This window comes from Collinsella aerofaciens, assembly GCF_020709435.1.
In the GTDB taxonomy this organism is placed as follows: Bacteria; Actinomycetota; Coriobacteriia; order Coriobacteriales; family Coriobacteriaceae; genus Collinsella; species Collinsella aerofaciens_AU.
Window position 1 is genome coordinate 111,196 of sequence record NZ_JAJFDP010000002.1, and the last position, 57,671, is coordinate 168,866.

The window sequence follows — 57,671 nt, forward strand, 5'->3', positions numbered from 1 at the left end:
CGGACTACTACGCCAAGGACGCCGCCGAGAGCGCGCGCATCGCCGAAGAGGTCTTTGGGCAGTAACACAACGGAAACAACCGAGCACCAAAACGTGCCGCACGCGCCACTTGGCACGTGCGGCACGTTAGAATAGATAAGACTATGCTCGTTTTGGCAGATAGGAGCGCAAGGATGGCGATCACGCCCGCAGAAATCGCGGAAACCCGCGGCATGGTTGAGGAGCAGAACCTCGACATCAGAACCATTACCATGGGTGTTTCGCTCATGGGTTGCGGTGACGAGAACCTCGACCGCATGTGCACGAAGATCTACGACCACGTGACGCACACGGCTGAGCACTTGGTCGAGACCGCCGAGAACCTCGAGCGCGAGTACGGTATCCCCATCGTCAACAAGCGCGTTTCCGTCACCCCGGTGGCGCAGATTGCCGCGTGCTGCAAGGATGAGGACCTCACCCCCATCGCGCATGCCCTCGACCGTGCAGCCGAGACCCTCGGCATCGACTACCTGGGCGGCTTCTCCGCGCTCGTCCAGAAGGGAATCGGCGACGCCGACCGCCGCGTTATCCAGTCCATTCCGCAGGCGCTCGCCACCACGAGCCGCGTCTGCTCCAGCGTCAACGTCGCCAGCCTGCGCGCCGGCATCAACATGGACGCCGTGCTCATGGCCGCGCAGACCATCATCGATGCCGCCAAGCTCACGGCCGATCAGGATTCCGTCGGCGCTTCCAAGTTTGTCTGCTTTGCCAACATGGTCGAGGACTCCCCGTTTATGGCGGGCGCCGTCCACGGCGGTGGCGAGGCCGACGCCGTCATCAACGTAGGCGTTTCGGGGCCCGGCGTTATGGCCGCAGCCCTGGAGACGCTGCCCGATTCCGCATCGATGATGGAAGTCGCCGAGAAGATTAAGCAGACCGCCTTTAAGATCACCCGTGCCGGCGAGCTCATGAGCCGCGAGGCCGCCCATCGCCTGGGGGTCGAGAAGGGCATTGTCGACCTGTCGCTGGCTCCCACGCCCGCCATCGGCGACTCCGTCGCGCGCATCCTCGAGATCATCGGCGTGGGCACCTGCGGTGGCCCGGGCACGACCTGCGCGCTCGCCATGCTCAACGATGCCGTCAAGAAGGGCGGCGTCATGGCCAGTTCCAGCGTGGGCGGTCTCTCCGGCGCCTTTATCCCCGTGTCCGAGGACGCCGGCATGATCGCCGCCGTCGAGGCCGGCGCGCTTTCGCTCGAGAAGCTCGAGGCCATGACCTGCGTGTGCTCCGTCGGCCTGGACATGATCGCCATCCCCGGCGACACCCCGGTCGAGACCATCGCCGGCATCATCGCCGACGAGATGGCTATCGGCGTCATCAACAACAAAACCACGGCCGTCCGCGTGATTCCCGCCATCGGCAAGGGCGTGGGCGACTGCGTCGAGTACGGCGGCCTGTTTGGCCGTGCACCCATCATGCCGGTGAACCCCAACGCCGGCACCGTGCTTGCCCACCGTGGTGGACGCTTCCCGGCACCGCTGAACTCGCTGAAGAACTAGCTGAGGGGTTCGGGCGAGGAGCCCCGCCGCCGGGCGGCAGACATATAAGGTCGCCTGCTCGGACAGTCCTGCGCAAGACGGAGGCCACATTAAGTGGCCTCCTTTGCGTGCGAAACTCGCGATCGACCTTATATGTCTGCCGCCCGGCGGCGGGGCTCCCGCACAACGGGACCTCAGTTGGGTTCTATCCCGGTTGCAGTCGCTTCGCTCCTGCACCACTTGGCTGGTGCGGCGGTTTGGCGTTGGAACGGTTCTTTTTCTGATATATGCTTGTTGCGGCTCTTCTTTTGGGAGGGGCCGCTTTTTTGTTGCTAGGAGGTTGGCCCGTGGTTGATGGGGAGAATCGTTCTGAGCTGCTTTCCACAGATTGGAACCAGGAGTGGATGCAGATGCAGGCCGCTCGGCATCGGGCTGATGATTCTTTTGAATGGGATAAGCGGGCTCGGCATTTTCGGCCGTTGGAGACTGCCCCTTATGCTCGGGATTTTATAAAGCTGTTGGCGCTTGAGCCCGGCGAGTCGGTGCTTGATATGGGGTGTGGGGCTGGGTCGATTGCTATTCCGCTTGCTCAGGCTGGGCATTCCGTGATTGCTGCCGACTTCTCTCCTGCCATGTTGGGCACGCTTGATGCCGGCATTGAGTATTACGGGCTCGAAGATCTTATTACGCCGCTTGAGCTTGCTTGGGATGATGACTGGTATTTGGTTGGACCGATCGCAAAAGCGGTAGATGTTGCCTTTGCCAGTCGGTCGGTTACGACGACCAACCTAAAAGGCGCGCTTGCCAAGCTTGATCGTACGGCTCGTCGGCGTTGCGCTGTCACGATGGTCGCCAACTCCAGCCCGCGCTATGATCTGCACCTGATGAACGCCATCGGCGCCTCGGTTACCTGCAGTAATGGCTTTGTGTATGCTTTTAATATCCTCATTCAGATGGGTGCCCTGCCGCAGGTTACGTACTTTGAATCGCCCCGTCGCGACACCTTCGATAGCCTTGAGGCGGGCGTAGCAGATTTTTCCCGTATGCTCGAGCATGGCAACGAGGATAAGATCGACCGCCTGCGCGACTACATCGCTCAACACATGATTGAGAATCCCCGTGCCGGCGAGCCGGGCTCCAAGGGCGTGCCGCAGGGACGCTACATGCTCGACCACGTCCGCAAGGTCCGTTGGGCGTTTATTGCATGGGAGCCGGTCTCTGCGCCCAGCTCATAGCCTGTTCGCAGCCCGCACTGCCCACTCACTCGGCATCCGCATTCTTTTTGAACTGGGCAAACGCGCTCCACACCGCACCGTTCCTGCGCTATCGTGGGACAGCTCACGTAAATTAAGGCCCCGTCGCGGGGCGCCCCATACATAGAAAGCGAGAACCCATGGCACTGACAGGAGCACAGGTCAAGCAGCTTCGCAGCATGGCCCATCACCTCAACCCCGCCATCATCATCGGTAAGTCCGATGTCAACGAGGGCACCGTCGAGCAGACGGTCGCCTATCTGGAGAAGCACGAGCTCGTTAAGTGCTCCGTGCTCGATGGCTCCAGCCTTTCCGCCCGCGAGGCCGCCGAGGAGCTCGCCGAGCGTTGCCACGCCGAGGTCGTCCAGGTCATCGGCCGCAAGTTCTCACTGTATCGCGAGTCCTCGCGCAAGGACATCGAGAAGATCAAGCTCGTCTAAGAGCCAATGATCCGGCGATCCAACACATAGCAAGCTTACGGGTGCCCAAGTACTTCGGGCGCCCGTTTTTTTATCGCTCGACCAACACGCGATTGAGCCGCCCCTCCACCAAGCGCTCGTATAGACGCCGCGTCTCGGGCTCGGGCACGCCATTGACCTGCTCCCTCAGATGGTGCATATGTCCACTGTATAGCTCGACGATATCGCGCCGCCGCCCCGCCGCACTGTAGACACGCATGGCGCAGCGCACCATATCCTCACGCGCCGTTTCCTGTCGAAGCCCCGACTCCGCCAGCCAAATCGCCGACTGCAAATCGTTTTCTTCTAGAGCGGCATTTGCTCCCTTAATCATGCAATCGATGAACTTTGACTGCATAATGCGTCGCATACGCAAAAAGTAGGTGGGATTACAGCCATTGGGAACATACAGCGGTCCGGCATAAAGCTGCTCAATCTTAAGGCACAGCTCAACTAAATGGGGCCCGCGCGCACCCGTGCGATTTCCCAAAACCTCGCGGCTTATCTGGTCAAACAGCCGTACATCGGTCTTGACGTAGTCACTGTTGAGCCCAATGCATTCATTTTGGATGAGCACGCACGATTTGCCGTCCGGCGTCGGCCCCAAGGCCGAGCGCAGGCGTGATATCGTCGAGTACAAGTTGTTGCGGGCGCTATTGAACTCAGCATGGGGCCACAGTTCCATGGCCAGTGTCTCGCGGTCGACCAGCGCATCCATGCCCAGCGCAAGCCGTTCGGCGAGCGTTGCCGCTTTCTTGCGGCGCCACATCTTGTCCGTGATGGGAAACCCGTCGCGCTCGGCGCGAAACGCCCCAAACATGCGAATCTCGATATGTTCGATAGCATCGACGGCTTCAACCTCGCCAGCCTGAAACAGGCGCTCACCCTCCCCTTCCAGATCGTCACGCAGCGAGTACCGCGATAGCTCGCGCACGGGGAGTTTCTTACGAATTCTGGCCGCCGGCTCGCCCAGACAATGCATGGCAAGGCGTGCAAAGAGCCGATACGATGGCTCTAGAATCCCCGCGCGATTCATGGACATCCAGGCCGCAAGATCGCTATCTCGCCCCGCGCAAGCCAAATGCAGCGCCACCATCCATGCTTCTGCACCACCAACCTGCGTCTGGCTTATATCGAGCAGCTCCGCCTCCTCGCGCACCGAAACCATCGAGGTGTTACGCAGATACGCCGTACGCTCCAGCAGCAACGCATTGTCGCGCATGTATGCAATTGGCTCCTCAGCTAGTTTGAGCACCTGGACCGCGCGGAACTTCGCATTGACCGGCCGACCTTCTGCCAGCGATTGCCAGCCTTCTAGCAGCAGGCCAAACAGCTGAATCTGGTTGTCGCGCATGCGTACGGCAAAGCGATCGAGCTCGTTGAACGCCGCGTCGTCGGTTACCGGCAAGCCGGAAAGGAGCCGCCGTGCCGCCAGCACCATGCGCACCCAGATAGCCGGCGCCTTAAGTCCACGTACATCGAGCGCGTCCCGTATCAGCGCCATCTCGTCGTCGCGCTCGTCGATCCCCGCAAACGACCCATCGAAGAGCTCCACTAGCATGCTATCGGCCCGTATAAAAGTCCCCGCGATATCGAGCTCGCAGTCATATGCTTTGCGCGTTTTGAGCTGCTGCAGAGCACCACCGTCGTCTCCCCGCTCAGCCAACCAGTGCTTGGCCCCGATATGTGCAAAGAGCATGTCGAGTGCCGTGTGTTCCGTCTCGATTTCCGGCACAGCAAGGTTCATGGGAAGCCCAAGCCCGTTGTCCCCATAGCAAACTGCCGTAAGGACCTGGGCGACCTTCCACGAAACGGGATCTATTTCACAGGCTGCCCGATCGCCCGCATGCTCAATGAGCGATGCCATGCAGCGGGCGAGCTTTGTGTTGGACACGCTGACCGCCGCCAAATATACGCCGAGTGCCTCGGCAGGCGTTGGCTCTGGAGCGTGATCTTCGGCATCGATCGTACTCAACGCCGCCCGGCAGACATCGGCACCGTGCCCCGTCAGAGCAAGATCGACCCCATACTGCCCGGCAAGTTCAAGGACCACGCTACGGTCCAGAAAGGCGTCGGCCAGGTCCATCGCCGCATCACATCGGCCTGCCTTGAGCAAAATTCGAGCCGCCCGCGGAACTAGCTCGGGACGGATCTCGGCCACCAACTTTCGCAGGCGAAGCCGTCCGTTATCCTCGGCGCCCAGGCACGTAAAGCTCCGGTCGGCCGGATCTAAACCAAAGATCGGGTAATCGCGTACAAGGTAGGACTGGTCGATCATCGACAGCCTCACTCCACAAGCCTCGAGTTCTGCAATATTGCCCTCGCCCATCAAAACCATGAGACATGCCACGCAAAACAGCGCATTATTGTCGAGCGAAGCAAGATCGACAAGTGCCGCACCATACACGTTGACAATCTCGCTTTCGAGCAGACCGGCAACATCGCCCTGGCCGTACAGACCCGTCTGCAAAGCCGAAACAAGCTCGGGCACACCCTGTGTGAGCTGGTAAAAGTCAAGCGATGTGCTAATCGAAAACGCCGATGCCCACGCCGAATACTCATAGGCATGCACCTTGAGCATTTGCGCATTGATCTTAACCGAGTCACCCAGCCCATGAATCAGCTGACGATTTGAAGGACGGCAGGAAATAAAGACCCCTACCCCCATAGCGCGCAGGCCGCGAATCCTGTCAATGAGGTCTTCGGTATCGTGCTGATCGAGATTTGGCACATTATCAATCGCGACAAGGGAATGCGGCTTGTCTTTGAGCTCTTCGGTTACCACCTCGAGCTGCATAAACACCTCGCGCCCAATGGCTCGATCCGCCTCGATAATCCGCACGGGGCCTCGCGTCGGGTCACTTTTTACCTCTTGGGTGTACTGCAGCAGCACCGAGGTTTTCCCAAAGCCATCAGGCGCGTAGAGAACCACGATGCCGGCCTTTCGGCCCTTGGCGATAAGCTCATTTAGCAGACGCTCACGTCGCACCATATAGCCTCCGCCCAGCGGCATCAGTTCGAGGTCGTCTATACTATCCAAATCGTTTACCATACCTGCTCCTCTACTCGACCGTATGGACACCGTAACCGCAAGACTATACAAGCCGCACCATGAATAGAGCGGTTTTGTGTTTTAGGTTGTCTTTCGGTACGCAAGCGGCAAGTTTTTGTACAGCGAGGGCCGATTGTTATTAATCCCCCGACTAATCGGTCTTTAAGCAGGTAAATGAGCTTGTCAGCTTGTCCCATCTAAGCGGCAGTGTAACGCAGATGAACAAGGTTCAGCTATGTCATTCAACTCGCCTAGCACCCGCTACCGTCTACGACCTTTTAGTGGCATTTTTGCATAGAATCTGGTATGAAATGAATCAAACTGTTGGACATCCGGCATTCGTCAAGCTTGCGGCAAGATTTTGGTCAAGCGGGCGGAAAGGGATAGCAAAAAGGCCCCCGCAAAGCGGAGGCCTTAGGCAAGGCTATGTCGAGGTGCAGGATTCGCGCTACTCGCAGAGCGAAAGGGCGGCCTCGTCGGCAACGACAACGCAGTTGGTGTGCAGCTGCAGGATCGAAGCCGGGCACGCGGGCGTAACCGGACCGTAGCACATGTCATGCACGGCCTGAGCCTTGGCCTCGCCGTTGGCGACGACCAGGATCATGCGGGCATACATGATGGTCTGGGTACCCATGGTGTAGGCCTGACGGGGAACGTCGTCGATGCTGTCGAACAGGCGGCTGTTGGCCTGAATGGTGCTCTCGGTGAGGTCGACGCAGTGCGTGCCCTTGGAAAAGTGGTCATCGGGCTCGTTGAAGCCGATGTGGCCGTTGTTGCCAATGCCGAGCAGCTGCAGATCCGGGTAACCGGCGGCGGCGACGATCTTGTCGTACTCAGAGCAGACAGCGGCGGCGTCGGGGTTGGAACCGTCGGGCACATGCGTGTTGTTCAGGTCGATGTTGATGTGATCGAAGAAGTTCTCACGCATAAAGTAGTGATAGCTCTGGGGATCGTCGTGCGAAAGGCCGCGATACTCGTCCAGGTTGTAGGTGCTGACCTCGGCAAAGTCGACGTCGCCCTTCTCGTACCAAGCAGCGAGCTGCTTGTAGGCACCGATCGGGGTGGAGCCGGTGGCAAGGCCCAGCACGCAATCGGGCTTGAGGATAACCTGCGCCGAGATGATATTGGCGGCCTTGCGGCTCATATCCTCGTAGTCTTTAGCTTTAATGATCTTCATTACGCGTCCTTTCTCGTACAAGAGAGGCAAGGCTCCCCTTACAAGCACTTGCCCGCGGCCCGCGTCGGCCGCAACCAACGTGTGCGGCCACCAGGGCGAGGTCGCGTAATGTATGTGTCTCGTGTCTAGCCGCGTCGAGGCCCCTGCCCGTCCACGGTGACCCGAAGCCTTTTAGCTTCGGACAAATCCCATCTTGCCACGGAGGGCGTCCTCTTTCAAGGGCGCCCTCCGTAAACGTGTTTGAATTGTAGGCTAATGGCCACGTGCACTTGCTATCGCTCGCGAGCAACGATGAGCTGGTCCATCTCTTCGACATGCACGCCAACGGAGCCCTTGATACTCGAGAACTCAACGGAGTTGCACACCAAGATGGGAACCGTCACATCGTAGCCCTCGGCAGCAATTGCCTCGCGATCGAACTCAATGAGTACATCGCCCTTATGGACGATGTCACCCACTTGCGCATGTACGGTAAAGTGCTTGCCCTCGAGCTGAACAGTGTCCAAGCCAACGTGGATGAGCACGTCCAAGCCATCGACCGTGTTGAGCGCAGCGGCGTGTCCCGTGGGAAAAATGGCCTCGACCTTGGCGTCTGCCGGCGCAATCACGCGCGTACCCGTAGGCTGAATCGCCACGCCCTGGCCCAAAAGGCCGGTGGCAAATGTCTGGTCATTGACCTCGGACAACGGAATGACGTCGCCCGAGATGGGAGCATCCAGCGTAAGGACTCGACCACGCATACCAAAAGACCTTAGGACTTTAGTGAACATGATCCCCCTCGGACATACCAATCAACCAAAATAGCTTTAACAGTTTACCACTTGGCACCCGTTTTTGACCATTAGGGAAGTTCGCGCTTGACAACCTCGACGATGTCGTCGACAACACGCTGGGTCAGCTCGTGCGTCTCCGCCTCGGCCATAACGCGAACCAGCGGCTCAGTACCGCTCGGGCGCACCAGAATGCGGCCGCGGCCGTCAAGCTCCTTCTCGGCGGCAGCGACGGCGTCCCAAATGGGCTGGCAATCGTCCAGGCCGGCCTTGTTGTCCGAATGCACGTTGACGAGCACCTGCGGGTACTTCTTCATGATGCCGGCAAGGTCGGTAAGGGTGCGGCCGGTGCGCTTGAGCACGGCCAGCAGCTGCAGAGCCGTCACCAGACCGTCGCCGGTGGTGTTGTGCTCCAGGAAGATGATGTGGCCGGACTGCTCGCCACCGATAACAGCACCGTCCTCGAGCATGCGCTCAAGAACATAGCGGTCGCCCACGGCGGTCTGGACCATCTCAAAGCCCTGCTCCTTCATTGCGATGGAGAAGCCCAGGTTGCACATGACGGTCGAGACGATCTCGGAGTTGGCGAGCTTGCCGCGAGCAGCAAGGTCGGAGCCGCAGATAGCCAGGATGTAGTCGCCATCAATCTCGTTGCCCTCGCTGTCCACGAACAGCACGCGATCGGCGTCGCCGTCGTGGGCAAGGCCGATATCGGCGTGGGTGCGCAGCACGAGCTCGCGCAGGGGCTCAAGGTGCGTGGAGCCACACTCAACGTTAATGTCAGTGCCGCAGTAATCGGTGTTGATGGCATGGACCGTGGCGCCCAGGCGCTGCAGCGCGGCGGGCGTGGTCTGGCAGGAAGCACCGTGACCGCAGTCGACGGCAACAACCAGGCCGTCGAGCTTAAGGCCGTCGAGCGTGCTGATGGCATGATCGACATATGCCTTGCGGGCGTACTTCATCTTGATGATGTGACCCACACCGGCGCCGGTCGGCAGCGTGTCGGCAGCCATGGCCTCCTCGGACATGACCCAGGCGCTGATCTCTTCCTCAACCGCGTCGGGAAGCTTCATGCCCTTGCGGCTAAAGAACTTGATGCCGTTGAACTCCGGCGGATTATGCGAAGCAGAAATGACGATGCCGCCATCGAGCTCGTTTTGGACGGTGAGCAGCGCCACGGCCGGCGTAGGGATAACGCCGCAGCAGTGCGGACGGCCGCCCTCGGCCATGATGCCGGCGGTCAGCGCGCTCTCGAGCATGGTGCCCGAAAGACGCGTGTCGCGGCCGATGCAGATATCCGGGCCGAGGAACTTGGTCGCCGCGCGGCCCAGGCGAAACGCGAGGTCGCACGAGAGGTCGGCGTTGGCGACGCCACGGACGCCATCGGTACCGAAGATGTTCTGGGGCATAGGATCGCTCCTTCCCAAGTGGGCAAAACGCAGTCGCCCACCCTAGTCGAAAAAGAAAAGCGGGACCCGCCGAGCAATCGGCAGGCCCCGCTTGTACATTGTATCTCGAAAGGAGATAAAACCTTAGCGCTTGGAGAACTGTGGAGCGCGGCGGGCCTTCTTGAGGCCGTACTTCTTGCGCTCGACCACGCGAGCATCGCGCGTAAGGAAACCGGCCTTCTTGAGGTCAGCACGGTAGTCGCCAGCGTTCAGAAGAGCGCGAGCGATGCCCAGGCGCAGAGCGCCAGACTGACCGGAGATGCCGCCGCCATCGCACAGAGCGATAACATCGAACTGACCGGCGGTGTCGGTCACCTTGAAGGGAGCAAGGGCGTTCTCAACGAGCTGATGACGGCCGAAATACTGCTCGGCGTCACGCTTGTTGATGGTCACCTTGCCGGTGCCGGGGACGAGACGGACGCGGGCGACGGCGTTCTTACGACGGCCGGTACCCTGGTAGACAACGGTGTTCTCAGCCATCTTTAAGCCTCCAGCTCAATCTTCGTGGGGTTCTGGGCAGCATGCGGATGCTCGGCACCAGCGTAGACCTTAAGCTTGGTCATCTGGGCACGGCCGAGGGTGGTCTTGGGCAGCATACCGCGAACGGCGCGCTCGATGACCTTCTCCGGGTGCTTCTCCATAGCCTGGCGGAAGCTCTCAGCCTTGAGGCCGCCGTTGTAGCCGCTGTGGCGATAATAGGTCTTCGTGTCGGCCTTGTTACCGGTAAGCTGGACCTTATCGGCGTTGATGACGACAACGAAGTCGCCGCAGTCGCTGTTGGGCGTGAACTGGGGCTTGTTCTTACCGCGCAGGATCATTGCGATCTGGGTGGCAAGACGGCCCAGGACAGCACCATCGGCGTCGACGAGAACCCAGTTGCGCTGGACCTCGCCCTGCTTGGCGTAGTGAGTCGATTTCGAAATCACTTAGACTCCTCCATGTACAGTACGTGTTGTTACAGAGATTCACGGGGCTCTGCAAGTAACCCGTCCATATTACCCCGCTCGCCGTACGAGTCAACAGGTATTTTGGCTCCGACCAGAGTTTCTGCACATGTCATCCACGAGCTGTGATTTTCCAGCTCTTGAGCTGTTGTCATTTTTTTGAGGGTTCGCCGTCGTTAGCGTTCAACGAACTCTTGGATTTCCGCGAGCAGGCGCTTTGCCTCCTGGCGGCCCTGAATATACAGGTCGAGGAGCTTTGCCGGATCGTGTTCGACATGGCCGACCTCGACCGGCTTTTGCGGAGCAACGACCAGCGCGCGGCCCTCGCGCTCATACTTCCACAGGTGCATGCGCTGGAGGTTATAGCGGTCGTGGCGCGTCTCGATAGCCTCGAGCAGATAGGGGTAGTCGGCGTAGCGGGCGCGCGCGGCCGGCAAAAACTCGTAGGGCTTTTTCTCATACGAGCGGTCCTGCGTGACAATGACAACCGCGCGATCGAAGCCCGCCTCCTCCAGCACGTGCTCGATGGGGACCGAATCGGCCACGCCGCCGTCGACGTATTTGTGCCCGTCGATCTCAACCGGCGGCGTCACCAGCGGCAGCGACGTCGAGGCGCGCACGGCGTCGAGGTCAAGTACGGCGCTTTTGACCGGCAGGTACGCGGCGGTTCCAAAGAGCATGTCCGTCGCGACGGCGTACATCTCGATGGGGCTCGCGTCGAACGTCTCGCTGTCAAAGGGATCCAGGCGGTCCTGGACATCGTTGAAGATAAAGTCGTAACCCACAATGGAGCCCGTGGACGCAAACGATGCGGCGCCCATGAAGCGGCTGTCGCTGCAGAAAGCCAGGTTGATGCGGTTGGCACGGCCGATCTGGTGTGACTTGTAGTTCACGCCGTTGAGGGCGCCGGCCGATACGCCATATACCGCCGGAATCTCGACGCCGGCCTCCATAAGAACGTCGAGCACGCCTGCGGTAAATTGCCCGCGGAAGCTGCCGCCCTCCAAGACGAGCGCGACCTTGCCGGCGTTCTTTGCCTTATCTTCTGCAGTCATATTGACCTCCTGCGATTGCGTTTTGGCTTTCTTCTACCCAGTTTTGGGATGGCGAGCGCGCAGGTTTTGGAGCAGAGTTCGATTCTCCGCGGTACGGGGGGATCCGTTGACGCTGGGCGAGGCCAGCTGAGATTCGATCAACATCGCATCCGTTTTGAGTCGGAAGTTTGCGCGGAGAATCCGCGTATTTGCTTCGCAAATCCGCACCGGCTTCGGTCGGCTGCCGCCGCCCTCGCCCGCGGGCTAAAAACGCTTACGCGTTTTCTTTACGCCCGCGCCCTGCGCAGAGTTCGATTCTCCGCGGTGCGGACTAGAAATAAAAAGGCAGGTAGATACGAATATCTACCTGCCTGTTGCTTATGGTGGAGGCGCGGAGAATCGAACTCCGGTCCACGAAAGCCCCCTGATTGGCATCTCCAAGCTCAGTCGCTGGTTTAGTCTCGGACGCTTTGCGCGCAGCGACACGCTCGCGGCATCCCAACCGGTTCGGTCTTAGCCCGCGCCATACCGATTACGTGCGCGGGAGCATTCCCCTAAAATGACGTCGCGCCGGTGTCGGGGAAATCACCGGGTTGACGCGCCGCTATAAACTAAGCAGCGAGAGCCATAGGCTCAAAAGAAGAGTTGTTGTCAATTCAATTTGACGGTACCCCTGTTTAACGAGGCGAGGAGACCTCGGCTTGCTTCCTCTCTCAGGGCTATCGTGTCGAAACCAGTCGCCCCCGAATGTTGGGAAAGTCTGGATGGTATCGGGTCTGCAAACACCCGATAACCGTCGACTTTTCAAGGAACACGCGGGGTGAACCCCGCTCGTGGATAGCTATCTTACCACGTTCTAAAGGTAGACAGCTGTTCTATGCACGAGCTGTGAAGACCCCAATGTGCGCTGCACTTCACACTTTTGCTACCGATCGCATCACGTATATTTTCGCCAAGCAAAATTGACCCGTCGAAAGGACCGTTATGGATACCAAGCAGCAACTCGTCAATGCCCTCGCAGGCCTGGGCTCAACCATTACCGAAGCTATGGATGTCATCGAAGGCTTTGTTCCCTGCGGACATCCCGCCCTCACGGTATCGAACGCACTCGTCGCGCTGGACGCTGACGATGATGCAGCTCTCGCCCAGCAGCTTGAGACCGTCGAGGGCTTTATCGACCACGTGAGCGAAAACCGCGGCGTGACCGCCTACCACGGCGTCGAGGTCGAGCTCGCGGGTCCCAAAGCCGATCTGCTCGCAGCAATCCGCGAGGTAGGCGCCCTTATGCAGACCGCAGGCGTCAAGAACACCCAAGTCAACGAGTGGGTCTACCGCAGTCTGGCAGCACTCGACAGTTCCGACGAAAAGGCAGCCGAGCAGCTCGCAGAAAGTCCCGCCATTAAGGCAGCGCTTTTGTAATTAAAGGATGCGTGGCCTTCTGAGCGCCGACGTTCCGAAGGCCACGCAGACAGCCAGGCGCTATCGGGACACCCGCCCACCACGCTCGGCCAAAGCAAGAATCGGCATCATTTGACGAGGTGTCTTTGCTGCAAGATCGGCATGTTCGAGCAGCTTACGATCGTTGGTCACCAAGTAATCAACCTGGGCGCGTTTGCATGCGGCGAGTACCAAGTTGTCCTCGTAATCGCGATGGAGCGTCAGATATTTGTCTGCTAGCCACAGATCGGATGCATCAGCGCCCACGGCCATAGCGTTTTCGGTCATATTCCGAACAAACGCCAACGTCGCATCGCCAATTGCACGGGCAGACGCCTCGTCGAGCACTCCCCCGCTGGCAAGAACGCTACGCTTCAGCTCGTGTTGGACAACGTACAGCACGTCCTTGACGATATTCACCGGAAAGAACAGCAACGCCCCCGTCTCCGTCGCCTGCCCAATAAACGCACGCGCGGCAAGCGACTCGGCATGGTCGACGCAAAACGAATCGACCCATACGTTGGCGTCCACCATTATTTTGAGGGGAGCCCCACTCACTGGATCATCCCCTTTTGGCGATAATGCTCATCCATGGCTTCGGAATAGATTGTGTCCCAACCGCGATCGTCGGATACGGGCGACACAGCGATGCCCAAGTCCGCGTAAAGCTGATCAGCCGCCGCCCAGGATGCGGCAAACGGAGAATCCAGCGCGGCACCCCGCTGCCGGTCGTTAACGGCCTCAAGGATTTCCTCACACGAACCGCCGCCCTGCGCAACCTTGGCCACAACCTTTTTGATGAGCTCGGGCAGCGACCCACCCGAGAGCCGCAGTGCTTCCTCGGCACGAGCCTTGACCTGGCGATCAACGCGAACATTCACTTGCGCCATGCCGCTAATAGCACCCACGCCATTCACGCTCCTTCAATTTGCTAGCCATGCTAGCACCACTATATAGAGAAGCTAGCAGATGGTCAAACGCAAAAGGCCCGCACACGGATGGCGGCAATGCCATCCGGGCGCGGGCCAGATAACGTGGGCGAACACGCCTGCTAACGCAGGTAAGCCTTTGCGTTGTTGAGGCTGTAGGCGATCGTTGAGCCGTTGTGCAGCAGCGACGACGCCTGCGGGGTAATCGCGCCGGTAATGCCGAGCGCCAAAAGCGCCGAGTTGGTGAGCATCACCTTAGAATAGGAACTCGTCAGACGATCAATGAGGCCCTGGCTCATGCGGCGCAGGCGCACGATCGCGGCAAGATCCGTATCGGTCAGGATGATATCGGCGACCTCCTTGGCAATATCACTTCCGCCACCCATGGCCAGGCCCACGTCGGCCAAACCAAGCGCCGGCGAATCGTTGACGCCGTCGCCCACCATGGCAACATGGCGCCCCTCGCTCTTAATGCGCTCCACATAGGCGTACTTGTCCTCGGGCAGCAGCTCGGCCTTAAACTCGTCAACGCCCGCTTCGCGCGCAATGCGCTCGGCAGTGCGCTCCGAATCGCCCGTGAGCATAACGACATGCTTGACGCCCAGCGCATGCAGGTCGGCGATGGCCTCACGGACCCCGGGCTTAAGCGGATCCTCGATGCCGAGCACGCCGACGACCGTGCCGTCGACCGTCAGATACAGCGGCGACAGGCCCTGCATCTGAGACTCGATGCGCTCCTTGATGTCGGATTCGAGCTGTGCGCCCTCGTCCTCAAATACAAAGTGCGCGGAACCGATGATGGCACGACGTCCTTCGATGGACGAAGCGATGCCGTGCGCCACGATGTACTCGACGGCAGCATGGCGTTCACGATGCTCGAGCCCGCGCTCACGTGCCGCATTGACCACGGCGCGCGCCACCGGATGCGGGAAATGCTCCTCCAAGCAAGCGGAAAGGCGCAGGACCTCGTCATCGCTCCAGCCATCGGTGGTGAGCACGCAGGCAAGACGCGGCTGCGCCTCGGTGAGCGTGCCGGTCTTATCAAACACAATGGTGTCGGCCTTGGCAAACGACTCAAAGTACTTCGCGCCCTTGACCATGACGCCCATCTTGGCAGCATCGCTCATGGCAGTCATGACGGCGACGGAACCCGTGAGCTTGAGTGCGCACGAGTAGTCGACCATCAGCGCCGCCGAGGTCTTGATAAGGCTGCGGGTGGTAAGCGCAACCAGGCCCGCGAGCAGGAAGTTCCACGGGACGATCTTGTTGGCGAGGTCTTCCATGTGCGACTGGCCCTCGGACTTGAGCGAGTCGGCCGTCTGCACGAGTGAGACAATCGAGCGCAGCTTGGTCTGTGCCGTGTTGGCGCGCACGCGCACCAGGATACTGCCGTCCTCCACGACGGTGCCGGCGAACACGTCGTCGCCCACGCTGCGCTCGACGGCAAGCGGCTCGCCGGTCAGGGTCGCCTGGTTGACCATGGCGCTCCCCTGCTCGACAACACCGTCGATGCAAATGGACATGCCAGTGCGCACGGCTACCAGATCGCCGGGCTCAAGCTCGGTCGCGGCAACACTTACCTCGGTGTCGCCGACGACCTTTTGCGCCTTGTCGGGCACATCGAGCAGCGAGTTGATGAGCTCGTTTTCGCTCATGGCGCGGGTGTAGTCCTCGAGCAGCTCGCCCACGTTGAGCAGGAACATCGTCTGGCCCGCGGTATCGACATCGCGTTTGACAAACGAGATGCCGATGGCCGAAGCGTCGAGCACGGGAACGGTCAGGCGCGGCTGCGCGAGCTCATGGAGGGCGGCGCGCAAAAAGGTCATGTAACCGGCCACGACAAACACCGCACGCAGCGGCGTAGGCAGAAACCAGCGGCGCGCGTAATGGGCACCGACGAGTGTCGCCAGGTCCATAATGAGTTTGTGCTTGCGCGGCTCGAGTTGCATCACGTAGCCCGACTTGGCATCGGCGATAGCTTGAGCATCGAGTGCGCCCAAGGTGTCGAGCACGCTCTCGCGGCGCGGCTCGTCGTACTCCAGCGCCATCTGGCCAATGCGGCCATAAACGCGCACCTTGCGCACGCCGTCGATGTCGCCGCTGAGCTTTAAAAGCGCATCGAGATCGCTCTCTGGCACAGGACCCGCCAACTGGAGGCGGGTCCTGCCGGGGATCTCGCTGATAATCGAGAATCTCATAGTTTGTGCCTGGGAGCGCTACTCGGCTGCGTTGTCCGCGGCGGCCTCGCTCTGGGTGATGTAAGCAGCCTCGGCAACCATGTCATCGACATTGGCCTTGGCCTGCTCGACCATGTCCTGGTAGCCGTTCTTGATGCGCATGCCGCACGCGATACCCTGCACGCAGGCGTTCTTTACCGGAGCGCTGGTGAGCAGCTTGATGCCAGCCGTACCGAGCAGAAAACCGCCACCAACAAGCAGGGTGTTGAACGTGGACTTCTTCATGATGTCTCTCCCTTTTGCCGCATTGGACGCGGCACGGTGCCTCAGCACCCGAGTAAACAAGTTTGCTCGAGCACACTTTTGGAAAATAGTTTAGTTTATCTAACTATTAAGTTCAACAAAGGTTAACTTTTTGGAAACTATGGGGGCGAACTCAATATGACCAGGGGACCGTCCCTTTGTCATATTCCTACAGCTGCCAGGCAGCCGCTTCCTTTTGCAGTGCGACCATACGGGCAAATTCTCCACCTGCCGCCTTGAGCTGAGCCGAAGCACCCTGCTCGGCAACCACACCATCCTTGAGCACAACGATTTTGTCGGCATTTTCCACCGTACGCATACGGTGGGCAATAACGATAACCGTCTTACCTGCAAGCAGACGGGAGAGTGCCTGCTGTACCACGGTCTCATTCTCCACATCCAAGCTTGCCGTCGCCTCGTCCAACAGCACGATGGGCGCGTCTTTGAGCAGCGCACGGGCGATAGAGATGCGCTGGCGCTCACCGCCGGACAGCTTGGAGCCGTTCTCGCCGATCATGGTGTCGTAGCCCTGCGGCATGCGGCTCACAAACTCGTCGCAGTTGGCGGCACGCGCGGCCGCAAGCACTTCCTCATCGGTGGCATCACGACGCCCGAGGCGGATGTTTCCCATCACCGTGTCGTCAAAGAGCAGCACGTCTTGGAACACAATGGCGTAGTCGCGCAGCAGCACCTCGGGATCAACGCCCGCAACATCCACGCCACCCACGGTGACCGTGCCTTCGGTGGCATCCCAAAAGCGCGCGGCCAGGCGGCTCACCGTAGACTTACCGGAACCCGAAGGACCGACCAGCGCCGTAACTTCGCCTTCCTTGGCGGTAAAGCTCACATCGGTAAGAACTTTCTCGCCGGCACGGCCGTCCTCGCCCGCACCATAGCCAAATGCCACGTGATCGAACACCACATCGTGGCCCACGGGCTCAAATTTCTCGCTGCCCCGCGCCACAGGCTCTTCCATGATGGAACGCATGCGCTTGGCAGACGACTCGGCGGCAAACAGCTCGGACACTAACATTAACGCCTGGTCAAAGGGTGCATAGATACGGCTCACCATGAGCAGGAAGGCAAACATCACCAAAAAATCGACCTGCCCGGAGGCGACCATCGCGGCGCCCGTGACCAGCGTGGTGGCAATGCCCAGACGCAGGATGGCAAAGGCGGAGTTGACCAAAAGCCCGTTAGCGAGCTCGCCCTTGGTGGTCTCGAGCTCCTCGGCATCGATCACGGCGTTGAGTCCCTCAAGATAATGGGCCTCCTGATTGGTGGCACGGATCTCGCGAACGCAGTCGAGCGTCTCTTGAATTGCCTCGGTAACCTTGACCTTCTCGGCGCGCACGCGATCGAACACCGGAGCCATAGGGCCGCGTGTTAGATACAGCACGGCGAAGGCCACGGGAACGCTCCAAAACGCCGCAATCGCCAGTTGCCAGCAAAAGAACAGCGACGCCACGAACACAATGGCACTTGCGATGATGGCACCCCAAAGCTCTCCCAGCACGTGGCTGTAGGCGTGCTCCATGGCCTGGACGTCACCCATGATGGTCTCGGTTAAATCGGCCAGATCACGACGACCAAAAAACGACAGCGGCAGTTTGCGCAAGCGCTCGGCAATTTCCATGCGCTGCTTGCCGCACTCCTCGTAAAAGATGCAGTAGGTGTAGTAATACTGCTGCCAGTTAGAGGCAAAGAGCAGCACGAAAAAGACCAGGAGGCCGCCCACGATCGGCAGGGCATCCGGCAGGTCAGCCCCGCTGGCGAGATGCTCGACAAAGCCGGCCATGACCAGGAATAAAAAGCCCATGCCGGCCATGGTAATGAGATTAGTGAGCGTGGTCCAGAAAATGCCACGTTTTACGCCGGCGACACCTTTATCGGATAGGAAATACTTCTTTTGGAATGAGGCGAACATTTAGGCCTCGCCTCCCTTCGTGACGGCGGCATCCGCGGTCGCTGCAGTGATTTTCCAGCTCGCAGCCTGTTCGTATTCGGCCCACATCTTGGCATACAGACCCTCTTGGGACAGCAACTCGGCATGGGTACCCGACTCCTGCACGCTGCCCTGGTTGAGCACCACGATTTGGTCTGCGCCCACTACAGTCGAGAGTCGGTGCGCGATCATAATGACCGTGCGGCCCGCCGCCAGCTTGCTAAAGGCGCGCTGGATGAGCGCCTCGTTCTCGGGGTCGGCAAACGCCGTGGCCTCATCGAGCACCACGATAGGCGCGTCTTTAAGGATCGCGCGGGCTAATGCCACGCGCTGGACCTCGCCACCCGAAAGATATGCCCCGCCGGCGCCGAGCATGGTATTGATGCCCTGTGGGAGCTTGGCCACAATGTCGTCGCACTGAGCTGCGGAGAGGGCCGCACGCACTTCGTCGTCAGTGGCCGAAGGCTTGGAGGCACGCACGTTATCGGCAAGTGTTTGCCGGAACAGCTGGTTGGTCTGGAACACGAAGGCGACCTGGTCCATAAGCTCGTGCGGATCCATATCGCGAACGTCCACACCGCCTACGAGCACTCGACCCGAGGAGACATCCCAAAAACGCGGGATCAGGCTTGCGCAGGTTGACTTACCGCCACCCGAGGGACCCACCAGGGCGAGGGTGCTACCAGCGGGAACGCTGAAACTCACATGGTTGACGGCAGGTGCTTCGGCGCCCTCGTACGTAAAGCTCACGTCCTCAAATCGCACGTCGCCGCCGGCAGGGTGCTTGGGTTGCGCGGGCACGGAGAGCTGCTTGGAATCCATGACGCTTCGAATACGAGCCAGCGAATCGGCACTCATCTGAGAGGCCTCGCCCACAAACATGAGCTTGGTCATGGCCGTCGGTACCACGGCCGAAAATATCGCGTAAAACGTGAAGTTGGCCAAAAAGTGTGCAAAATCCGTCTCGCCCGGAGCCAGCAACAACGCCACCGGCAAAAAGAATGCCACGAGGCCGTTGAGCGCGGTAAGATTGAGTACCTGCGGACCTCGGCAGAACGTGCCCGCATAGTTTTGTGCCATGTCGGCGTATTCGGCGATCGCATCGTGGAAGGCCTTAAAGGAGTAGACCGTCTGCTGAAACACCTTGACCACGGGAATACCGCGTACGTATTCGGTGCCGGTCTTGTTCATCTTGACCAGCGCTCCCATGTAGGCCTTCATGAACTCGGCGCCTTTGCCGCCCATCATGGTGGCCATGGCACCAAGCGAAATGGCCACCGAGATGAGGCATGCCGTGCCCAAGCGCCAATCGAGGGCGAATAGCAACACGAGCAAGCCCACGACCATGGCGGTGGCGCCGGCGATATCGGGCAACATGTGTGCGAGCAAAGTCTCGGTAGAGGCGGCGCATCCGTCTACAATACGGCGCAGCTCACCGGTGGCGTGCGTGTCAAAGAAGCCAAGCGGCAGCTTAAGCAGGTGCTCGCTCGTAGTCTTGCGGATATTGGACGCGCAGCGAAACGCAGACAGGTGCGTGCACATGAGCCCCACGAAATAAACTACGATGCTTGCCAGCGCAAAACCCACGGCCCACCAGCCATACATCGCGATGTCGCAGGCTTCGCTCCAGTTAGGTGCCACGGCGATCAGATCGCGCGCGACAAGCCAAATGCACACGTACGGGCCAAAGCTCAGCAGCTGCGAGAGCGCCGAGAGCGCCATGCCCAAATACGTTAGGAATTTGCGGTCACCGGCATATGCAAGCAGCTCGCCGATACCGCCGCCTTCCCTTTTTGATCCCTTTGCCATGAGATTCCTTTCTAACGGCTTGAGAGTTAACCGTAATGAACTTATCATTGATGTGTTAGCCATGGCTCACAATCAAGCCAGGCGTGGACGTTTCTGCAAAGGAAAGGGACGCTTTTGCAAATACGGCAGGCAGCGACCGACATAACCGAGCTCTACGCACCGCAATTTGAGCAGTTTGGCCTGGAGCTTACCGGCAAGGGCGCCGTCTTTACCGGCGAGGTGGCAAACGATCGGGCGCACGGACGCGCATGGATCATGCCCCTCTCCCCCACCTGCATCGTCATGGAGCATTTCATCACCCCGACGCACGATATGTACCTGGCCGAATACACACCCGAGCCATACGCCTGCGTGAGCGAAGTCAGCGCGCCCACACTTACATGCATGCCCGAGGCTGGCATAACGCCCGCGAACCTCAAACCATTGCATGGACCATGGCCAAACAATGCCGTTTGCAGCTTTATCCAAGATAGCTGTGGCGAGGAATTAAGCCCGCTGTTTGCGGGGGAGCTTTATCACTCGCGCTCGGTGCTCTTTTTGCCTGGATATTTTGACGAACTGGAACACCGCTATCCCACCGAGTTCGCGGGAATCTTTGAGGCGTTTGCCGAGCCATGGCACGAGGAAGCGACGTCTGCCATCTGCCACACGCTTCGCCGGATTAACGAGGACCGCGCCCGCACCGCAGGCGGACACGTCTATATGCAGGGCATCGTGGAGACCATGGTCGCGGAGCTCGCCTGTTCGTGCGCGGCCCACAAGCAGGCGCGGCAGGCGGCAGACACGCGCGTCAGCGTAACCATTGCCGAAGAAGCAACGGCAATGATTGAGTGCGCGCTCGATAAAGGCAGACGTGTGGGTGTCAACGAGGTGGCCGAGAGGCTCTACACAAGCCGCTCCAAACTATGCGCCACCTTTAAGGCCCAAACTGGCGAGTCCCTGGGCGCCTACATTCGCAGACGCCGTATGGAACGCGCGCAGGACCTTTTGGCCGACAGCCCCCTTTCGATAGCCCAAGTAGCCGAGCGACTCGGCTATCCCCAACAGGCGGCCTTCGCCCAAGCGTTCAAACAATACACCGGCATGACACCCACGGCTTGGCGAAGCAAGCACCGCTAAGGTCCAAGCTCCCTGGCCGTTACGGAGCGATTTAATTAGCCGCCGCCCATCAGCTCGCCCAGGATCTAAACGTCAAGATGCGCACAATCAAGCGCCTTTTTGATAAGAGGGACAGATCGATCAGCCAAATACAACGGAATGTTGAGCACCCCGTCGTCGAGCTTTAGGTTCTTAAGTGAGTAGCGGACCCTCAGTGGAGTCGTCTCCGCATGCTTGTCGGCATAGTACTTAAGGCTCTTGGAATGAACGACCTCTCCCGATTTGACCTCGACGGGAACGATTTCGTTTCCGACTTGAATCAAAAAATCGACTTCGTGTTTCGGTTTCTCGTTTGTCCAATAGCGCGGAGCGACATCCAGCTGCAGAAGCAATGCCTGAAGCACATAATTCTCGGCGAACGAACCTTTGAACTCCGAAAATAGCGCATCCGAGATGGCAAAAGCGGACGCATCCAGTCTTGCCATGCGGCGCAGCAAACCGACATCAAGACAGTAGACTTTAAATGCCTTGAGGTCATCGTATGCAGAGAGCGGCACGCCACCGGCAGCATTAAGGCGAACCGCCATGATGAGCCCAGCATCGGCAAGCCATTCCAGAGCATCCTCGTATTCTCGAGCACGAGCCCCCTCGCGCACCGCACCCCAAACGAACTTTTTATTCTCGCGCGCCAACTGAGTTGGAATCGAGTTCCATATTTGCGAAAGCTTGGCGAACTGCGCACGGCCACCATGCTTGGCAAAATCGCGCTCGTAGGAATCCAAGAGATCGGACAACACCTTATCGACCTGAACGATATCGCCCGTCTCCACCCACCGACCAAGAGCCTCTGGCATGCCGCCACATGCAAAATAACGACGAAGATGCTCGACGAGACGGATATGGAAGAAATCGGGCACTGTCTCGATCTGATCCAGGCCGCCAAGGTATTCGTCGTAGTTTGCAGCGCCCTCGGCTTTCAGAAACTCGGAAAAGCTCATAGGGTGCATCTCCATGAACTCGACCTTTCCCACCGGAAAAGCGCTGGTCTCACGGGACAAGCGAACGCCCAACAAAGACCCTGCGCATGCGACGTGATACTCGGGGGCCTCGTCACAGAAGTATTTAAGGGCGCCGACTGCAGAAGGACAATCCTGGATCTCATCAATAATAAGCAGCGTCTCGCCGGGATCGATAGGCTGTCCAAGTGCCAGGGAAAGGTTTGAGATGATCCGCCGAGGATCGCGCGTGCCTTCGAAAAACTGAGCGTACTCGCTCTGTACCCCAGGTGACGGTTCCTCGAGCGTCAGATACACAAAATTGCGGTACGAGGTTCGACCGAACTCCTTAAGCGCCCACGTCTTTCCAACCTGGCGCGCCCCCTTAAGGATAAGCGGCTTACGATATTCCGACGCTTTCCAAGCGTTAAGCTTGGCAATGATATCTCGCTGCATGACCGAACCTCCCGCAAAGAAACTTCCGTAAACGTGATATTTCCCACATTTTACCCTAGGTAAAACGTGACATTTATCACATTTACGGAAGTTTTAAGCTCATTTCGCCACACTTTCATCACATTCATTGCAATGTGACAAAGGGGCAGTCCCTTTGTCACCCGCACAAAAATGGACGCGCCAACGGCGCGCCCATTCACTCTATTTATATCAGCCCGCCTGACCCGAACGGCTGAGTCGTCACGGAACCGAGGGGCCGGGCGCAGGGCCTTGCCTCTCAATGAGTTCCCTTCAAAACAATGGGCGCGCCAACGGCGCGCCCATTCACTCAATTCCATTCAGCCCACCTGACCCGAACGGCCGAGTCGTCTGGCCGGGGAAGCCCCGAGTCGCCGGGGTGTTTGCTCCAAATGAGTTCCGCATGCAAAGAAGGCCACTAAATGTGGCCTTCGTCTTGCATAGGACTGTTTGAAATTTGGAGGAAACACCCCGGCGACTCGGGGCTTCCCCGGCCTCGCAGCTACGAGAGCGACGTTCTCAGCAACTCGTTGAAGAGCTTCGGGTTGCCCTTGCCGCGGCTCGCCTTCATGCACTGGCCCACCAAAAAGCCGATGACCTTCTGGTTGCCATCGCGGTACTGCTGCGCCTGCTCGGCACAGTTTGCCAGCACCTCGTCCACGATCGGTTGCAGCGCGCCGGCATCGCTCACCTGACGCATGCCGCGCTCGTCGACAATCTTGTTGGGGTCATCACCGGTCTGGGCCATGGCCTCAAAGACCTCGTGCGCCTGGTTGGAGCTGATGGCATCGGTCGCCAGCAGCTTGGCAAGGGCTGCCACCTGAGCCGGCGCGATGCCGGACTCGGCGAGCGACACGCCCGCGCCCTTAAGGTAGGCGATCATCTCGTTCACCAGCAGGTTTGCGACCGTCTGTGCCTCCTTGCCAGCCATACCGGCAGCGGCAGCCTCAAAGAACTCGGCAAACTCGGGGTCGCCGGCAATCTGCTCGGCATCGGCCGTCTTAATGCCAAAGTCGGCCTCAAAACGGACGCGCTTGGCATCGGGCAGCTCGGGAATCTCGCCTCGGCAGCGGTCGATGAACTCGTCGTCCAGATCGAACGGCGCCAGATCGGGATCGGGGAACAGACGATAGTCGTCGGCCGTCTCCTTGACGCGCATGACCACGGTGCGCTTGCGGCTGGGCTCCCAGTGGCGGGTCTCCTGATAGATGATGCCGCCCTCCTCGAGCACCTCGGCCTGGCGGCAGATCTCGTAGGCAAGGCCGTCATGCAGGCTCTTAAACGAGTTGAGATTCTTGAGCTCGGTCTTGGTGCCCAGCTTGGTCTCGCCGCGGCGACGCAGCGAGACGTTGCCGTCGCAGCGCATGGAGCCCTTCTCCATGGAGCAGTCCGAAATGCCCAGCGTCACAAAGATGCGGCGGAGCTTCTCCATAAACAGGCGCGCTTCCTCGGGCGTACGCAGATCGGGCTCAGTCACGAGCTCAATCAAAGGCGTGCCGCAGCGGTTGTAGTCGACGAGCGACTCGGCCGCGGCGGTAATGCGGCCCTCGGCACCGCCCACGTGGATCATCTTGGCGGCGTCCTCCTCCATGTGGATGCGCAGGATGCGAATGGGCACCGTGTAGGAACCGTCCTCGCGACGCTCGGGCATCTGCAGACTGGACGCGTCGTAGCTGGCCAGGTGACCGGCGCGCTGGTTACCCTCGCGCATGGTCGACGTCATGGACGTGGACAGGCCCTCGGCGTTGGCCGAGGCACTCGCCAGGCTCTGGGCCTCGGCCTCGCCAAACGCGCAGTCGGGGCGCTCGGCGGCACCGCGACCGGTCACGTCCAGGTCCAGGTGACCGTACATGGCAAAGGCGACCGGACCCTGCGTGGTCTGGAAGTTCTTGGCCATATCGGGATAGAAATAGTGCTTGCGGTAGAACATCGAGTGGCGCTGGATCTCGCAGTTGGTGGCCAGACCCGCCTTGACGATGCTCTCGATGGCGCGCTTGTTGGGCACCGGCAGGGCACCGGGCAGGCCCAGGCACACCGGGCACACGTTGGCGTTGGGCTCGTCATCGTGGCTGAGCTTGCAGTTGCAGAACATCTTGGTATCGAGTGCGGTGAGCTCGGTGTGGATCTCCAGGCCGATCACGGCCTCCCAATCCTGCAGGACCTCGGAAAGCTCCTTCATTACAGCTCGCCTCCCTTCCCGGCAAAATCGGGCGCGACGGAAAGCGCGGGCGCACCCGTGGCGGCATCGGCAAAGCCGCGCTCCAGGGCGCGGGCAAACGTGAGCAGCTGACGGTCCTTAAAGGCCGGACCCACCAGCTGGGCAGAAACGGGCAGCTTGCTGTCCTCGCCCAGACCCAGCGGCACCGAGATACCACCGTTGCCGCAAATGTTGAGCGAGATGGTGTACAGGTCGGAGAGGTACATCTGCGTGGGGTCGCTGATCTCGCCAAACTTAAAGGCCGTGCGCGGCGAGGCGGGCATAAGGATGGTGTCCACCTTGGCATACGCGGCATCGTAGTCCTGCGTGATGAGCGTGCGGGCCTTTTGCGCAGCGTAGTAGTACTTGTCGTACACGCCCGAGCTCAGCAGGTAGGCGCCGAGCATCTGACGGCGCTTGGCCTCGGCGCCAAAGCCGTGGGCGCGCGAAAGCGAGCTCTGGTCGGACAGGTTGGCGCAGCCCTCCTCCTGATAGCCATAGCGAATGCCGTCGAAACGTGCCAGGTTGGAGAACGCCTCGGCCGGGCCGATGACGTAGTAGGCGGCGATGGCGGCGTCCAGGTGCGGTAGGTCGACCTCGACCAGCTCGGCACCCTGGTTCTGCAGCTCCTGGGCGGCGCGCTGAACAGCGGTCTTGACCTCGGGCGTCAGGCCCTCGGCCTCCATAAACGCAGGGATGATGCCCACGCGCTTGCCCTCGACGCTGTCGTTGAGATGCTCGGTAAAGTCGACGGCGCAATCCTGGCTGGTGCAGTCGTACGGATCGTGGCCCGCGCCGGTAAGCGCGTTCATGGCCAGCGCGACATCCTCGACCGTGCGGCCAAAGGGGCCCACCTGGTCGAGCGACGAGCCAAAGGCAACCACGCCGTAACGGCTCACGGCGCCATACGTGGGCTTAAAGCCCACCACGCCGCACAGCGACGCCGGCTGGCGAATGGAGCCGCCGGTGTCCGAGCCCAGCGAGAGCGCGACCTCGCCCGCGGCGACGGCTGCAGCGGAGCCGCCCGAGGAGCCGCCGGGCACGCGCTCGGTATCCCAGGGGTTGTTGGTGCGGTGGAACGCCGAGCTCTCGGTGGAGCTGCCAAAGGCAAACTCATCCATGTTGGCCTTGCCCATGGGCAGGCAGCCGGCATCGAGCATGCGCTGGACGCAGGTAGCGGTGTAGACGCTCTGATAGTTCTCGAGCATGCGGGAAGCGCAGGTGGTGCGCGTGCCCACGAGGTTCATGTTGTCCTTAATGGCCAGCGGCACGCCCGCGAGCGGGGGCAGCGGCTTGCCTGCGGCACGGTCGGCATCCACGCGCGCGGCGGCCTCGTGCGCGAGCTCGGGCGACACCTGCAGGAATGCCTGAACCCCGCCCTCGCGCGCCTCGATGGCGGCAAGGGAGGCCTGGGCCACCTCGGTAGCGGTAAAGTCGCCGGCGGCAACGCCCGCGGCAATCTGGGCAGCGGTAAGGGAATCGAAGCTCTGCGCCATTACTCGCTCTCCCCCTCTCCCAAAATGGACGGCACGCGGAAGTAGCGGTCGCGCGCGCTGCCAGCGTTTTCGAGCGCGACGTCGAGCGGCAGATCGCGCTCGGGCTCGCGCAGGTCATCGCCCATCACGTTGGACAGGCTTCCGATGGGATGGAACGTGGGCTCCACGTCGGGCAAGTCATATTGCAGGACGGGCTCGAGCATCTGGACGGCATCGTTCATGTAGGACGTCATCTGGGTGAGCTCGTCATCGGTCAGTGCGATCTTTGCGTACTCGGCGATGCCGCGCACGTCTTTCTCGCTGAGTGCCATAGGCGCTCCCTTCCGCATAACAGTTAAACCGCTTTAGTATACAGGGCAACGCCGACTTGGAGCAGGCGCTTTACCCAAATGCAGCGAAAACGTAACGAGGACGGCGGGCTGGCAGGCGGCGGGCTGGCGGTTCTGCAGAATGTCTTATGCCGAGGCCTTGGCCTTGCGGCGCTTGCGGACCGCGTGGATCACGATGTCCAGCAGCAACAGCACAATGGCTACGACCACGATGAGCACGGCAAACTCGCGCTTGCCCCAGTGGCGGCCAGCCAGCGACTTTTGCTTGTCGACGTCCTTCTTGCTGTACTTGGTGCGTACGCAATGCACCAGCAGGCGGTGGTCGTTCACGCCATAGGGCGTGCAGGTGACGAGCGTCACCTTGTCGGCGCCCGGCTCGATAGTCAGCGACTCCATCTCCTCGGGCAGCACCACCTCGGAGTCCACCATCTTGTAGGCGAGCGTCTTGCTCATGGTGTGCAGCAGCACCAGGTCGCCGGGCTCCAGCGAGCGGATGTCGTCGAACATGCTCAGGTTGCGCATGCCCGAGTGCGCGGTGAGCACGCAATGCGTCGAGGCGCCGCCCACCGGCAGGCTCGTGCCCTCCAGGTGGCCGACGCCCGCCATGAGGACCTCCTCGCTCGTGCCGTGGTAGATGGGCATGCTCACGTCGATGGAGGGGATCTCGACCCAGCTCATCATGGGGTCGCGGTCAAAGATGAGCTGCTGGGCGTAGGGCTCGATCTGGTCGGCGGGAAGCTCGGTGGCCTCGCCGGCAAGTTGCTCGTTATAGGAGCGCGCCTGAAGCAGAATGCGCTCACGCTCCTCTTCCGACAGCGCGTCCACGGTGCTGGACACGGTGCTGATCTGGTTGAACACGCCCGAGGCCTCGAGCCGGTCCAAGATCCACGGCCAGGTCATAAGGCCCACGCCAATAAGGATGATGACGATGGTGATGAGCCGATCGGCCCAGCGCGGCAGTCGCTTGCGGCGGCGCTTGGGCTTTGGTTGAGGTTTGGGCTGAGGGCTTGAGCCGCCGTTGTCCGCGGCGTTATTGCTCTTCATATGTTTGGCGCCCTGCACCATCGCCGGTCACTCCTCTACAACTCAAGTTGTCTAAACAAATAATAGCCGATTATCGAGCCACGTGCCGGTTAACGCAGCTAGGACCGAAGCACCGCCTACGATTCGAATTCTTGGAGACCTTCTACAGCGCTTCTTGCCATGGATATTCCTTTCCAAACATGCGATCGACTTCGAGCTGAATTCGCTCATCGTCGATTGCCGCCAAAGATAGCGCAAGCGAAATGTTGTCGACACGAGAGGAGTCGGCAAACACGGGTGCATAGCGCCACACTTGGATCATCGCCGTCTCGTTATCCGGCAACTCCCCGTCTGCGACTTCGAGGTCGCTCAGTTGACGCCATGTACTTCTTAAGACGGCCTTTTGTTCCATGCCCGGCGCAGCGAGCATGGAACGCGCAGCGAGAGCCGTCTCCCCGGCGTCAACAAGATAGTCGATCTGCGCCGTCTTCCTTACAAAAAAGACCTTCGAGACAGGCGAGGAGAGCTCTGCCATGTGCTCGCTGAGCAGAAGATCAACGGCAACAGGGAACACGACGACACGTCGCTCGCGACGCTCGCGCCTCGCGAGTCCCCTGTCAACAAGCTCGGTTATGGCCTCACTCGCGCGGCTTGCCGAAATCCCAAGCGCACGACAAAGGTCATAGGGACGATACGGCTCCTGGGCTGCTCCCCAGATTGCGGCAGCCTGCGCGTTGGGTGACATCTTGGTCGCGTGATTGCGAAACCGGGCACCGCCCCTCTCCGTGCAGGCTGTGCCCATAAATGGAAGAAAAGCCTGTCTGCCGGGGCAAACAAACGGAATCCCTTGTGCGACCAATGCTTTGCGCTGACGTGCATCGGCATCAGGAAACGAAACGACAACAGGAGTCTCCGCGCGCAAGGCTAGCTGACTATAGACTCTCTTAGCCTCGGGAAGCCCGACACCAGTAGGCAAACTTGCAAGCAAAAACGAAAAACCGTTTGCGTCAACAGCGCGGACCTCAATCGTCCGCAGATGCAGCGGCAAGTGTGCGGATCCAGGCCAAGTTTTGGTCTTGGCAGAGAGGCCTAGTGCTTCTTGTAAGTAGATTAGTGCTTCGTTCATTTCCATTGTTTTCGTTTGATTCCAGTTTGTATTGGAATTATACATAATTTTCGGAATTAAAGAGATACCGTTCGTGCCTAAGCCCGCATTTGAGTTTTCAAAATGTCCCGGATCGGCGGGACGATTCGGGATACAATGTCAATAGAAAACGACGCATCCCGCGTAAATGTTTGGGAGCGCGGGCGGCCTAGTTTTCAGCTTTTGTTAAATGCCCGGGATCCGACCCCCGGGCATTCTTATTTGCGCTTGCGGCGCAAACGCCGAGAACCGTCCGCACCGCGCGTGCGCCTACGGACCTTAAACCGAACCTCATACGAGTCAAAAAACGCGATGACGAACGAGCCCACCGCCGCGAGGGCGGCGAGCGCGTTAAGGAATTTCAGCATTTGGGGACCTCCGATCGAGTCGTCGGCCGCCCGCGCACGGGATGCGTCGCAAGGGTATTTTACTGCGAGTACGTGCACTCACGCCTGGTAAACGCAATATTTGCAAACATTTGTTCGATAGTTACACACACGATCCCTCGAACGGCGGAGCCTGGCCGCGTCGTCCGGGTTTGCCCGACGTGTTTGAGTTTTCAAAATGTCCCGAATCGGCGGGGCGATTCGGGATACGATGTCTATAGGAAACGACGCGCCCCGCGTAAGTGTTCGAAAGCGAGGGCGACCAGTTTCCGGTGTTGTTAAATGCCCGGGCCTCTAACCCCGGGCATTCTTATTTGCGCTTGCGGCGCAAATGCCGTCCACCGTCCGCACCGCGCGTGCGCCTACGGACCTTAAACCGAACCTCATACGAGTCAAGAAACGCGATGACGGATGAGTCCGCATCGGACGGTGGAGGCTGCCTGTGTTGTCCAAAAAGAACGGGGCAAACTCCAGCGTGGAGTCTGCCCCGAAAAAAGAATGGCAAAGCAAGAACGTCGATGGACGAGAAAGTGTCCGCAAGTCTCATGGCCATCACATCCCACCTGCCAAAGGGATGGGTGAGTGAGCGCTACTCCTGCTCGGACTCCTCAGCCTGCTTACGGCTGCGGATGAGGTGCGCAACGCCAATGCACAGCACCGCGCCACCAGCGATCCAAGTGAAGGTCACGCCGTTGAGACCGGTCAGCGGGAGGTTGGAGCCCTTCTTGTCGACGATGGTGAAGCTGAGCTTGCCGACTTCAGCTTTCGCGGAGTTCTGCTGGACAACATCTTGACCTGCTACAATGGCGCTCGTAGTGTCGGGCGTCACATCCGCACCGTCCTGATTGAGCGTGCGGCTGATAGTAAAGGTCACGCCGTTTGCCGCGGAGTTGTTGTAGCCGGGCGCAGGCTTAACCTCAGTGAGGACGTAGGTGCCCTCGTCGAGACCGACAACGTTAATCTTGCCGTTGCTGCCGGTCGTCAGAATTGCATCATCCTTATTTGACGTCGTGGTACCGTCGGCCTTGATAAATTCGCTGGAGTCTTTCTCCTGCAGCGTGAACTGAACGCCTTCGAGGGTCTTGGGGTTGCCAGTCTCGTCCTCGTCGTTACCAACCTTGGTGACATCGATACCATAGGTGTAGTCGTAGGCCGGATGGTCAACCGTGGTACCGGTGCCATTGGTGTGCGGGTTGTTGGAATAGGTCAACTTGACATTGTTCACCTGGGCCTTGCCGAGCATATCCGCGTTAATCTTGCCAGCAACCAGTTTTGCCTTATAGTTCACATAGACTGTCGAATCACCGCCAACGTTGATGAGATTGCCGGCCTTATCCTTTGCTTCTTTGAGGTTCTCGAAGGAAACAGTGAGCGTATTCGTGCTTTCCCCCGGGACATAGGTCGCACTGTAGCAAGCGGGATCCACGGCTGAATCGTCAATCTTGACCTCAACGACTGGGTTACCACCCTGAAGCTCTGGAACCATCGTGGAAGGGAGCTCGTCAGTGAAAGTGTAGCTGTACTTGGCATACGTGTTAATGTTGCTAGCCACAGTGCCGGCAAGCTGATATTCAACAGGCTGTTCAGCAGCGGAGTCGGCAGCCTTGTTGGCTGCGGTAAAAACATCCTTGCTATCGTCCGTAACAAACTTGCCGTTCTTGTCATCCTTTACGGCCTTGGTCACTTTGGGGACGTCCTTCTTGGGGGCCACGTTAACGTCAGAGCCACCGACGATGGTGAAAATCGGCGAGGTATACGCATCAGTATTGCCATTAGCACCGCTGGTCGTACTGGGCGTATCGGTCACGAAAAGCCAGTAGCCATTATCAAGATCCTTAAAGCTGCCTTTGGTGGAATCGCTTGGCTTTGTCCACGTGAGGGTCTTGTCCCCTTCCAAGGCCTTGGCAATCAAGTCAAGAGTTGTGCCAGTATCAACCGCCGTAGTCTTTCCAAAATTAGAGCCCTGAGTCGTGCTGATGAACTCCGCCCACGTCTGGGCGTCAGCATCTACGTCAGGTGCTCCAGTAACGCCTTTGAGCGCAGTCGTAACGAGGGTTTTCACATTACCCGGAGCCCACTGAATATCGGAAAGAGTCTTAGCGGCCGAGCCATCCCAGCTCCCATCGCCCTTCTGATCCTGCGTGACCTTCGCGGTGAAGATCTGAATGCCCTTGAATGTCGTGCCGGTGTATGTTTCGTCGGTGATAGCCACCTTACCCTTCTCCGTGGCCACCGTCGGCGTGCCCTCAGCAAACGCCATGGTCACCGGGGCCATGACTCCACCGAAGCTCAGCGCTGCGGTGAGGCCTGCCGTTACTGCCAGGCGGGCGATGTTCTTGCTCATACTCATCTTCTTTTCCTCTGCTTTCTGCTTGAAGTCCATTTGATCTAAAACCATCTGTCTGTGTCTAAGCATTTGCTTGGTTATGTCTCGCCCCGCTCTCTGTGGGGCTGGCAACTACTCTGTATGACTGCCACCTCCCCGCTTGATCAGGAGCGCGACCACGATCAGTGCAGCTCCGGCGACCGCTGCGGCGGCCACGGCGTACATTGCCATATCGCCTGTCGAGGGCATAAAGCCTCCGGTGACAGTGCTAGGGGGCGTGCCGGTGGGCGTGTTGATGAGCGACGCCTCCAGGCTGCCCGTTGACCCGTCCGCGCTGTCGGCGCGCAGGGGCGACTCAGCGGTGATGGTGAGCTTGGGCTTGGCAGCGGCCACCTGGTCAACATCCAGGCCCTCGGCCTTGACCGTCACGGAGCGCGTGCCATCAAAGGCGGTGTAGCCCTTGGGCGCCTTGAGCTCACGGACCTCCAGCTTGCCCGAGTCCACGCCCGAGACGGTCACGCGGCCGTCCTCGCCCGTGGTGACGGTAACCTTGCCCTCCGCATCCCACGTGCCATTGGCCGCGAGCGTGCGACCGCGATCGTCGGTGATGCTCAGGACCGCCCCGGGCAGCGGCTTGTCGCCGTCGCTGCCGCGCTTGGTGAGCGCGAGATCCCAGGTGTAGGCGCACGCGTCATCGCTCGGCGTGCGGGTGAAGCCAGCGTCGCCGGACTGGTCGGCAAAGGGAGAGCGCGGGTAGCGCAGGTAGACCTCGTTGGGGTTGCCCTTGGCGATGCCGTGGTTGCATGCGCTGTTGAGCGGCGCGTTGTACACGGCGACCACGCGGGCGCCCGCGGTGAAGGCGTCGGCCCCGCCGAGCGCGGCGATGAGATCGCCGGTACGCACGGTGAAGGTCTTGCCGTCGGCCGCTACCTTGGTGGCGCACTGGGCCGTGATATCGGTCCAGCCCTTCGCGGGCTCGGTGCCGGCGCGGCCGTCCTTGCCGGTCGAGACGGCGTCGAAGCCGCCGTCCGTGCCCGCCGCCACGTACACGCGCATGCTCGCGGCCACCTTGGAGGGGTCGAGTCCCGCGCTCATGGTGTCGACGAACCGCACCGTATAGGTGTCATAGGCCGTGAGCCCCGCGGGGACCGTAGCCGAGAGGCGCCAGTACAGGTCGTCGGCGACCGTGGCGTCGGCGGCCTTCTGCCAGGCGGCGGTGCTGTCCTCCAGCACATGCTTTTTGACCTTGGGGGTCGCGGCCTTGGGCTTGACGGCGACGGCGCTGCCGCCGACCAGGGCCATGATCGGCGCGGTGCCGGCCTCGTTCTGGGCGATGGCGTCGTCGTCGGCGACGATGAGCCAGTAGCCGCAGGGCAGCTCGGCCGCCGTGCCCGCGTTAAGGGCCACGGGCTCGGCGCCAGAGCTCTGGAGGGAACGAGCGAGCTGTGCGCTCAGCGCGCTCGAAAGGTGAGAATCGGCGTTGAGCCACTCGGCGGCTTCCTGCGCGGTGGTCTGGGAATTGGGCATGCCCGCGCTGTGCAGCACAGGCAGGACAGCGTCGCGCGCGGCGTTGTTTGCCCAAGCGAGGCCGGTGGCGATCTTAGCGTCGTTGTCACCGTCGACGACATTGGCGCTAAAGATCTGGTAGGCGTTGTAGCTGCTCGCCACGGTGCCGCTCACCGTAATGGAACCGGTCGAGGTCGGCGCGGCCTGCGCGGAAGCGGGGAACACGACCGCGCAGGCACCGATCAAGAGGGCGAGCAGCGCAAATAAGATCGGGAAGGAGCTAACATTCTTATTCACGACGCTCACCCCCCTTCGCATTCGCCTTGCGACGAATGTGCATCCAGGCCGCAGCAGCGCAAAGCACCGCCGCGCCGGCAAGGTACGTCAGAGTGACGCCCGACATACCAGAAAGGGGCAAAGAGGTGGAGTAGGTGTTGGTGAAGGTGGGGATGGAGGTGTCGGTGGAGTTGGGGGCGGAGGTGTCGATGAACGTCTGTTCTTTGGCATTGTCTTCTGCTGTCCAATTGCCTTCGGAGTTAACGGTTCCCTTCATGTAGGTCACCCTACAGTTGATCTCTCCTGTTTTGGTGTCATACATTGGCTTAACCGTGAACCTATAGACCGAGTGGTCGTACGTGTAGTGCGAGAACTGCGAACCGTCGGTTTTCTCGCGCACATAGTACGTAAAGGTCTTGAAAGAGCCACCCGTGGAGCCGCCCGGGTCGCCGGGATTATTGCTGATATCAGAGAGCGAGTACTTGAGCTCAATCGTGTCATTGTTTTCGTCCATGAACGGAAGCGTCTGCGTCTTCTCAGAACCAGAGGTCACGGCAGCACCGATGATGTTTTTAAATTCGCTGTCTTCCGCAAGTTGAAGCGTAAACTCCTTCATCTCGCCACCCTCAACAACCTTAGTCGCCTTAGGAGTCCAGGAAACCTCAGGGTCGTACGTATTGGTGAAGGTTGCCTTATTGGTGGAGGTTGCGCTGCTGGAGTCGACGATCGAATAATACCCATTATCATCTGCTGACGCAGTCCTCGGCGAGCTAGCTGAACCCCCAGGATTCTTAGTCACGTCCACCCTATCAATCGTGAAGTTATAGACCTTAAGATCTTTAGGCTCATCCGGCTTTCCCTGTGTCGGAACAGACATAAGTACAGTCGGCGTGCATTTGACTGTCACCTTAATCTCGTATACAGCACGATCGTAATGAACACCAGGCTTATCGCCCGCATCTTCGACCAAGTAGTATGTAATTTCGCCAGTACCCTGCGCTAAGAATTGCTCGCGAAGCTGTTCGTTGTTAAGAAGCTCGCTAAGCTTCTCGCTAAGGTCAAAGGCGATGTTGCCTGCGGTATTCTGGGCAGATTTGACAAACTCGCAGCCACCATTGATGAAATTACCATTATCGTCCCAAGAAGGCGCCTTCGCAGTACCCGAGTTCTTGCGATAAACCGAAAAGGTGAACTCCCCATCTTTGAGGTCTCGGCCGGCCAACTCCTTGGTCGCCTTCAGCTTAAGGCTCGGGTAGGCGTACGCATCCGCAGGCTCGCCTAGGTACAAGTCGCCATTCGACATGATGCCGCCGCCATGGTCCCAGGAATAGTTGCCCGTGATGAAAGTTGTCGCTTCATTCTGCGCTTGATTCCGCGCATTAATCGCCGCCTCATCCTTGGCCATAACACCCGACATAACACCCGAGGTCAGACCGATGCTATTTTTTACCCCAACAGCACCGTTGGCGGGGATGTTGATAGCTTTTTCAAGTTCGATGCTTCCCGAGTACCGGGCGTCTCCACCACCAAGCATCTCACCAGTCACAACTGCGATCGACGTATTGTGATCATGCGCTGCGAGGAAAAAATCGGCATGACCATTGTCACGAAAAACCGGTTTCAAATAGGCGGTATAGTCTTGATTCTTACCGTCGCCGCCTTTAGAAAGATGGGGCGCTTTGTCATTGCCGGAATTGCCCTCTTGCTTGTAAGCAGGATTAGGATGATTTTCGCCAGGAAACTCATTACCGGCAGACTTATTGCCAAAGATTGCCGTGCCTTCAGTGTTCGTTACCAAGGTCTTACCCGATGGGCAAACCGCAACGCCGCCACCATAGCCGCCAGCGGTATTGCTGCTTATATACGAGTTGTATACAAACAGCCTGCCTGCGTTATCCGCGTTATTCGAATCACCCTGAACAAAGATGCCGCCGCCGCCCCAGTCGTAGCGAGACATGCAGCGATTGTTTGTGATGTAGACTGTACTTTTTTTAGTGCCGTTACTATCTTTAGGGCCGTTAATCATCGCGTCAACCTTCTGGCCCACTCGGATGCCGGCACCTTCAGATCGGTAGCTCATGTTAGAGGCAATATATCCTCCCGTAATGTTGAGCCATGCCATACCTTGGTAAGAAATATTGGTAACGTAAACGCCGCCGCCAGCTTCCTCGGAATAGTTGCCAGTAATCTGGCCGCCTTTAATGGCGACATCGGCGCCGTTTCTGGCAGCAAGCCCAGCGCCGCCATGACAACCATCGCCATCTTTACCGCAGAATTTGGCATAGCGATTGTTCGTAATGTAACCGCCGGAAACAGTAACGCTGCCGCCATATTCGGCCATGATGCCGCCACCAAAGCCAGCAGAATCAAGCGTGCTGTTGCCGGAGATTACGCCATTAGTTATGGTGACCGTGGAAGCGTTGGCATGCACACCACCGCCACTATAAGCGCTGTTGCCGGCAATTACGCCACCGGAAATGTTGAGGCTCGAATTGTTGCATATTTCAATTCCGCCGCCCGCACGCAAGCTGGAAGCACCACACACATAGCCGCCGCTCATGTTGACGGTAGAGCCGTTCTCGGCATAAACCAAGCTGCTAACGCTGCCACCTTGTTTTTGCGTGATCACGCCGCTCACAAGGTTAAACGTGCCGCCCTTGCCGTTGTTGTTATACAGATTGATGAGCTTTAGATTTGCGTTGCCGCCGCACGCCACGATGGCACCCTTAATATCGACGTTATGACTGACAAGCGTCTCGATTGTCCCTGTACCACTCGGGGTCGATTTGGTCACGTAGTAGGTAAGATTAGACGGAATGCCATCAACGTAATTTAGCACGGCTTTCTTGCCATAATTATCGGGATTCAGCTTCTGCCCCTGATCAGTCAGCTGTTGGACATCGTTGACCGTCTCAGTCACCGGCGCGGAGTCCTTAATTTCGTCCTTAATTGTAAGTGTTGCGCCATTAGCAACATCAAATAACGGCTTATCGGTGTTCAAGCACTTGATCTTATGACCGTTTAGATTAAGGGTGATATTGATAGGGTTGTTGTCAGTTTGTTCAAACCTAATCTCTTGGTTGCATTCAATATCGTTAACGAGCTCAAAAATAGCTGAGCCGGATGCATCGCGAAGTTTCATGTCAAGAAGCTTCGTGCTGAGTTCAGCCCCACTGCTGATTGTATAAGTCAATTCATTATTTGCAGCAAGTGAGATTGCGCCCTCGCCGTTAGCACCGTCATCCGCAGGTTGTGCGTCGGAAGGCTGCGTGTCACCCTCGACCTTCGTGTCGTCGGACGGCAGGCCTGCGGCAGCGGCGTCTTCGCTCGCGCCACCCTCAGCGTCGTCACTATTCTGGTTTTCGGTATCCCCGTTGGTAGTGTCGTCTACATCAGTAGACTCAGTTGAGGAACCCCCCCCCCATCACAGTTTCCTCGGTAGAAACCGTCTGGGCATCGTTGGCAATGGCCTGCGAGATCGGAGGCATGACGAGCGACAGCACCAGGCTCAAAACGGAGGCTCCGCACAAAACGCCTGCCAGTACGCGGCGCGTCGCTTTTTTACTCTGCTTAGTTTTTTCTGAATTCGCTTTCATTGATGTCTCCTCACCAAGAGACCGCGATCTTGCTCTTTCACTATCAAACGTATCTGCGCAATCTGTAATTGCGCACGCTTAGTAATACTATTGTAACTATTGTTTAAACATCCGAGCAACAAAACCGACATTTTTGTAGCCAGTTCTCAATTCGCTTGACATTTACTCAGATTTGCTTTCTTTTATTCGCTATAAAATATCTGTTTCTACTGGTAATTAAGTTAGTTATCAGTTTTTTAATAGCATTTTATTTATTTGCACAACATTTTGCTCAAGAGCAAGCATCCTGTGAACGGTCGAAAATCGACCGTGAACGGTAGGTCATTAACCGGGAGGAATAGACTACCAAATTGATGGGAATATCTTTACCTCATCGGTAGTTAGAAGCATGATGTTCAGACAGCGTTATTTGAATTTTCGCGCAGATTTTAGGTATCAATTCACCCAAATCGCCAGAGGCCACCGCAAAGGAGCCTGCCCCCTTTGCGGTGGTTCTCCCCCCCCGGGCGCTACAGCAGATGTTCCTCGATAAAGATCGCGATGCCGTCTTTGTCGTTGCTCGCGGTTACAAAATCGGCGGCGGAGCGGGTGTCATCGCTGCCGTTTGCCATGGCCACACCCACGCCGGCGTCAGCCACCATGCAGGTGTCGTTATCGGCATCGCCAAACACGCAGATGTCCTGGAGCTCCATGTCGTTGAGCTCTGCCACGCGCGCAAGACCGCGCGTCTTGGACACGCGCGGATCCATGAACTCGTAGAGCCGCTGCGTGGTTTGCAGAGCCGCCGCCTTAACGGTGTTATCGGCAAACGTCGACGCCCGCTCAATCACCCGCGGCATCACCTCGGGCGCCATGGTAAACATCACCTTGGGCTGCGGTTCGCGCAAAAACTCGGCAAAATCGACAACCTTATAGGGCACGCCGTCGACACGCGATAAATGCTCGACGCACGCGTTGGTCTCGGGAACGTAGAACACGCCGTCTCGGGGGCAAACGGGCGTTGCCGGAAGGTCTGCCATGTGCTTGCAGATGCGCGCGATGGTTTCGCCCGGCAGCGGGTAGCTCAGCTCGTTGATGCCGTGCGCGCGATCGATGACCTCGGCGCCGCCGCAGCCCACCATCACGTCCACCAAGCCGTCGATGCCCCAGAGCTCATACATGGCCTCGGTCGCGTGGGCGTCGCGCCCGGTGCACAGGCCAAAGAGCACGCCGCGCTCGCGCAGGGCGCGGATCGCCGCCACGGCGCGCGGTGACACCGTGTGCTGACTCGTGAGCAGTGTGCCGTCGATATCGCAGAACACGGCTTTGATGTGGTTGAAGGTGGTGTCCATGGGAGCCTTTCTGGGTTGTGCGGCGGTGCTGGATGTATTCGCAAACGGCATACATGGTATACCAAGGCGCAGGTGCGGCCCCTCAAAGCAAAACCATCACAAAGGTGCCTGGCCCCTTTGTGATGGCCTGGCCCGCAGAGGAGCCGGACTCGCAGGATGGCCTGGTCCTGAGCGCAATCCATCACAACATTCGACGTTTTTCGGCAAAATCGCGATTTTCATCGAATGTTGTGATGGTTTTACTGCCTTGCGGCACGATCCAAATGCCGGCGTCCAAACAGCAGCAGCGCCGCGGGAACCGCCGTCACGACCATACCCGCCCCGATGAGCGTCTGCTGCACGCCAAACGTCGCCGCCAGCCACGGGGCAATCGCCAGCGGGGCCACGCCGGCGAACATATTGCCAAAGCCCATGACCGAGTTCACGCGACCGAGCTGCTCGAGCGGGGCCGTCGTTTGCACGATAGTGTTGTGGAGCGGGTTGACAACGCCCCAGGCCACGCCCAGGGCAATCTGGCCGACAAGGGCTACGTCCACGTACGGCGTTCCCACGTAGAGCAGGCTTCCCAGACCCACGGACATAAGTGCCGCGAGCAGCATTTTGAGGCTGACGAAGCGTGGCGGCAAGCGGAGCGCGACCACGGCGCCCAGCACCGCACCCACGCCGGATGCCGAAGAGAGCCAGCCCATCCACTCAACGCCGACGTGCAGGACATCGCGGTAGAAGAACGACTCCAGCGGATCGAAGGCACCGTAGCCAAAGTTCGAAAGAAAAATGATGCAGAAAAGTAGCGCGAGGACGCTGTTGGTGAAGACTGTCTTGATGCTGGCTGCGAAGGTGGCGCGGGTGGATGTGCTGGGGTTGGAGCTTTGTCCCGCACGCTCCCCTTCCTCTGACGAATCGGCATCCGCATCTCCGGCGACATGGCTGGTCTGCGGCCTAAAGCCCCAACCGGCGACGAGCGCCAGTACGGTAAAGATCATCATGAGCACGAACACCGCGCGCGACGACGCAGCCGCCGCGACAAAGCCGCCCAGCGTGGGGCCAACGATGATACTCACGTTTGAGAACATGGCGATGGCGGAGTTGATGTCTTTGAGCTCAACGGGGTCGTCGGTGAGATACGCCGGATAGGACGTGGCGATGGGCTGGGCGAATCCCATCACAAAGCCCAGGAGCACCGCGCCGGCAAGGACTGTTCCGGTCGCGCTGCCAAAAACGAGGATCGCCGCGCCAGTTGCGAGAGCGCCGATGATGCTCAGCAAGAAATGACGGCGTGGGCCCCAAGCGTCGAGCGCCGCGCCGCCCGCAAAGGATCCCAAGATCACGAATACGTTCATAAAAAGGACGGCCAGCGATGTCGCGACGACCGAAGCGCCGTCCGCATAGGTGAGCGTCCCGATGACGCCGATAAAGTAGCTGGTCTGAAAGCCGGTGTAGATGAGAAAGCGCATCGCCACCAGGCGCTTGGCCTGCACGGACAGCGATGATTGAGGCTTTGAGAAAAGAGAGGCGAGCATGGAGACTCCTTGTTTCATACGAATGCGGACGGCGAGCATTCGCCACCGTCTGCCAAATCAATCTATCCGTATGAAACATTAAGGACGCATCAAGCCCCCTTCTCTCCGTTTTTCGCCCGTCATGAACTACTTGGTAGATTGTAAGGCATGCCCCACACATCTACCAAAGCAAAATCCACCACAAAGGTGCCTGGCCCCTTTGTGGTGGAAATGGCGCTTGCTCAGATAAAACCTGCCAAAATAAACCTGTCCCTTTTTGGCAGGTTTTAGGCCAGATGATCTTGGATAAGATCGCAGATGGCTCGGGCGTCGTTGATGTTGATGGCTCGGGTCGCGAAGCCGGCGTCGAAGGCCTGACGCGCCAGGGCTTCGTTGCAGGCAAGGGCCAGCGTGTGACCGTCGACCAGGTCGAGCGAGCTCTTGCCGCGCAGACGGTCGACACCGGAGCGCGCGACGACGATGCTGTCGAAGCCCTCGGTCTTGTAACCCTCGATGATCACCACGTCGACATCGTTGTAGCGCGACAGCAGCTCGCGCGCGGGCATCTCGTCCTCCTCGCGCGTATCGGCGTACTCCGCCCAGCGCGTGGCGCAGATGAGCCCCACGTGCTTGGATCCGGCCTGGTGATGGCGCCAGGTGTCCTTAGCGGGTACATCGATATCAAAGCCGTGATGCCCGTGATGCTTGAGCGAACCCACGCGCAGGCCGCGGCGGGTGAGCTCGGCGATAACCTTCTCGACGAGCGTGGTCTTGCCCGAGTTTTGGTAGCCGATAAACGCGATCGCAGGGACGACCGGTGCCGGAGCTGCGGGCGCGACGGCGACGGGCGCGGGCGCGGGTGCGTCGCCCGCAGCTCCCGCGGCTTCAACAGCGGCGGCCTGACGCTCTGCGCGATTCCACACACCCGAGCGGCCGCCCTCCTTGTGCAGCAGACGCACGTCAACGATCTCCATGCCGCGATCGACGGCCTTGCACATGTCGTAGATCGTTAGGCACGCGGCGCTCGCGCCGGTCAGAGCCTCCATCTCGATACCAGTCTTGCCCGTCACGCCGGCCGTGACCAGTACGTGAAAGCCAACCTGCCCGTCCGCGCGCGCCGGCGCCCAGCCCTCGAGCACGTCCTCGGCCGGCGTCCCCGCCGCAGCGATGGGCGCAATGTCGCACTTGCTCTTGGTAATGAGCAGCGGATGGCACATGGGGATGATGTCGCTCGTGCGTTTGATGGCCATGATGCCCGCCACGCGCGCGCAGGCAAGCACGTCGCCCTTTTTGGCGCGGTCCTGCAGCACCATGGCTTGCGTCTCGGGGTGCATGAGGATGGTGCCCTCGGCGATGGCAATGCGATGAGTCTCGGCCTTGTCGGACACGTCGACCATGCGTACCTCGCCCTTGGCGTCTACGTGCGTCAGCTCGTCGCGACGGGCATCACGGGTGGGCTCGACGGCAGTGTTGGCAGTCGGCTGCGCGGACGCGTCGGCGTTGCCAGCATTCGCCGTAGCCGTGACTTTGTGGGCAGACATCGCGGCCCTGCGAGCGGCCTTGGTGGCATCGGCGTACCTGCTCTTGGCCATATGATCATCCTCCGATTTGGGACATAAATCGTTGCGTGCCCTCAATTATCGCGTGTTCCTGCGGTTTGTGGGCCACGGCATCGCGCCAAATCGAAAGTACCTGCATATCATCACCACGGCGCAGCGCCTCACGCACCGAATACTCGGCATCGCTGAACAGGCACGGACGCACGTTGCCATCGGCCGTCAGGCGCAGACGGTTGCAATTCGCACAAAAATGGTTTGACATGGCGCTAATAAAGCCGACTGTTCCCGCCGCGCCCGGAAAGTGCCAATAGCGCGCAGGGCCCGCGCCGGCAGGAGCGTCGTTGATGTCGAGCGACTCGAGCTCGCCCAGTCCCGTCGCGGCGGCCCCGGCATTGATGCGCTCCCGCAGCTCGTCGCTCGGCACGGTGTCGCTCGCGTCCCACAGCTCGGGATTGAGCGCGGGCGCATGCGGGTCCACAGCGCAATGCGAGCTCGTACGCTCGTCGCCAATGGGCATGTATTCGATAAAGCGCAGGTGGATGGGGCGATCGAGCGTGAGCCGCGCGAGGGCCGCCACATCCTGGTTGAGCCGGCGCACAACAACGCAGTTGACCTTAACGGGCTCAAAGCCCCAAGCCAGCGCCGCATCGATGCCAGCCATGGTCTGCTCGAGCCGACCCAGGCGCGTGATCTTTCCAAACAGCGTAGGGTCGAGCGTGTCGAGCGAGATGTTGACGCGGTCAAGCCCGACATCTTTGAGCTGCGGCGCCAGGTTGGGCAGCAGGGCGCCATTGGTGGTAAGCGAGATGTCCTCGATCTGCGGGATTGCGCGGATGTCACGAATGAGCGGGATGATACGGCGGCTGACCAGCGGCTCGCCACCCGTCAGGCGCACGCGGCGAATGCCCTCCCCCGCCACCAAGCGCACAAAGCGGGCGATTTCCTCGGCGCTGAGCAGCTCGTCGTGCGCACGGGGCGCCACGCCGTCGGCCGGCATGCAATAGATGCAGCGGAAATTGCACTTGTCGGTAACGGCAATGCGCAGGTAGTTGATATCGCGACCAAAGCCATCATGTTGCACGAGCCCGTCCATGCAGCCCTCCCCTCGTGCAGCGATTTATTCTTCGGGAAACATAATACCCCACGGGAAGAATGGGTCGACATGCGTACGACAGGACAGGTCGCTTCGAGCAAAACGGACTTCCCAAGCCCATCCTCAACATCCAAACCGTCCCAAAAATCGATGATTTTCTTCAATATCGAGAAAAGCATCGATTATTGAGACGGTTTGCCTGCCCACGGCACCCCGTAGAAGGACCAAAGCGCCCCTAAAGGCCGCCATCCCAGTGCCGAATCACGAATTCTCGCAGGTCGTTCTGACGTTTCTGGAATGCCTCGCTCCGGTCGCACTTAAGGCCCATAGCGAGCGCGATAGCGTTCATCGCCCGGTGCAATTGCAGCTGATGGGCAAACTGAGTCCCGGTGAGGATGATCATCCTAAAGCCCAGCGCACCCAGCACGGTCATACGCTCCGCATCCGACGCGCTGCGCTGTTTATCAAGATGGTCCGAGCCGTTGTATTCAATCCCCGTACCGCTCGCGGGCGCATATACGTCGATCTCGAAATACCCGGCCTTTGCGAGATACTTGAATTCGTTGGGAACATCGACCCGATGGCTGAGCTCAACCTTGGCGTATCCCAGCCCTCCCTGGGAACGTTTTGCTACGACCATGATTGCGGTGGCCGTCTCCATGGGCGATCGCGCGCCATCGTGCACCCGCTTGAGCACGGCGGCCGCGCGTATAGCCCCCTGACGAGATCGGTTCTCATTGCAATAAGCAATCAAGTCGGCAACGGTATACCTCTGCCCCATCTCGGTATAATCGCCTGTCGACAGATGATTCAAATGGTATCGGGCACAGATTTCGTAGCCATATTCCAGCTGCTCGGGCTCGCTCATCCACGAACCCGCTTGGACAAAGCACATGGCCTCATCAACCACCAGAAGGCCCTCTGCCACCTCGATAAGATGGCCTGGAGGTACCGGCGCCCCAAACACATGGCACCTAAATCCAGCCGGCGTCGAGCGCTCAAAATCGAAGTTGACGAGCGTATCGATATGATCGAGCTCTTCTCGTGGAATACCAAGCGAGACCAGATAGTCGGCAACGATCCCAACTGCCATTGAAGCCCTCAGCCCCTTGGCATCGAGTCCCAATTTGGGCAGGCTCGCGGTCGGCTCCGCCTCGCTAGCAAGCGAGTCCTCATCGTATAGGCTGCTTGCTCGCGAGAGCGGCTCGGACGGGCGCGCCACGTTGTGGTACAGCCAGGCAGTCTTATGGGACAGGACGATCGGCAGGTCCATGAGCCCTCCAATGGAGTCGGATAACCAACCTTATTCCCCTGCCCACTGATCCGCACACCTTCGTGCACAAGAAAGCGATTCCACCCGGTCGAGTGGCAGAAAAACCATCACAACATTCGATGCTTTTCCTGATTTTGGCAAAAACCGTCGAATGTTGTGATGGTTTGAGGTGAGGGGCACGGAGGGATCAAAGCATCGTGCTCGAACGGGTTAATCCAGCTCTTTTAAGCCATGCGCCAGCTGCCAGTACTCGCCGTGCTGGGCGAGCAGCTCTTCGTGTGTGCCGCGCTCGATGATGCGGCCGTGTTCGAGGACCATGATGGCGTCGGCGTCGCGGACAGTGGACAGGCGGTGCGCGATCATAAACGTGGTGCGACCGCGCATGATGCGGTCCATACCGCGCTCGATGAGCTTTTCGGTACGCGTGTCGATGGAACTCGTGGCCTCGTCCAGGATGAGCACCGGCGGATCGGCGACGGCCACGCGCGCGATGGCGAGCAGCTGACGCTGACCCTGCGACAGGTTGGCGCCGTCGGCCGTGACCGGTGTGTCGTAGCCCCGCGGCAGGCGGCGGATAAACGAGTCGGCGCAGGCGGCCTCGGCAGCGGCGCGCACCTCCTCGTCGGTCGCGTCGAGCTTGCCAAAGCGGATGTTCTGCGCAATGGTGCCGCTAAACAGGTGCGTGTCCTGCAGCACAATGCCGAGCGACCCGCGCAGGCTGGCCTTGGCAATGTGCTTGACGTCGATGCCGTCGTACGTGATCTCGCCGTCATCGACCTCGTAGAAGCGGTTGATGAGGTTGGTGATGGTCGTCTTTCCGGCGCCCGTCGAGCCCACAAACGCGATCTTTTGCCCTGGCTTGGCAAACAGGTTGAGATCCGTGAGCACACGGGTGCCCGGCACGTAGGAAAAGTCCACGGCATGGAAGCGCACGTCGCCGGCAAGCGGGACCAAGCCGCACGTGAGCTCGGTGCCGTCGGCGGCCACCGCGCGGCCCGACTCATCAACGGCTGCCACGTCATGCAAGTGCCCGTACGCGCCCACGCCCTGGCCCTCGGGAATCTTCCACGCCCACGCGGCGTCGCCCGTCTGCACCAGCTCCACGCAGCCCTCGTCCACCTCGGGCTTAAGGTCCATAGCCGCAAACAGGCGCTCGGCACCGGCCAACGCATTGAGCAAGAAGTTGCCCAGCTGCGTAAACTGGTTGATGGGCATGGCCGCCTGGCGAACGAAGACCAGGTAGCTTGCAAGCGCGCCCACATCGGCCAGGCCCTTGATGCAGAGCATGCCGCCCGCCACGGCGACGATGGCATAGTTGACGTAGCCAATCACGACGGTCATGGGCACCATGGAGTTAGCATAGCTCACGGCGGCGGTGCCGGTGCGGCGAAGCTCGTCGTTGCGGCAGGTGAAGCCGGCGACATTCGCTGCCTCGCGGTTAAAGACCTTGATGACCTTTTGGCCCGAGACCATCTCTTCGATATATCCGTCCAGGTCGCCAAGCGATGCCTGCTGGGCGGCAAAGAAACGCTTAGAACGCGCGCCCGAGTAGCGCGCATACAGCACAATGGCCGCATCGCACACGAGTGTGATAATCGTGAGCTGCCAGTTAAGGATGATGAGCATGGCCGTGGTGCCCACAACCTGAATAGCGGCCTGAATCACGTTGGCAAAGCTGTTGTTGAGCGCCTCGGAGACAGTGTCGACGTCGTTGGTGAAAAAACTCATGATGTCGCCCGAGCGCGTGCTGTCAAAATAACTGAGCGGCAGCGTCTGGATGTGCGCGAACAGGTCGCGGCGAATATCGGACACCACGCGTTGGGCCGCGCGCACCATGATCTGCGAGTAGCCCAGGGCCGAGAGCACGCCCGCGGCGTAGATGATCGCCGTCAGGATGACCTGCTTGGCGAGCAGTTCCTCCCCGCCCGTGGCCAAACCGTTAACGATGGGGCGCACCATGTAGGTGCCGGCGAGGCTCGCGATGGCGGCGACGGAGGCGAGCACGCCCACCGCGAGCAACGAGAACTTGGCATGCCCCATGTAGGAGAGCAAGCGGCGTACAGTGCGCTTGAGGTCGGCCGGGCGTGCTTGGGCTGCGGTCTTAGGCATGGCGCTCACCCCCTTCCAAGGGTGATCCGCATGCGACGGAGGAAAACGGATCATTCGCGCAGCCACCGTCGTTGCCATCGCCGGCGTCCGCGTTCCCCGCAAACTCCATCTGCGAGGCGTAAATCTCCTGGTATATGTTGTCGCCCGCCAGCAATTCCTCGTGCGTGCCCACGCCGTGGACACGACCGTCGTCCAGCACCACAATACGATCGGCATCCATGACACTCGCGATGCGCTGGGCGATGATGAGCACGGTCGCATCGGGAATCCGAGCGATGTGCTCGCGAATCTTTGCGTCGGTCGCCATATCGACCGCGCTGGTGGAGTCATCAAAAATGAGCACGCGCGGGTGCTTGAGCAGCGTGCGCGCGATGCACAGGCGTTGCTTCTGGCCACCCGAGACACCGGCGCCGCCTTGGCCCAACTCGCCGTCCAGCCCGCCGATGCGATCAAGGAACTCGTCCACGCACGCCGCGCGGCAAGCCGCGAGGAGCTCATCGTCCGACGCCTGCGGATTGCCCCACTGCAGATTCTCGCGCACGGTGCCCGTAAACAGCACGTTCTTTTGCAGCACAATGCCCACGGCGTCGCGTAGGGTCGCGAGGTCGTAGTCACGCACGTCACGTCCGCCCACAAGCACGGCGCCCTCGGTAGCGTCGTACAGGCGCGCAATCAGCTGCACAAGCGAGCTCTTGCCCGATCCCGTACCGCCGAGGATGCCCACCGTCGAGCCGCTCTCGATGCGAAGGTCGATATGCTCGAGCACATCCTCGGCTGCATCCGCGCGGTATTTAAAGGAAACGTCGCGAAACTCGATACTGCCGTCCGCTGGTGCCGCAATCGCGAGGTCTCCCGCGGGGTTGGCGATAAAGGGTTCCTCATCGAGCACCTCGGCGATACGGCCCACACTCGTAAGAGCGCGCGTGAGCAGCAAAAACACGTTGGAAATCATCATGAGCGAATTCATGATCAGCAGCACGTAGCTCATAAAGCCCGTGAGCGAGCCCACGCCCAGCTTGCCGGCGAGAATCATGCGGCCGCCAATCCACAGGATAGAGAGCGCAGCCACGTACATCGACAGCTGAAACACCGGCAGGTTGAGCACCGCGTTGCCAAAGGTCTTCGTCGCAGTGCCGGCGAGCTCGGTATTGACGGTGTCGAACTTGGCCTCCTCGTGCTCGGTACGAACGTAGGCCTTGACGGCACGCACGGCGGTGAGGTCTTCCTGTACCACGCCGTTGAGGTGGTCCATCGAGGTCTGGAGTTGGCGGTAGAGCGGACTGACGCGATAGGTGATGGCGCCCAGTACGATTGCCAGCACGGGCAAGATGATCGCAAAGACGGTGGCGAGCGGGCGCGACAGCATCAGCGCGTAGATAAGGCCGACGATAAGCGTCACCGGGCCGCGCACCATAGGGCGAAAGCCGTTGCCCACAGCATTTTGGATAACGGTGATGTCCGTGGTCATGCGGGTGACGAGTGAGCTGGCGTCGTAGTTGTCCAGGTTACCAAAAGCGAGCGTCTGAATCTTTTTGTACTCGGCCTCGCGCAGGTTAGCGCCTAGGCCCGAGGCAACGCGGGCGGACGTGCGGGCATAACCCAAGCCCAGTACCAGCGAAAGCGCGGCGCACACCAACATGTACGCGCCCTGCAGCAGCATGTAGTTGATATCACCCGCAGGCACGCCCACATCGATGATGTTGGCCATGATGACCGGGATAAACAGCTCGAGCACCGTCTCGACCGACACAAAGAACACGCCGAGGATGGCGTCGCGACGGTATGCCCCTAGATAGGAAAACAGTATTTTGAGATTGCGCACGCAGGTTCAACCCCCATCAAACGTTGTTCGCAAACGCACGTATTATTGCGCGCCGAATAATGGTGTCAAGTATTCCGAAATCGTTTTCTGCAAGGTTAGCGCCGGCGGCGAGTTCTCGTGATGTGTGTCCATATTCACTCGGAATAATGGTGCGCGAGACTTTTTTCGCTCCGGCGTCAACACAAAGCTTGACTCTACAATCGTTGTAGGGTTTTCACTACACTGGTACGTAAACGAAACAAGCCAGAAAGTCCCGCCCATGGAACACGACCTCACACGCGGCAATGTCCTTAAGACCATCGCGGTCTTTGCCCTGCCCTATATGCTCTCGTACTTTTTGCAGATGCTCTACGGCATGGCCGACCTGTACATGATGGGGCAGTTTAGCGGCGCTGCCGGCATCACCGCCGTGGGCAATGGCGCGCAGACGCTCTACATCATTACCGTGACGCTCGTGGGTCTGGCCATGGGAACGACGGTCATCGTCGGCCACGCCGTGGGTTCGCGTCGCTTCGATCGCGCCGAGACCGCCATCGGCAACACCATTACGCTCTTTATGGGTGTCTCGGTGGTGCTGGCCGCTGTCCTGCTCGCGCTGTGCCCGCAGATCGTGGCACTCATTGGCACGCCGGCCGAGGCAGTCGAAGGAACCGCCGCCTACCTGCGCATCTGCTTTGTCGGCATTCCCTTTATCGCCGCGTACAACATTCTTTCGGCCATCTTTCGCGGACTGGGCGATTCGCGCTCGCCCATGTACGTGATTGGCGTGGCATGCATCATTAATATCGCGCTCGATTTTCTGTTTATCGGCCACATGGGGCTCGGCCCCGTGGGCGCGGCGCTCGGCACGGTGACCGCCCAGACGGCCAGCGTTGCCCTCGCGCTCGTGTGGCTCAAGAGCCGCCGCACGAACATCCACGTTAAGCGCAGCGACCTGCGCCCCCAGCCCGAGGTGCTCGGCAGCATTCTTAAGATCGGCGTGCCCGTGGCCGTGCAGGACGGCTGCATCCAGGTGGCGTTTATGTTTATCACCGTCATCGCCAACCACCGAGGACTCGTCGACGCCGCCGCCGTGGGCCTGGTCGAGAAGATGATCAGCTTCTTGTTCATTGTGCCGAGCTCCATGGGCGCCACCGTCAGCGCACTCACGGCGCAAAACGCCGGCGCAGGCAAGGGCGATCGTGCACGTCAGGTACTCAAAGATGCCATGACGATCTCGGTAGTGTATGGCTGCCTGATCACAGCGCTGATGTGGCTGGTGGCGCCGGCGTTTATCGGCTTTTTTGCCAAGGACGCTGCAGTGGTCGCGGCCGGTACCGGCTATATGCGCAGCTACATTTTCGACGCAATCTTTGCCGGCATCCACATTTGCTTTAGCGGCTTTTTCGCTGCGTACGGCAAGAGCTACATCGGCTTTGCGCACAACGTGCTGGCCGTGGCGCTCATTCGCGTGCCGGGCGCGTGGCTGCTGTCGAACGCCTATTCCAACACGCTGTTTCCCATGGGCATCGCCTCGCCGTGCGGATCGATTTTGTCGGCAGTCATTTGCGTGATGGCATTTACCGTACTCAACCGCCGCGGAGCTTTTGACAAGCTGATGGCGTAGAGGATCGTTTGCGTCGTACGACCTCGGCGCCCCTTCCCCGTCCATTGAAAGGAGCGGCGCCATGACCGACTCGCCAACTGAACATACCGAGGGTCTGCTCCGCATTGGCGAGGTGGCGCGCTTGTTTAACCTAAGCGTGGGCACGTTGCGCCATTACGAGCAGATGGGCTTGCTGGACCCGGCACACATCGATCCGGCGAGTGGGTACCGCTACTACGGATCGCGGCAGCTCTCCACTCTCAACACCATCAGCCACCTGCGTGTTCTCGACTTGCCGCTCGCGCTAATCCGTGAGTTTGTGACCACGCGCGACGTGAACCTTATGCAGCGGCAGCTGGCTCAGCAGCAGGAGCTCATCGAGCGCAAGCGCCGCGAGCTGGAGCGCGTGTCGCGCAAGATCGACAACCGGCTTGCCCTGCTTCACAATGCCCTGAACACCGAGCTCGATACCATTTGCGCAATCGATGCGCCCGAGCTTCGCTGCGCCGTATTGCGCGAACGCGTCAAGCCTACCGACGCCTATGCGCTGGAGTGGCAGATTCGTCAGCTGCAGAAGGGCCAGCACGAGACCTTTGTCTTTCTGGGCAACTTGGGCGTTGGGATTAGCGCCGAGCGCCTCGCCGCCGGCGACTTTGATGGCTACGACGAGGTCTTTTTGCTGCTCGATGACACCGATGATTACGTGGGCGACCTCGAGACGCGACCCGCCGCGCGCTGCCTGACCATTAGCTTTCGCGGCACGCACGGGCAAGCAACCCCACGCTATGAGCAGCTGCTCAGCTATATGCGCGAGCGCAACCTGACACCCGCCGATCCCTCGCGCGAGATCGCCCTGATCGACGACATCATCAGCGACGACCCGGGGGCGTATGTGACGAGGATCGCGATACCGGTCCGCTAATCACTCCCATTTATCGAGCAATTCCATCCATTTACCTTAATCCGAATTAGATTGTATTATGTAGCAAATAAAATGACAGCATATTGCCCCCCATAGGCAGGAGACATTATGCCCAGAGTTCAATCACGTCGCTCGTTTCTTCTCGGCCTAGCCTCGATCATCGGCTTATCCGCGTCACGCCCAACAAGAGTATTCGCTGCCGACTCAAACTCATCCGTCGCTTTTACATCAGACCTAGCACAAGACTACGCGCTTTCCCTGTTGCCCATCGTCGACGGATCCGCGAACTTAGAGATCGAGCAAATCGTTCCCGTATGCCAACAAATCGGCCTTATCTGTGGCTATGAAATCAGTGTCACAAGGGAAGGAAGCCCTTACGGTTATTTAATACTTGACGCATCATATCCTGGGCTTCTGAAGGAGATAACCCTCGGCGATACCATTCTTCCGATTTCAGCTTCTCTATCAAACGCCATTTCAACTTATTCCGGCCAACAGGCCACAAACCCAACCGTACTAATTTCGTACAACGATATTGAATATGGAACTTTGGTGCCAGGAACTAGAGACTGTGTAACCAACTATAACAATATACGGTCTGTCCCAATTGTCACCGAAAAGGGTATAGCACCTCAAAGCAATAACCCAACTTCATGGGATGCAGTCATTATCAATGAAGATGACTTGATGTTGCATTTCCAAATAGACGATTTAAACGGAATACCGTTCCGAGGAGTCTCGGAATCATTAGTTGAAGCCCGCACTAATAAGTATGCATGCGTCGTTTCTGCCTTGTACGCTGTATCAATGCATTACGGTCTCACCAGTTCAAACGCTAATCAATTTAATCCCGATTATTATAAAGAAATATGGAACGTCACTGGCACAACAACGTATAAGACCAATGATCAGGGCGTCGAGTACGGAAGCACGATCATCCCAGATGGAATTGTTCCGTTTAAAAGTCTTGCCGCTCAAAAGGGTAGAGCACTTAATACTCAATTTTTCGGTTATCAGCCTCAATTCGCTCAGTACAGAGCAACTATCGATCAAGGGAATATCGGCTTGTATCATATGTGGATCAACAGCCGAAACAGTGAAGGATCCGTCGAGCTATCAGGTCATACAGTCACGGTAACTGGCTATTTTACTGGGCATAATGGAAGCTCTGGCATCGAACTGCAGTGGCTCGAAGTATTCGACGGATGGAACACTTATCCCCGAGCGATTAACTATGCAACGCCCAATATGGTCAAATTGAACGGAACAGTCTTTTGGTAGACCGGATGGCACCATCAAAATGCTATGGCACCACGGCCTTTGCCCTGGTTACGATATTGGTGATTTTCGCTATGTTTGCATCCGTTTCTTCATGCACAGATAGAGCCCGCTATAGCGGAGGAGATGATTACCTTGTCTTTGGAGCCGGCAGCGTTCATTCTATTGAGGGAACGGAACTCGTAATCCAAACAGACAACAGTCCCCGCTACACCGACGCTGGAAAGCAAACCCGGATTACATTCCCCTCATCTGGCCGAATCAAAGACAAGCTTTCCCAAATCAAAGTTGGGACAAGAGTTTCCTACTCACGCTTTGAGTCGGTAGACGCATCTGGATCATACGAGGGAAACGATATCGAAATTGAACAGGCAAACACTATAAGGAGATGTTGAGGAACTGAGCCTCTGCGCAGTTCCTCAACAAATCATTATGCCTCCGGGACCCTACCCGTCGCCAAAATCTGTTCAAGTGCAGCCTCATCCAACACGGGCACACCCAGCTGCTCGGCCTTGGTGAGCTTGGAGCCCGCTTTGGGACCGGCAACCAGATAGCTCGTCTTCTTTGACACACTACCCGAGACCTTGGCGCCGAGCACCTTGAGCGCCGCGCCCGCCTCGTCGCGGGTGCGGTTGACGAGTGTACCAGTGAGCACGAAGGTCAGACCCGCGAGTGGCTGTGCGTCGGCGAGCTCGCCCGCCACGCCAGCGTCGGCTGCGGCTTGCGCGTGCGCGGCGCCCAAGTCGACCTCGAGCGACAGGCCCGCCTGACGCAGGCGCTCCAGCACGGCAAGGTTTTCGGGCACGGCCAGGAACTGCTTGACGCTCGCCGCGATCTTGGGACCGATGCCCTCGCACTCGGCGATGTCCTCTTCGCTCGCCAAGATAAGTTTGTCAATCGACAGGAATCGTTCGGCGATGACCTCGCCCACGCTCTTGCCCACGTGGCGTATACCCAGGGCAAACAGCACGCGACCGAGCGGCTGACTCTTGGACTTGTTGAGCTCGGCGATGATCTTCTCGGCCGTCTTGAGGCCTACCGGAATGGGGTCGCCCTTCTTGACGCCCTTTTTGCTGTTGGAGCTGGCATAGGTGCGGCCCGTGTCCAGGCCGGCGATGTCGTCGACCGTGAGCTGGTAGAAGTCTGCGACATCGTGGATCAGCCCGGCGGCGATCATCTTGTCGACAATCTCGTCGCCCAGGCCGTCGACGTCCATGCAGCCGCGGCTCACCCAGTGGAGCAGGCGCTCCTTGAGCTGCGCGGGGCAGTCGATGGAGACGCAGCGGTAAGCGACCTCGCCGTCCTCGTGGACCACGGGACTTCCGCACACGGGACAGACCTCGGGCATGTACCAGTCGACCGAATCGGCCGGGCGCTTGTCGAGCACCGGGCCCACGACCTCGGGGATCACGTCGCCCGCCTTGTGCACGATGATAGTGTCGCCCTCGCGCACGTTTTTGCGACGGATCTCGTCAATGTTGTGCAGCGTGGCGCGCGCGATGGTGGAGCCGGCGACCGTCACCGGGTCGAACTCGGCGACCGGCGTGAGCACACCGGTGCGGCCCACCTGGATGCGGATTTCGCGCAGGACGGTCTGCTTTTCCTCGGGCGGAAACTTAAAGGCAATGGCCCAGCGCGGCGCGCGGGCAGTAAAGCCCAGGTCGAGCTGCTGCTGGAAGCTGTCGACCTTTACGACCACGCCGTCGATGTCGTAGTCCAGGTCACCGCGGTGCTCAAGCGCCTGGGCACAGAACTCGTTGACCTCGGCGGGCGTGGCGCAACGGGCAACGTTAGGGTTGACGCTAAAGCCAGCGTTGCGCAGCCAGTCGAGGAACTCGCGCTGGCTGTGGACGTGCAGCGGATCGGTATCGGCGATGGCATAGATAAAGGTGGCCAGGTCGCGGCGCGCCGTGACCTTGGGATCCTTTTGGCGCAGGCTGCCGGCGGCGGCGTTGCGCGGGTTGGCGAAGGGGTCGCGGCCCTCGGCATCGGCCTCTTCATTCAGACGAACAAAGCTGCCCTTGGGCATGTAGACCTCGCCGCGTACCTCAATGGTGCGCTCGCGGTCGGCGCCCATGTGGGCGAGCGCCGGCTCGGACAGGTGCATGGGCACATCCTTGATGGTGCGCACGTTGAGCGACACGTCCTCGCCCGTGGTGCCATCGCCACGTGTGGCCGCACGTACGAAGGTGCCGTTTTGGTAGGTAAGCGCCACACCCAGGCCGTCGATCTTAAGCTCGCAGGTATAGGTGACGCTGCCGGCACCGAGCGCATCCTCGGCGCGATGGAGCCACGCGTCGAGCTCGTCCAGATCCATGGCATCGTCCATGGAATACATGCGTGCCATGTGCGTGACCGGCGTAAACTGCTCGCTCACGTAGCCGCCCACGCGCTGGGTATAGCTATCGGGCGTCACCAGGTCGGGGTAGGTGGCCTCAATTTCCCGCAGCTCAACGAGCATTTTGTCAAAGGCGGCGTCCGTAATCTCGGGCGCATCGAGCATGTAGTAGCGATAGGCGTGGTAATCGAGCTCGTGGCGCAGCTCGGCCGCGCGCGCTGCCGCCTGGGCACGGGCATCAGCCGGTGCGGCGGCTTCCGCGGTCGCGGGTGTTTCGGTATCGATGTCCACGCCGTCACCAAACAGGCTCGATTGCTCCATAGCGGCACTCCTTCGCTCGATTTCAAACGGATACAAGAGTACCACCGGTCGCAACGGGGTCGAATAGCGGTCTCAAACCGCACCGAATCGGCAGCCGCCAGACCGGGGCGGACAGTTAGTTCAGGTACGTATAAATCCTAGAGCTGGATCAGGCACGAACACCCCTGTTTCAACTAATTTGGGCTCCCTGAGACCATGTAAACGTCCCACTCTCCCTTCCAAACACCCATTCGAGCCCCATCCCAATCAAAAATTGCTCAAAACGCATCCCAAGCTGCCCCAGATTTATACGTATCTGAACTAACTGTCCAGACCATTACGAACCAGGCCTCTTGTCAGCCCCAAGTGATCCGTTTTCCTCCGTCCCCAACGGATCAATAAGAAAAGAGGGGCTGTCCCGCGTTGATGGGACAGCCCCTCTGGCTTCGGCATGTGCGAAATGGCTCGTTAGTAACCCTGGCCGTAGCCCTGACCCTGGCCCTGCTGGCCCAGCAGCTCCTCCAGGTACTGGCGCAGCTGCTCGTCGGTAATACCGCCGTTGCCGGTGTCGGTCGAACTGTCGTCCTGCTGCTGGTTCTGCAGCTCCTCATCGGAGCCCAGCTCGACGGTGACCTTCTTCTCTTCCTTGCCGCGCATGAGCGTGATCTCGACCTTCTCACCCACCTCGTGGCTGCGCAGTGCGATGATCAGGCCATCGGCGCTCGTGATCTCGTCGTCGCCCAGCTTGGTGATGACGTCGCCCTCCTGAATGCCGGCCTTGGCGGCAGGGCCGTCCTCAACGACGCTCGCCACATACGCGCCGCTATCGGTGCTCAGCTTGTTGGTGCGGGCGTTGAGCGCATTGACGCTCGAAAGCGTAGCGCCCATGTACGGATGCACCGGCGTCTTGCCGTCGATGATCTGGTCGGCAATGTTCTTGGCGTAGTTAACCGGAATGGCAAAGCCCACGCCCGAGCTGGAGCCCGAGTAGCTCTCGATAAGCGAGTTGATACCCACAAGCTCGCCATTGTCGTTGACGAGCGCGCCGCCGGAGTTGCCCGGGTTGATGGCGGCATCGGTCTGGATCATGTTGGCATAGATGGTGTTACCGTTGGTAGAGCTCATGGCCGTGGAGCGATACAGCGCCGACACGATACCCGTGGAGACAGACTGCTCGTTGCCGAACGGCGAGCCAATCGCCATGACCCACTCGCCCACGTTGAGCTTGGAGGAATCACCGATCTCAATCGGCGTGAGCTTGGAGGCGTCGGCGTCCTTGAGCTTGATAACGGCCAGGTCACTCGAGGCATCGTTGCCCACGAACTCGGCCTCGTAGGTGGTGCCGTCGTCCATGGTCACCACGTACTGGTCATAGCCGTCGACCACGTGGTTGTTGGTGAGGATGTGGCCCTCGGTATCGAGCACCACGCCCGAACCGACGCTGCCCGAGTTGTCCGACTCGTCGGCAGACTGCGAAAGCGAGCCATTCTGGCTGCCGCTCGAAGTGGCTGTGATGGAAACCACGGAGGGCAATGCCTTGGCAGAAACGGCCTCGGCCAACGTGGTGTCCTCGGAGTCGATGGTGATCTTTTGCGTCGACGAACCCGAAGCACCCGCCGTCACGGCATTCTTTCCGCCGCCAATGTTGAGCGTGCCGCTCATAATGAGCGCGATGACCAGCAGGGCGCCGCAGGCGCAGCCGGCAAGCGCTGTAATAAAGATCGGCAGCTTTTTGGTCTTGGTCTTGACCACCGTGTGCTTGTTCACGACCTGCGCACCGCCCAGCGGCTTTCCAGTCTGCGTGTCGTAGGCCTGCACGTAGGGAATGTTGCTACCGGCAGGCGTCGACTCCACCTGTACGCGCGGCTGCTGCTGGGTCTCGCCAGCGTTGCCTGCATCCTGGGGACGCTGGGAATCGTACTCGCTCATAGCTGCGATCCTTTCGTCAAATAACCAAAGGCCCGCCAAACATGTGGCGGGCCATCATTGTTCACGTTGAGTTGTACCCCAATATGCGGGCGTACGTGTATGAGAACGCAATCTTTTAGGAAGGCTTAAGTTCTGTTGCAGGCCCGAAAGGAATCCACGCATGCGGCGAAACCACCACAAAGGCGTCTGCCCCTTTGTGGTGGAAATCTAGTCCTTAAACAGATAGCCCACGCCGCGGACGGTGGTGATATGTGCCGCGATCTGCGGGCCCACCTTGGAGCGGATACGTCGAATGTGCACGTCAACGGTGCGCGTGCCGCCGCAGTACTCAAAGCCCCACACGCGGTGCAGCAGCACTTCGCGGCTGTAGGCACGGTTGGGGTGCGTCGCCAAAAAGCTCAGCAGCGAGTACTCCATCAACGTCAGGTCAATGGGCTCGTTATCGAGCGTCACCTGGTAGGTGGCCAGGTTAATCTCGAGGTTGTCGATGTTGAGCGCGTCATCGGCGGTGACGGTCTCCTCCTCGCCCATCAGGCGCTGTGCACGAGCCTTGAGCTCGTTGGGCGTCGCCGTGGGGCATACGAAGTCGGCATGCGCGTGATTCGGCAGGCGCAGGGTGCCGAGCGCCTCGTCGTCAACGATCACCAGCATGGGAACGCCGCCGCGATCGTCGAGCCACTTGGCAATCTGATCGATACGGTCGCTGCGGATGCCATCGGAATCGAGGATCAGCAGGTCAAAGTCGTGCGCCGCAGTCGGCGAATCGGGGGTGGCCAGGCTCACCTCGACACCCAGGGTGGTCGTCAGGCTGCGGGCAAACTCGTGGAAGCGCGTCGTGCGCGCCATGAACAGGGCACTCTTTTCGGACATATCGGCCTCCAAAGAAATGAGCTCAATCGTACTGGAACAAGCCAGCGGGATTAGGAGTTCGCCAGGTAGTGCTTGATCTCCCACTCGGTGATCGTAGACTCAAACTTATGCCACTCGTCGCGCTTCTTTTTGAGGAAGAAGCTGTGGATGTGCTCGCCGAGGGCATCCTTCATAAACTGCGAGTCCTCAAACACGTCGAGCGCCTCTTTGAGCGAGCGCGGCAGCGGCGTGTAGCCGGCCTCGAGCATCTGACGGTCGGTAAGCTTGAGCGTCTCGGCCGTTGCCTCGGGCGGGAGTTCCAGCTTGCGCTCGATGCCGTCCAGACCAGCCGCCAGCGTGACGGCGTTGACCAGGTACGGGTTGGCCATGGGGTCGGGACTGCGCAGCTCGATGCGCGTGGACAGCTGCTTGCCGGGCTTGTAGACCGGGATGCGGACCATGCTCGCGCGGTTGCGCAGGCCCCACGTGGCGTACTGCGGCACGGAATCGCCGCCCGTGGTGATGCGCTTGTACGAGTTGACCGTGGGGTTAGTGATAGCGCTGATCTCGCGCGCGTGTGCCAGAATACCGGCCATGTAGTGCTTGGCGATATCGGAGAGGTGATACTTCTCGTCGTCCTCGCCCCAAAAGACGTTGTTGCCGTCGTGGTCGAATAGCGACTGGC

Annotated in this window: 44 protein-coding genes and 1 other RNA gene (2 of these 45 only partly in view); 9 read left to right on the top strand and 36 right to left on the bottom strand. The window is 59.6% G+C overall.

Annotation, left to right across the window (positions count from 1 at the left end; all coding sequences use genetic code 11):
• The 4 genes from LK493_RS02245 to LK493_RS02260 form a co-directional block, all read left to right on the top strand.
• On the top strand, positions 1-65 hold the 3' portion of the coding sequence (locus LK493_RS02245) for a homocysteine S-methyltransferase family protein (RefSeq protein ID WP_227789974.1). 2,485 nt of this gene lie to the left of the window's left edge; only the last 65 of its 2,550 coding nucleotides appear in the window; its start codon lies beyond the left edge, outside the window; it ends in the stop codon at positions 63-65.
• Positions 66-173: 108 nt separating this feature from the next.
• On the top strand, positions 174-1,538 hold the full coding sequence (locus tag LK493_RS02250; RefSeq protein WP_035136908.1) for a PFL family protein: 1,365 nt from the start codon (positions 174-176) through the stop codon (positions 1,536-1,538).
• 389 nt (positions 1,539-1,927) lie between these two features.
• Positions 1,928-2,752: a methyltransferase domain-containing protein gene (locus tag LK493_RS02255; RefSeq protein ID WP_227790057.1), complete on the top strand. Its 825-nt coding sequence runs from the start codon at positions 1,928-1,930 to the stop codon at positions 2,750-2,752.
• A gap of 158 nt (positions 2,753-2,910) precedes the next feature.
• Positions 2,911-3,210 carry a YhbY family RNA-binding protein gene (locus LK493_RS02260; RefSeq protein WP_006234690.1) on the top strand — a complete coding sequence of 100 codons (300 nt, stop codon included), beginning with the start codon at positions 2,911-2,913 and terminating at the stop codon, positions 3,208-3,210.
• A gap of 70 nt (positions 3,211-3,280) precedes the next feature.
• Here LK493_RS02260 and LK493_RS02265 read toward each other — a convergent pair whose 3' ends face one another.
• From LK493_RS02265 to ssrA, 8 genes are all read right to left on the bottom strand, one after another.
• Positions 3,281-6,280: an AfsR/SARP family transcriptional regulator gene (locus tag LK493_RS02265; protein WP_227789975.1), complete on the bottom strand. Its 3,000-nt coding sequence runs from the start codon at positions 6,278-6,280 to the stop codon at positions 3,281-3,283.
• Between the two features lie 448 nt (positions 6,281-6,728).
• Positions 6,729-7,457 (bottom strand): glucosamine-6-phosphate deaminase, encoded by a 729-nt coding sequence (nagB, locus tag LK493_RS02270; RefSeq protein WP_227789976.1) that lies wholly within the window; start codon positions 7,455-7,457, stop codon positions 6,729-6,731.
• Between the two features lie 272 nt (positions 7,458-7,729).
• Positions 7,730-8,197, bottom strand: coding sequence for a PTS sugar transporter subunit IIA (locus tag LK493_RS02275; protein ID WP_321573261.1), 468 nt, complete (start codon positions 8,195-8,197; stop codon positions 7,730-7,732).
• Positions 8,198-8,298: 101 nt separating this feature from the next.
• Positions 8,299-9,636, bottom strand: a complete 1,338-nt coding sequence (gene glmM, locus LK493_RS02280; protein ID WP_227789978.1) for a phosphoglucosamine mutase — start codon at positions 9,634-9,636, stop codon at positions 8,299-8,301.
• Between the two features lie 123 nt (positions 9,637-9,759).
• Entirely contained in the window at positions 9,760-10,155 is a 396-nt protein-coding gene (gene rpsI / locus LK493_RS02285; protein WP_022094634.1) for a 30S ribosomal protein S9, read from the bottom strand.
• A gap of 2 nt (positions 10,156-10,157) precedes the next feature.
• Entirely contained in the window at positions 10,158-10,601 is a 444-nt protein-coding gene (gene rplM, locus LK493_RS02290) for a 50S ribosomal protein L13 (protein ID WP_022094635.1), read from the bottom strand.
• A gap of 194 nt (positions 10,602-10,795) precedes the next feature.
• A complete protein-coding gene (locus LK493_RS02295) occupies positions 10,796-11,674 on the bottom strand; it encodes a patatin-like phospholipase family protein (RefSeq protein WP_227789979.1) in 879 nt (292 codons plus the stop codon).
• Between the two features lie 360 nt (positions 11,675-12,034).
• Positions 12,035-12,398, bottom strand: a transfer-messenger RNA (tmRNA) gene (gene ssrA / locus LK493_RS02300).
• A 239-nt stretch (positions 12,399-12,637) separates the two neighbouring features.
• On the opposite strand from ssrA, the gene LK493_RS02305 reads away from it, so the two are divergent.
• Positions 12,638-13,072: a hypothetical protein gene (locus LK493_RS02305; RefSeq protein WP_227789980.1), complete on the top strand. Its 435-nt coding sequence runs from the start codon at positions 12,638-12,640 to the stop codon at positions 13,070-13,072.
• A 60-nt stretch (positions 13,073-13,132) separates the two neighbouring features.
• On the opposite strand, the gene LK493_RS02310 is transcribed toward LK493_RS02305, so the two are convergent.
• From LK493_RS02310 to LK493_RS02335, 6 genes are all read right to left on the bottom strand, one after another.
• The gene (locus tag LK493_RS02310) at positions 13,133-13,648 is read right to left on the bottom strand and encodes a type II toxin-antitoxin system VapC family toxin (RefSeq protein ID WP_227789981.1); all 516 of its coding nucleotides are present in this window, start codon (positions 13,646-13,648) and stop codon (positions 13,133-13,135) included.
• Positions 13,645-13,998: a hypothetical protein gene (locus LK493_RS02315; RefSeq protein WP_227789982.1), complete on the bottom strand. Its 354-nt coding sequence runs from the start codon at positions 13,996-13,998 to the stop codon at positions 13,645-13,647. Before LK493_RS02315 ends, LK493_RS02310 begins: the two co-directional genes overlap by 4 nt.
• Positions 13,999-14,141: 143 nt before the next feature.
• Entirely contained in the window at positions 14,142-16,157 is a 2,016-nt protein-coding gene (locus LK493_RS02320; RefSeq protein WP_227789983.1) for a heavy metal translocating P-type ATPase, read from the bottom strand.
• A gap of 78 nt (positions 16,158-16,235) precedes the next feature.
• On the bottom strand, positions 16,236-16,481 hold the full coding sequence (locus LK493_RS02325) for a DUF6110 family protein (RefSeq protein ID WP_035136895.1): 246 nt from the start codon (positions 16,479-16,481) through the stop codon (positions 16,236-16,238).
• Positions 16,482-16,668: 187 nt separating this feature from the next.
• Positions 16,669-18,426: an ABC transporter ATP-binding protein gene (locus tag LK493_RS02330; protein WP_227789984.1), complete on the bottom strand. Its 1,758-nt coding sequence runs from the start codon at positions 18,424-18,426 to the stop codon at positions 16,669-16,671.
• The gene (locus tag LK493_RS02335; RefSeq protein ID WP_227789985.1) at positions 18,427-20,253 is read right to left on the bottom strand and encodes an ABC transporter ATP-binding protein; all 1,827 of its coding nucleotides are present in this window, start codon (positions 20,251-20,253) and stop codon (positions 18,427-18,429) included. It abuts the gene before it with no gap.
• Positions 20,254-20,367: 114 nt separating this feature from the next.
• Between LK493_RS02335 and LK493_RS02340 the strand changes: the two genes are divergently transcribed.
• On the top strand, positions 20,368-21,372 hold the full coding sequence (locus tag LK493_RS02340) for a helix-turn-helix domain-containing protein (protein ID WP_227789986.1): 1,005 nt from the start codon (positions 20,368-20,370) through the stop codon (positions 21,370-21,372).
• A gap of 65 nt (positions 21,373-21,437) precedes the next feature.
• On the opposite strand, the gene LK493_RS02345 is transcribed toward LK493_RS02340, so the two are convergent.
• The 18 genes from LK493_RS02345 to LK493_RS02435 all read right to left on the bottom strand — a co-directional run bounded on the left by LK493_RS02345 (position 21,438) and on the right by LK493_RS02435 (position 47,785).
• The gene (locus LK493_RS02345) at positions 21,438-22,802 is read right to left on the bottom strand and encodes an ATP-binding protein (RefSeq protein WP_227789987.1); all 1,365 of its coding nucleotides are present in this window, start codon (positions 22,800-22,802) and stop codon (positions 21,438-21,440) included.
• A gap of 520 nt (positions 22,803-23,322) precedes the next feature.
• Positions 23,323-24,999 (bottom strand): Asp-tRNA(Asn)/Glu-tRNA(Gln) amidotransferase subunit GatB, encoded by a 1,677-nt coding sequence (gene gatB / locus LK493_RS02350; RefSeq protein WP_227789988.1) that lies wholly within the window; start codon positions 24,997-24,999, stop codon positions 23,323-23,325.
• On the bottom strand, positions 24,999-26,513 hold the full coding sequence (gene gatA, locus LK493_RS02355; RefSeq protein WP_227789989.1) for an Asp-tRNA(Asn)/Glu-tRNA(Gln) amidotransferase subunit GatA: 1,515 nt from the start codon (positions 26,511-26,513) through the stop codon (positions 24,999-25,001). The genes gatB and gatA overlap by 1 nt, the downstream gene beginning before the upstream one ends.
• A complete protein-coding gene (gatC, locus tag LK493_RS02360; protein WP_055250987.1) occupies positions 26,513-26,824 on the bottom strand; it encodes an Asp-tRNA(Asn)/Glu-tRNA(Gln) amidotransferase subunit GatC in 312 nt (103 codons plus the stop codon). The genes gatA and gatC overlap by 1 nt, the downstream gene beginning before the upstream one ends.
• 144 nt (positions 26,825-26,968) lie before the next feature.
• Positions 26,969-27,886, bottom strand: coding sequence for a class C sortase (locus LK493_RS02365; RefSeq protein WP_227789990.1), 918 nt, complete (start codon positions 27,884-27,886; stop codon positions 26,969-26,971).
• 142 nt (positions 27,887-28,028) lie between these two features.
• Positions 28,029-28,997: a MarR family transcriptional regulator gene (locus tag LK493_RS02370; RefSeq protein WP_227789991.1), complete on the bottom strand. Its 969-nt coding sequence runs from the start codon at positions 28,995-28,997 to the stop codon at positions 28,029-28,031.
• Positions 28,998-29,227: 230 nt separating this feature from the next.
• Positions 29,228-29,377, bottom strand: coding sequence for a hypothetical protein (locus tag LK493_RS02375; protein WP_227789992.1), 150 nt, complete (start codon positions 29,375-29,377; stop codon positions 29,228-29,230).
• A 607-nt stretch (positions 29,378-29,984) separates the two neighbouring features.
• Positions 29,985-31,739, bottom strand: a complete 1,755-nt coding sequence (locus LK493_RS02380) for a SpaA isopeptide-forming pilin-related protein (protein WP_227789993.1) — start codon at positions 31,737-31,739, stop codon at positions 29,985-29,987.
• A gap of 114 nt (positions 31,740-31,853) precedes the next feature.
• Complete coding sequence (locus LK493_RS02385; protein ID WP_227789994.1) at positions 31,854-33,524, bottom strand: isopeptide-forming domain-containing fimbrial protein; 1,671 nt, start codon at positions 33,522-33,524, stop codon at positions 31,854-31,856.
• A complete protein-coding gene (locus LK493_RS02390) occupies positions 33,517-36,645 on the bottom strand; it encodes a Spy0128 family protein (protein ID WP_227789995.1) in 3,129 nt (1,042 codons plus the stop codon). Before LK493_RS02390 ends, LK493_RS02385 begins: the two co-directional genes overlap by 8 nt.
• Before the next feature lie 259 nt (positions 36,646-36,904).
• On the bottom strand, positions 36,905-37,099 hold the full coding sequence (locus tag LK493_RS02395; protein WP_227789996.1) for a hypothetical protein: 195 nt from the start codon (positions 37,097-37,099) through the stop codon (positions 36,905-36,907).
• A gap of 509 nt (positions 37,100-37,608) precedes the next feature.
• Positions 37,609-38,430, bottom strand: a complete 822-nt coding sequence (locus LK493_RS02400; RefSeq protein ID WP_227789997.1) for a Cof-type HAD-IIB family hydrolase — start codon at positions 38,428-38,430, stop codon at positions 37,609-37,611.
• 239 nt (positions 38,431-38,669) lie between these two features.
• On the bottom strand, positions 38,670-39,950 hold the full coding sequence (locus tag LK493_RS02405; RefSeq protein ID WP_227789998.1) for an MFS transporter: 1,281 nt from the start codon (positions 39,948-39,950) through the stop codon (positions 38,670-38,672).
• A gap of 266 nt (positions 39,951-40,216) precedes the next feature.
• Complete coding sequence (gene mobB / locus LK493_RS10350; protein WP_408583384.1) at positions 40,217-41,521, bottom strand: molybdopterin-guanine dinucleotide biosynthesis protein B; 1,305 nt, start codon at positions 41,519-41,521, stop codon at positions 40,217-40,219.
• 4 nt (positions 41,522-41,525) lie between these two features.
• Positions 41,526-42,581, bottom strand: a complete 1,056-nt coding sequence (moaA, locus tag LK493_RS02420) for a GTP 3',8-cyclase MoaA (RefSeq protein ID WP_227789999.1) — start codon at positions 42,579-42,581, stop codon at positions 41,526-41,528.
• A 235-nt stretch (positions 42,582-42,816) separates the two neighbouring features.
• Positions 42,817-43,854, bottom strand: a complete 1,038-nt coding sequence (locus LK493_RS02425; protein WP_227790000.1) for a hypothetical protein — start codon at positions 43,852-43,854, stop codon at positions 42,817-42,819.
• A gap of 210 nt (positions 43,855-44,064) precedes the next feature.
• A complete protein-coding gene (locus tag LK493_RS02430; protein ID WP_227790001.1) occupies positions 44,065-45,963 on the bottom strand; it encodes an ABC transporter ATP-binding protein in 1,899 nt (632 codons plus the stop codon).
• Entirely contained in the window at positions 45,956-47,785 is a 1,830-nt protein-coding gene (locus tag LK493_RS02435; protein ID WP_227790002.1) for an ABC transporter ATP-binding protein, read from the bottom strand. Before LK493_RS02435 ends, LK493_RS02430 begins: the two co-directional genes overlap by 8 nt.
• 259 nt (positions 47,786-48,044) lie before the next feature.
• On the opposite strand from LK493_RS02435, the gene LK493_RS02440 reads away from it, so the two are divergent.
• From LK493_RS02440 to LK493_RS02450, 3 genes are all read left to right on the top strand, one after another.
• Positions 48,045-49,391 carry an MATE family efflux transporter gene (locus tag LK493_RS02440; RefSeq protein ID WP_227790003.1) on the top strand — a complete coding sequence of 449 codons (1,347 nt, stop codon included), beginning with the start codon at positions 48,045-48,047 and terminating at the stop codon, positions 49,389-49,391.
• 61 nt (positions 49,392-49,452) lie between these two features.
• Positions 49,453-50,292 carry a MerR family transcriptional regulator gene (locus LK493_RS02445; protein ID WP_227790004.1) on the top strand — a complete coding sequence of 280 codons (840 nt, stop codon included), beginning with the start codon at positions 49,453-49,455 and terminating at the stop codon, positions 50,290-50,292.
• A 108-nt stretch (positions 50,293-50,400) separates the two neighbouring features.
• Positions 50,401-51,573 (top strand): hypothetical protein, encoded by a 1,173-nt coding sequence (locus LK493_RS02450; RefSeq protein ID WP_195363721.1) that lies wholly within the window; start codon positions 50,401-50,403, stop codon positions 51,571-51,573.
• Positions 51,574-52,000: 427 nt separating this feature from the next.
• On the opposite strand, the gene ligA is transcribed toward LK493_RS02450, so the two are convergent.
• From ligA to LK493_RS02470, 4 genes are all read right to left on the bottom strand, one after another.
• Positions 52,001-54,229, bottom strand: a complete 2,229-nt coding sequence (gene ligA, locus LK493_RS02455) for an NAD-dependent DNA ligase LigA (RefSeq protein ID WP_227790005.1) — start codon at positions 54,227-54,229, stop codon at positions 52,001-52,003.
• Positions 54,230-54,676: 447 nt separating this feature from the next.
• Positions 54,677-56,137, bottom strand: a complete 1,461-nt coding sequence (locus LK493_RS02460) for a S1C family serine protease (protein ID WP_227790006.1) — start codon at positions 56,135-56,137, stop codon at positions 54,677-54,679.
• Between the two features lie 207 nt (positions 56,138-56,344).
• Complete coding sequence (locus tag LK493_RS02465; protein WP_227790007.1) at positions 56,345-57,007, bottom strand: response regulator transcription factor; 663 nt, start codon at positions 57,005-57,007, stop codon at positions 56,345-56,347.
• Between the two features lie 50 nt (positions 57,008-57,057).
• Positions 57,058-57,671 carry the 3' portion of a glutamine synthetase family protein gene (locus LK493_RS02470; protein ID WP_227790008.1) on the bottom strand. Its footprint extends 724 nt past the window's final position, so the window shows 614 of its 1,338 coding nt (coding positions 725-1,338); its start codon lies off the right edge, out of view; its stop codon occupies positions 57,058-57,060.

Excerpts from the sequence above, each read along its gene's own strand:
- LK493_RS02250 (WP_035136908.1), top strand. The coding sequence starts at position 174 with ATGGCGATCACGCCCGCAGAAATCGCGGAAACCCGCGGCATGGTTGAG.
- LK493_RS02255 (WP_227790057.1), top strand. The coding sequence starts at position 1,928 with ATGCAGGCCGCTCGGCATCGGGCTGATGATTCTTTTGAATGGGATAAG.
- LK493_RS02260 (WP_006234690.1), top strand. The coding sequence starts at position 2,911 with ATGGCACTGACAGGAGCACAGGTCAAGCAGCTTCGCAGCATGGCCCAT.
- LK493_RS02265 (WP_227789975.1), bottom strand. The coding sequence starts at position 6,280 with ATGGTAAACGATTTGGATAGTATAGACGACCTCGAACTGATGCCGCTG.
- nagB (WP_227789976.1), bottom strand. The coding sequence starts at position 7,457 with ATGAAGATCATTAAAGCTAAAGACTACGAGGATATGAGCCGCAAGGCC.
- LK493_RS02275 (WP_321573261.1), bottom strand. The coding sequence starts at position 8,197 with ATGCGTGGTCGAGTCCTTACGCTGGATGCTCCCATCTCGGGCGACGTC.
- glmM (WP_227789978.1), bottom strand. The coding sequence starts at position 9,636 with ATGCCCCAGAACATCTTCGGTACCGATGGCGTCCGTGGCGTCGCCAAC.
- rpsI (WP_022094634.1), bottom strand. The coding sequence starts at position 10,155 with ATGGCTGAGAACACCGTTGTCTACCAGGGTACCGGCCGTCGTAAGAAC.
- LK493_RS02295 (WP_227789979.1), bottom strand. The coding sequence starts at position 11,674 with ATGACTGCAGAAGATAAGGCAAAGAACGCCGGCAAGGTCGCGCTCGTC.
- LK493_RS02305 (WP_227789980.1), top strand. The coding sequence starts at position 12,638 with ATGGATACCAAGCAGCAACTCGTCAATGCCCTCGCAGGCCTGGGCTCA.
- LK493_RS02325 (WP_035136895.1), bottom strand. The coding sequence starts at position 16,481 with ATGAAGAAGTCCACGTTCAACACCCTGCTTGTTGGTGGCGGTTTTCTG.
- LK493_RS02330 (WP_227789984.1), bottom strand. The coding sequence starts at position 18,426 with ATGTTCGCCTCATTCCAAAAGAAGTATTTCCTATCCGATAAAGGTGTC.
- LK493_RS02335 (WP_227789985.1), bottom strand. The coding sequence starts at position 20,253 with ATGGCAAAGGGATCAAAAAGGGAAGGCGGCGGTATCGGCGAGCTGCTT.
- LK493_RS02345 (WP_227789987.1), bottom strand. The coding sequence starts at position 22,802 with ATGCAGCGAGATATCATTGCCAAGCTTAACGCTTGGAAAGCGTCGGAA.
- gatB (WP_227789988.1), bottom strand. The coding sequence starts at position 24,999 with ATGAAGGAGCTTTCCGAGGTCCTGCAGGATTGGGAGGCCGTGATCGGC.
- gatA (WP_227789989.1), bottom strand. The coding sequence starts at position 26,513 with ATGGCGCAGAGCTTCGATTCCCTTACCGCTGCCCAGATTGCCGCGGGC.
- gatC (WP_055250987.1), bottom strand. The coding sequence starts at position 26,824 with ATGGCACTCAGCGAGAAAGACGTGCGCGGCATCGCCGAGTACGCAAAG.
- LK493_RS02365 (WP_227789990.1), bottom strand. The coding sequence starts at position 27,886 with ATGAAGAGCAATAACGCCGCGGACAACGGCGGCTCAAGCCCTCAGCCC.
- LK493_RS02370 (WP_227789991.1), bottom strand. The coding sequence starts at position 28,997 with ATGGAAATGAACGAAGCACTAATCTACTTACAAGAAGCACTAGGCCTC.
- LK493_RS02375 (WP_227789992.1), bottom strand. The coding sequence starts at position 29,377 with ATGCTGAAATTCCTTAACGCGCTCGCCGCCCTCGCGGCGGTGGGCTCG.
- LK493_RS02380 (WP_227789993.1), bottom strand. The coding sequence starts at position 31,739 with ATGAGCAAGAACATCGCCCGCCTGGCAGTAACGGCAGGCCTCACCGCA.
- LK493_RS02390 (WP_227789995.1), bottom strand. The coding sequence starts at position 36,645 with ATGAAACTTCGCGATGCATCCGGCTCAGCTATTTTTGAGCTCGTTAAC.
- LK493_RS02395 (WP_227789996.1), bottom strand. The coding sequence starts at position 37,099 with ATGAAAGCGAATTCAGAAAAAACTAAGCAGAGTAAAAAAGCGACGCGC.
- LK493_RS02400 (WP_227789997.1), bottom strand. The coding sequence starts at position 38,430 with ATGGACACCACCTTCAACCACATCAAAGCCGTGTTCTGCGATATCGAC.
- LK493_RS02405 (WP_227789998.1), bottom strand. The coding sequence starts at position 39,950 with ATGCTCGCCTCTCTTTTCTCAAAGCCTCAATCATCGCTGTCCGTGCAG.
- mobB (WP_408583384.1), bottom strand. The coding sequence starts at position 41,521 with ATGGCCAAGAGCAGGTACGCCGATGCCACCAAGGCCGCTCGCAGGGCC.
- moaA (WP_227789999.1), bottom strand. The coding sequence starts at position 42,581 with ATGGACGGGCTCGTGCAACATGATGGCTTTGGTCGCGATATCAACTAC.
- LK493_RS02425 (WP_227790000.1), bottom strand. The coding sequence starts at position 43,854 with ATGGACCTGCCGATCGTCCTGTCCCATAAGACTGCCTGGCTGTACCAC.
- LK493_RS02430 (WP_227790001.1), bottom strand. The coding sequence starts at position 45,963 with ATGCCTAAGACCGCAGCCCAAGCACGCCCGGCCGACCTCAAGCGCACT.
- LK493_RS02440 (WP_227790003.1), top strand. The coding sequence starts at position 48,045 with ATGGAACACGACCTCACACGCGGCAATGTCCTTAAGACCATCGCGGTC.
- LK493_RS02445 (WP_227790004.1), top strand. The coding sequence starts at position 49,453 with ATGACCGACTCGCCAACTGAACATACCGAGGGTCTGCTCCGCATTGGC.
- LK493_RS02450 (WP_195363721.1), top strand. The coding sequence starts at position 50,401 with ATGCCCAGAGTTCAATCACGTCGCTCGTTTCTTCTCGGCCTAGCCTCG.
- ligA (WP_227790005.1), bottom strand. The coding sequence starts at position 54,229 with ATGGAGCAATCGAGCCTGTTTGGTGACGGCGTGGACATCGATACCGAA.
- LK493_RS02460 (WP_227790006.1), bottom strand. The coding sequence starts at position 56,137 with ATGAGCGAGTACGATTCCCAGCGTCCCCAGGATGCAGGCAACGCTGGC.
- LK493_RS02465 (WP_227790007.1), bottom strand. The coding sequence starts at position 57,007 with ATGTCCGAAAAGAGTGCCCTGTTCATGGCGCGCACGACGCGCTTCCAC.